The organism is Limnohabitans sp. (assembly GCF_040401495.1).
Lineage (GTDB): Bacteria > Pseudomonadota > Gammaproteobacteria > Burkholderiales > Burkholderiaceae_C > Limnohabitans.
Genome location: NZ_JBBAOI010000006.1, coordinates 69948 through 127618, shown reverse-complemented (window position 1 = coordinate 127618; position 57671 = coordinate 69948). Strand labels below are relative to the sequence as shown.

56 protein-coding genes and 2 tRNA genes (2 of these 58 cut by a window edge) are annotated in these 57671 nt (G+C 46.7%); 20 read left to right on the top strand and 38 right to left on the bottom strand.

Annotated features, from left to right (window positions below; genetic code table 11):
• Together AC9UEO_RS06475 and AC9UEO_RS06470 are read right to left on the bottom strand one after the other, a co-directional pair.
• A protein-coding gene (locus AC9UEO_RS06475) for a SpoIIE family protein phosphatase (RefSeq protein ID WP_509531193.1) crosses the window boundary here: on the bottom strand, positions 1-1603 show its 5' portion. The gene continues 632 nt to the left of window position 1, outside the view; 1603 of the gene's 2235 nt are visible here — the first part of the coding sequence; it begins with the start codon at positions 1601-1603; the stop codon falls past the left edge of the window.
• A 30-nt stretch (positions 1604-1633) separates the two neighbouring features.
• The gene (locus tag AC9UEO_RS06470; protein WP_509531191.1) at positions 1634-1756 is read right to left on the bottom strand and encodes a hypothetical protein; all 123 of its coding nucleotides are present in this window, start codon (positions 1754-1756) and stop codon (positions 1634-1636) included.
• A 574-nt stretch (positions 1757-2330) separates the two neighbouring features.
• Between AC9UEO_RS06470 and AC9UEO_RS06465 the strand changes: the two genes are divergently transcribed.
• From AC9UEO_RS06465 to AC9UEO_RS06445, 5 genes are all read left to right on the top strand, one after another.
• Positions 2331-2537 carry a hypothetical protein gene (locus tag AC9UEO_RS06465; RefSeq protein WP_509531189.1) on the top strand — a complete coding sequence of 69 codons (207 nt, stop codon included), beginning with the start codon at positions 2331-2333 and terminating at the stop codon, positions 2535-2537.
• Between the two features lie 129 nt (positions 2538-2666).
• Positions 2667-2837 (top strand): DUF2256 domain-containing protein, encoded by a 171-nt coding sequence (locus AC9UEO_RS06460; protein ID WP_509531187.1) that lies wholly within the window; start codon positions 2667-2669, stop codon positions 2835-2837.
• 33 nt (positions 2838-2870) lie between these two features.
• The gene (locus AC9UEO_RS06455; protein ID WP_509531185.1) at positions 2871-4454 is read left to right on the top strand and encodes a cryptochrome/photolyase family protein; all 1584 of its coding nucleotides are present in this window, start codon (positions 2871-2873) and stop codon (positions 4452-4454) included.
• Positions 4455-4511: 57 nt separating this feature from the next.
• Positions 4512-4931: a transmembrane 220 family protein gene (locus AC9UEO_RS06450; RefSeq protein ID WP_509531183.1), complete on the top strand. Its 420-nt coding sequence runs from the start codon at positions 4512-4514 to the stop codon at positions 4929-4931.
• A 24-nt stretch (positions 4932-4955) separates the two neighbouring features.
• Entirely contained in the window at positions 4956-6254 is a 1299-nt protein-coding gene (locus AC9UEO_RS06445) for a PQQ-dependent sugar dehydrogenase (RefSeq protein WP_509531181.1), read from the top strand.
• Between the two features lie 57 nt (positions 6255-6311).
• Here the strand turns inward: AC9UEO_RS06445 and AC9UEO_RS06440 are convergent, their stop codons facing one another.
• Genes AC9UEO_RS06440 through egtB form a run of 3 tightly spaced genes read right to left on the bottom strand, consistent with a single transcriptional unit; the run spans position 6312 to position 8769 of the window.
• The gene (locus tag AC9UEO_RS06440) at positions 6312-6593 is read right to left on the bottom strand and encodes a DUF427 domain-containing protein (protein ID WP_509531179.1); all 282 of its coding nucleotides are present in this window, start codon (positions 6591-6593) and stop codon (positions 6312-6314) included.
• Positions 6590-7552 (bottom strand): L-histidine N(alpha)-methyltransferase, encoded by a 963-nt coding sequence (egtD, locus tag AC9UEO_RS06435; RefSeq protein WP_509531177.1) that lies wholly within the window; start codon positions 7550-7552, stop codon positions 6590-6592. The genes AC9UEO_RS06440 and egtD overlap by 4 nt, the downstream gene beginning before the upstream one ends.
• A gap of 5 nt (positions 7553-7557) precedes the next feature.
• Positions 7558-8769, bottom strand: coding sequence for an ergothioneine biosynthesis protein EgtB (egtB, locus tag AC9UEO_RS06430; RefSeq protein WP_509531175.1), 1212 nt, complete (start codon positions 8767-8769; stop codon positions 7558-7560).
• Positions 8770-8999: 230 nt separating this feature from the next.
• Here egtB and AC9UEO_RS06425 point away from each other — a divergent pair, with 230 nt between their 5' ends.
• From AC9UEO_RS06425 to AC9UEO_RS06415, 3 genes are read left to right on the top strand one after another with little or no spacing between them, the layout of a single operon-like run.
• On the top strand, positions 9000-9845 hold the full coding sequence (locus tag AC9UEO_RS06425; protein WP_509531173.1) for a phytanoyl-CoA dioxygenase family protein: 846 nt from the start codon (positions 9000-9002) through the stop codon (positions 9843-9845).
• A gap of 14 nt (positions 9846-9859) precedes the next feature.
• Positions 9860-10270 carry a hypothetical protein gene (locus tag AC9UEO_RS06420; RefSeq protein WP_509531171.1) on the top strand — a complete coding sequence of 137 codons (411 nt, stop codon included), beginning with the start codon at positions 9860-9862 and terminating at the stop codon, positions 10268-10270.
• 29 nt (positions 10271-10299) lie between these two features.
• Positions 10300-11073 carry an SDR family oxidoreductase gene (locus tag AC9UEO_RS06415; RefSeq protein ID WP_509531169.1) on the top strand — a complete coding sequence of 258 codons (774 nt, stop codon included), beginning with the start codon at positions 10300-10302 and terminating at the stop codon, positions 11071-11073.
• 148 nt (positions 11074-11221) lie between these two features.
• Here AC9UEO_RS06415 and arsH read toward each other — a convergent pair whose 3' ends face one another.
• The 4 genes from arsH to AC9UEO_RS06395 are packed head-to-tail and all read right to left on the bottom strand — an operon-like array spanning position 11222 to position 13458.
• Entirely contained in the window at positions 11222-11944 is a 723-nt protein-coding gene (arsH, locus tag AC9UEO_RS06410) for an arsenical resistance protein ArsH (RefSeq protein WP_509531167.1), read from the bottom strand.
• A 26-nt stretch (positions 11945-11970) separates the two neighbouring features.
• Complete coding sequence (locus AC9UEO_RS06405; protein WP_509531165.1) at positions 11971-12615, bottom strand: aquaporin; 645 nt, start codon at positions 12613-12615, stop codon at positions 11971-11973.
• Positions 12612-13115 (bottom strand): arsenate reductase ArsC, encoded by a 504-nt coding sequence (locus tag AC9UEO_RS06400; RefSeq protein WP_509531163.1) that lies wholly within the window; start codon positions 13113-13115, stop codon positions 12612-12614. Before AC9UEO_RS06400 ends, AC9UEO_RS06405 begins: the two co-directional genes overlap by 4 nt.
• 16 nt (positions 13116-13131) lie before the next feature.
• Positions 13132-13458: an ArsR/SmtB family transcription factor gene (locus AC9UEO_RS06395; protein ID WP_509531161.1), complete on the bottom strand. Its 327-nt coding sequence runs from the start codon at positions 13456-13458 to the stop codon at positions 13132-13134.
• 91 nt (positions 13459-13549) lie between these two features.
• On the opposite strand from AC9UEO_RS06395, the gene AC9UEO_RS06390 reads away from it, so the two are divergent.
• Genes AC9UEO_RS06390 through AC9UEO_RS06375 form a run of 4 tightly spaced genes read left to right on the top strand, consistent with a single transcriptional unit; the run spans position 13550 to position 18164 of the window.
• Positions 13550-14983, top strand: a complete 1434-nt coding sequence (locus tag AC9UEO_RS06390) for an aldehyde dehydrogenase family protein (protein ID WP_509531159.1) — start codon at positions 13550-13552, stop codon at positions 14981-14983.
• A gap of 25 nt (positions 14984-15008) precedes the next feature.
• Positions 15009-15761, top strand: a complete 753-nt coding sequence (locus tag AC9UEO_RS06385) for a glucose 1-dehydrogenase (protein WP_509531157.1) — start codon at positions 15009-15011, stop codon at positions 15759-15761.
• Positions 15762-15792: 31 nt separating this feature from the next.
• Positions 15793-16959, top strand: a complete 1167-nt coding sequence (locus AC9UEO_RS06380) for a CaiB/BaiF CoA transferase family protein (protein ID WP_509531155.1) — start codon at positions 15793-15795, stop codon at positions 16957-16959.
• Positions 16960-17009: 50 nt separating this feature from the next.
• A complete protein-coding gene (locus tag AC9UEO_RS06375; RefSeq protein ID WP_509531153.1) occupies positions 17010-18164 on the top strand; it encodes a serine hydrolase domain-containing protein in 1155 nt (384 codons plus the stop codon).
• Positions 18165-18210: 46 nt separating this feature from the next.
• On the opposite strand, the gene AC9UEO_RS06370 is transcribed toward AC9UEO_RS06375, so the two are convergent.
• Positions 18211-18510 carry a DUF1330 domain-containing protein gene (locus AC9UEO_RS06370; protein ID WP_509531148.1) on the bottom strand — a complete coding sequence of 100 codons (300 nt, stop codon included), beginning with the start codon at positions 18508-18510 and terminating at the stop codon, positions 18211-18213.
• Positions 18511-18987: 477 nt separating this feature from the next.
• On the opposite strand from AC9UEO_RS06370, the gene AC9UEO_RS06365 reads away from it, so the two are divergent.
• Positions 18988-19278: a nucleotidyltransferase family protein gene (locus AC9UEO_RS06365; RefSeq protein WP_509531142.1), complete on the top strand. Its 291-nt coding sequence runs from the start codon at positions 18988-18990 to the stop codon at positions 19276-19278.
• On the top strand, positions 19275-19631 hold the full coding sequence (locus AC9UEO_RS06360; protein WP_509531140.1) for a HepT-like ribonuclease domain-containing protein: 357 nt from the start codon (positions 19275-19277) through the stop codon (positions 19629-19631). The genes AC9UEO_RS06365 and AC9UEO_RS06360 overlap by 4 nt, the downstream gene beginning before the upstream one ends.
• A gap of 145 nt (positions 19632-19776) precedes the next feature.
• Here the strand turns inward: AC9UEO_RS06360 and AC9UEO_RS06355 are convergent.
• The 10 genes from AC9UEO_RS06355 to uvrB all read right to left on the bottom strand — a co-directional run bounded on the left by AC9UEO_RS06355 (position 19777) and on the right by uvrB (position 28004).
• Positions 19777-19851, bottom strand: a tRNA-Val gene (locus AC9UEO_RS06355).
• A gap of 16 nt (positions 19852-19867) precedes the next feature.
• A complete protein-coding gene (gene dnaQ / locus AC9UEO_RS06350; protein WP_509531138.1) occupies positions 19868-20572 on the bottom strand; it encodes a DNA polymerase III subunit epsilon in 705 nt (234 codons plus the stop codon).
• A 6-nt stretch (positions 20573-20578) separates the two neighbouring features.
• Positions 20579-20917: an ISC system 2Fe-2S type ferredoxin gene (gene fdx, locus AC9UEO_RS06345; RefSeq protein WP_509531136.1), complete on the bottom strand. Its 339-nt coding sequence runs from the start codon at positions 20915-20917 to the stop codon at positions 20579-20581.
• Positions 20917-22773, bottom strand: coding sequence for a Fe-S protein assembly chaperone HscA (gene hscA, locus AC9UEO_RS06340; protein WP_509531134.1), 1857 nt, complete (start codon positions 22771-22773; stop codon positions 20917-20919). The genes fdx and hscA overlap by 1 nt, the downstream gene beginning before the upstream one ends.
• A 16-nt stretch (positions 22774-22789) precedes the next feature.
• A complete protein-coding gene (hscB, locus tag AC9UEO_RS06335) occupies positions 22790-23338 on the bottom strand; it encodes a Fe-S protein assembly co-chaperone HscB (RefSeq protein ID WP_509531132.1) in 549 nt (182 codons plus the stop codon).
• Between the two features lie 2 nt (positions 23339-23340).
• Entirely contained in the window at positions 23341-23664 is a 324-nt protein-coding gene (gene iscA, locus AC9UEO_RS06330; protein ID WP_509531269.1) for an iron-sulfur cluster assembly protein IscA, read from the bottom strand.
• Between the two features lies 1 nt (position 23665).
• Entirely contained in the window at positions 23666-24052 is a 387-nt protein-coding gene (gene iscU, locus AC9UEO_RS06325) for a Fe-S cluster assembly scaffold IscU (RefSeq protein WP_509531130.1), read from the bottom strand.
• A gap of 21 nt (positions 24053-24073) precedes the next feature.
• Entirely contained in the window at positions 24074-25294 is a 1221-nt protein-coding gene (locus AC9UEO_RS06320) for an IscS subfamily cysteine desulfurase (RefSeq protein WP_509531128.1), read from the bottom strand.
• A 4-nt stretch (positions 25295-25298) separates the two neighbouring features.
• Positions 25299-25835, bottom strand: a complete 537-nt coding sequence (iscR, locus tag AC9UEO_RS06315) for a Fe-S cluster assembly transcriptional regulator IscR (RefSeq protein WP_509531126.1) — start codon at positions 25833-25835, stop codon at positions 25299-25301.
• An 81-nt stretch (positions 25836-25916) separates the two neighbouring features.
• A complete protein-coding gene (gene uvrB / locus AC9UEO_RS06310; protein ID WP_509531124.1) occupies positions 25917-28004 on the bottom strand; it encodes an excinuclease ABC subunit UvrB in 2088 nt (695 codons plus the stop codon).
• Between the two features lie 117 nt (positions 28005-28121).
• Here uvrB and AC9UEO_RS06305 point away from each other — a divergent pair, with 117 nt between their 5' ends.
• The 4 genes from AC9UEO_RS06305 to AC9UEO_RS06290 are packed head-to-tail and all read left to right on the top strand — an operon-like array spanning position 28122 to position 31964.
• On the top strand, positions 28122-29324 hold the full coding sequence (locus AC9UEO_RS06305; RefSeq protein ID WP_509531122.1) for an amino acid aminotransferase: 1203 nt from the start codon (positions 28122-28124) through the stop codon (positions 29322-29324).
• Positions 29324-30019: a haloacid dehalogenase type II gene (locus tag AC9UEO_RS06300; protein ID WP_509531120.1), complete on the top strand. Its 696-nt coding sequence runs from the start codon at positions 29324-29326 to the stop codon at positions 30017-30019. Before AC9UEO_RS06305 ends, AC9UEO_RS06300 begins: the two co-directional genes overlap by 1 nt.
• A gap of 50 nt (positions 30020-30069) precedes the next feature.
• Positions 30070-31383: a polyhydroxyalkanoate depolymerase gene (locus tag AC9UEO_RS06295; protein WP_509531118.1), complete on the top strand. Its 1314-nt coding sequence runs from the start codon at positions 30070-30072 to the stop codon at positions 31381-31383.
• Positions 31380-31964 carry an electron transport complex subunit RsxB gene (locus tag AC9UEO_RS06290; RefSeq protein ID WP_509531116.1) on the top strand — a complete coding sequence of 195 codons (585 nt, stop codon included), beginning with the start codon at positions 31380-31382 and terminating at the stop codon, positions 31962-31964. Before AC9UEO_RS06295 ends, AC9UEO_RS06290 begins: the two co-directional genes overlap by 4 nt.
• A gap of 10 nt (positions 31965-31974) precedes the next feature.
• Here the strand turns inward: AC9UEO_RS06290 and AC9UEO_RS06285 are convergent, their stop codons facing one another.
• From AC9UEO_RS06285 to AC9UEO_RS06260, 6 genes are read right to left on the bottom strand one after another with little or no spacing between them, the layout of a single operon-like run.
• Entirely contained in the window at positions 31975-32457 is a 483-nt protein-coding gene (locus AC9UEO_RS06285; RefSeq protein ID WP_509531114.1) for a VOC family protein, read from the bottom strand.
• Positions 32454-34499 (bottom strand): acetyl-CoA carboxylase biotin carboxylase subunit, encoded by a 2046-nt coding sequence (locus tag AC9UEO_RS06280; protein WP_509531112.1) that lies wholly within the window; start codon positions 34497-34499, stop codon positions 32454-32456. The genes AC9UEO_RS06285 and AC9UEO_RS06280 overlap by 4 nt, the downstream gene beginning before the upstream one ends.
• Positions 34500-34516: 17 nt before the next feature.
• Entirely contained in the window at positions 34517-36049 is a 1533-nt protein-coding gene (locus tag AC9UEO_RS06275; protein WP_509531110.1) for an acyl-CoA carboxylase subunit beta, read from the bottom strand.
• A gap of 46 nt (positions 36050-36095) precedes the next feature.
• Positions 36096-37088: a methylmalonyl Co-A mutase-associated GTPase MeaB gene (gene meaB / locus AC9UEO_RS06270; RefSeq protein ID WP_509531108.1), complete on the bottom strand. Its 993-nt coding sequence runs from the start codon at positions 37086-37088 to the stop codon at positions 36096-36098.
• Positions 37089-37100: 12 nt separating this feature from the next.
• A complete protein-coding gene (gene scpA / locus AC9UEO_RS06265; protein WP_509531106.1) occupies positions 37101-39284 on the bottom strand; it encodes a methylmalonyl-CoA mutase in 2184 nt (727 codons plus the stop codon).
• Between the two features lie 8 nt (positions 39285-39292).
• Complete coding sequence (locus AC9UEO_RS06260) at positions 39293-41578, bottom strand: Orn/Lys/Arg family decarboxylase (RefSeq protein ID WP_509531104.1); 2286 nt, start codon at positions 41576-41578, stop codon at positions 39293-39295.
• An 81-nt stretch (positions 41579-41659) separates the two neighbouring features.
• On the opposite strand from AC9UEO_RS06260, the gene AC9UEO_RS06255 reads away from it, so the two are divergent.
• Positions 41660-41750, top strand: a tRNA-Ser gene (locus AC9UEO_RS06255).
• A 317-nt stretch (positions 41751-42067) separates the two neighbouring features.
• On the opposite strand, the gene AC9UEO_RS06250 is transcribed toward AC9UEO_RS06255, so the two are convergent.
• The 6 genes from AC9UEO_RS06250 to AC9UEO_RS06225 all read right to left on the bottom strand — a co-directional run bounded on the left by AC9UEO_RS06250 (position 42068) and on the right by AC9UEO_RS06225 (position 49583).
• A complete protein-coding gene (locus AC9UEO_RS06250; protein ID WP_509531102.1) occupies positions 42068-42529 on the bottom strand; it encodes a SixA phosphatase family protein in 462 nt (153 codons plus the stop codon).
• Position 42530: 1 nt separating this feature from the next.
• Entirely contained in the window at positions 42531-44576 is a 2046-nt protein-coding gene (ppk1, locus tag AC9UEO_RS06245) for a polyphosphate kinase 1 (protein ID WP_509531100.1), read from the bottom strand.
• Between the two features lie 63 nt (positions 44577-44639).
• Entirely contained in the window at positions 44640-45974 is a 1335-nt protein-coding gene (gene glmM / locus AC9UEO_RS06240) for a phosphoglucosamine mutase (RefSeq protein ID WP_509531098.1), read from the bottom strand.
• Between the two features lie 21 nt (positions 45975-45995).
• The gene (gene folP, locus AC9UEO_RS06235; RefSeq protein WP_509531096.1) at positions 45996-46856 is read right to left on the bottom strand and encodes a dihydropteroate synthase; all 861 of its coding nucleotides are present in this window, start codon (positions 46854-46856) and stop codon (positions 45996-45998) included.
• A 26-nt stretch (positions 46857-46882) separates the two neighbouring features.
• Entirely contained in the window at positions 46883-48796 is a 1914-nt protein-coding gene (ftsH, locus tag AC9UEO_RS06230) for an ATP-dependent zinc metalloprotease FtsH (RefSeq protein ID WP_509531094.1), read from the bottom strand.
• A 133-nt stretch (positions 48797-48929) separates the two neighbouring features.
• Positions 48930-49583: an RlmE family RNA methyltransferase gene (locus AC9UEO_RS06225; protein ID WP_509531092.1), complete on the bottom strand. Its 654-nt coding sequence runs from the start codon at positions 49581-49583 to the stop codon at positions 48930-48932.
• Between the two features lie 35 nt (positions 49584-49618).
• Here AC9UEO_RS06225 and AC9UEO_RS06220 point away from each other — a divergent pair, with 35 nt between their 5' ends.
• Positions 49619-50092 (top strand): YhbY family RNA-binding protein, encoded by a 474-nt coding sequence (locus tag AC9UEO_RS06220; RefSeq protein WP_509531267.1) that lies wholly within the window; start codon positions 49619-49621, stop codon positions 50090-50092.
• Positions 50093-50101: 9 nt separating this feature from the next.
• Here AC9UEO_RS06220 and greA read toward each other — a convergent pair whose 3' ends face one another.
• The 6 genes from greA to lpxB form a co-directional block, all read right to left on the bottom strand.
• Positions 50102-50578 (bottom strand): transcription elongation factor GreA, encoded by a 477-nt coding sequence (gene greA, locus AC9UEO_RS06215; protein ID WP_509531090.1) that lies wholly within the window; start codon positions 50576-50578, stop codon positions 50102-50104.
• 18 nt (positions 50579-50596) lie between these two features.
• Positions 50597-53851 (bottom strand): carbamoyl-phosphate synthase large subunit, encoded by a 3255-nt coding sequence (gene carB / locus AC9UEO_RS06210; protein ID WP_509531088.1) that lies wholly within the window; start codon positions 53849-53851, stop codon positions 50597-50599.
• On the bottom strand, positions 53844-55016 hold the full coding sequence (gene carA, locus AC9UEO_RS06205; RefSeq protein ID WP_509531086.1) for a glutamine-hydrolyzing carbamoyl-phosphate synthase small subunit: 1173 nt from the start codon (positions 55014-55016) through the stop codon (positions 53844-53846). The genes carB and carA overlap by 8 nt, the downstream gene beginning before the upstream one ends.
• 151 nt (positions 55017-55167) lie before the next feature.
• Positions 55168-55965 (bottom strand): TrmH family RNA methyltransferase, encoded by a 798-nt coding sequence (locus tag AC9UEO_RS06200; RefSeq protein WP_509531084.1) that lies wholly within the window; start codon positions 55963-55965, stop codon positions 55168-55170.
• 6 nt (positions 55966-55971) lie between these two features.
• Positions 55972-56571 (bottom strand): ribonuclease HII, encoded by a 600-nt coding sequence (rnhB, locus tag AC9UEO_RS06195; protein ID WP_509531082.1) that lies wholly within the window; start codon positions 56569-56571, stop codon positions 55972-55974.
• On the bottom strand, positions 56564-57671 hold the 3' portion of the coding sequence (gene lpxB, locus AC9UEO_RS06190; protein ID WP_509531080.1) for a lipid-A-disaccharide synthase. 47 nt of this gene lie beyond the right edge of the window; the window shows 1108 of its 1155 coding nt (coding positions 48-1155); the start codon falls outside the window, past its right edge — the gene reads right to left on this strand; its stop codon occupies positions 56564-56566. Before lpxB ends, rnhB begins: the two co-directional genes overlap by 8 nt.

The following is a 57671-nucleotide window of genomic DNA, read 5'->3' as shown; positions in this document are numbered from 1 at the left end:
ACAACCAATACAAGTCGCCACCAATGGTGTCACGCGGTTCCCAGATCGTGGCAAACGATGCAAAGCGCCCATCTATGCGCATCTGTCTTGGTAACTGACCACGTTGCAAACGGCTGGCATAGTTGACCGAACCCACCACCAACTGATGGGCCTCATCAAGTTCTTGGTGCTGCTCGGCCAGTTCTTTGGTGCGCTCGGCAACCGTCTCTTCAAGCACCAAGTTTTGGTTTTCAACAAGGGTTTTTTGTGCTTGAATAGTTTCAGTTAATTCCGACTGAATAGAGCGCATCCTTGAAACAGTAGCGAGGGACATGATGATGGCTTCACAACAAATGCCAAAGGCCTGATTGGTCCAAGAATATTGTAAAAATAATCCAAAGCCTGAATTAGGAAGAAAAGAGAAAGGCGATGGAATACCCACTAAACCCAAAACATATGAGGTTCTAAAAAGTAAATAAGGAATCATTGCCAGTAAAAAAAATTTGGCGATGCTCAAACCCATCAAGTAGCGACGATAACAACAATAAAACAAACAAAGCAAAATAAATACATTCAGTGTCAAATGAATATTTTGTAATTTCTGCATTAATGCATCGCCAATATAAATTTGCCAGATGAAGCTATAGCCAAGTAAAAAAACAAACCAAAAATTGGTTAAAAGATGTACTTTAGGAAAGTGAGATTTTGTATTTATAAAATTTCTAGTAAATACAACATACAAGGCCAATTGCAAATGAACAATCAGCACAAAAAAGTATCCCGTAATGGTCATATTTATAGGTGTAAATGGCCTGTATTCTGGGGAAATCAAATCATCCAAATAAATGAATTTCAAAGAAGAAAAGAGTTCCAGAAACCGTTGTCCATCGAAGATAGGCAATCCTAAGGTAGTCATTAAAGCTAAGATCAACCATGCGGCATAAGCCAAGGTAGTGCTATCTGTATTTTGTATTGCTGAATACATACCAAAGATACATAATGCAATCAATACACCAAACATAGCCCCTTCTAAGTAAAGCGTATAGCGCCTGAAGTCTGAATAATAAACAGAATCAATTACTTGTATAGAAAAAACATTGGGTCTATAAAATGCGAACGTAGGGAACGCTTTTAATTGCGTGATGAGTTGGACTTCTGAATTAGCTTTTAATATGAAAGTCGCGCTTGTATCTTTGATATTTTTTGATGGCGTAACGTCAGGGTTAATTTTTGAAAAATAATTAGTATTACCCACCATTCCTTGAGCAGCTAACTCATTGACAACCCCGTTGGGGTTAATCACATTAGTTTGACTAACCATCCAACCGCTATTTTGGTTAACTCTTAGACTGATATCGTGATCGACATTACTTTTTATTTTTTGAGATATCCAATAGGTGCTGGTAGATGTAACGCTTTTGAAGTCTTTAGCTGGAACAAATTCACTTAATTTTTCTTTTATGTCAGTAAAAGAAAGTTTGTTTGAGCTATCTTCAAAAACCAAAACGTTCTCAGTATCCTTGAACCTGATTGGTGTGTTGTCATTCAATTGATAGGCTGATTGGGCAGTAGCAAAACCGAAATAAAACCCAAGAGATAAAAATAGTAGTTTTGCAATTTGCATAAAAGCTCCATTGAACATTTGTAAATTAAATTATTTATACGGAAATAAAAGAGCTAGCAACAAAAAAACTTCATGATCTCTCCCCATTTTTTCAGAGTAAGAGGTTACATCCATGGCAATAATCGCTGCCATTTTTCTTTCTGTCGAGGTCATAAGTTAATCCCTAAAAATAAATTCGATTTTTGAATAGTTTTTTTGTACGGTTATTAAGATTATGCAGATATTGATCTTTTCATAACACTATGCAAATACTTAATATTAATTATTTAATTTTTTTTGAGCTAAAGAACCAAGTGCTACTGTCGTATTAATCGACGATTAGGTAACTGTTTACAACCTAGACTGTCAAACTGCGAGCTCGAATCAAGTCAAAGCTCAAAAACAGTTCAACAAACTCATCGATAGTCTTGCTTTGATCTAGATTTGCATAGAGGGCAACAACTGACTCAAGTGTGCCTCGACACAGCCAAACCTCGCTAACAGCGCTCCATTGTTTCAAATTTTCAAGTGCTTGCTGTCCTCAATGATGTGTGTGCCAAAAGGGTCAAATTCAGGGTCAAAAATTTAATAAGCTGCTTTTTATTTGTAAAGTTGTAATATGCACTTTCTTGGAGTTGATAGATTAATCGTACTTTGAGGGATCCATCAATGAAGTTCAATGATCGCCATATTGCAGATCACTGAAGAGCCAAATGCTAAATCCACCTTATCATTCAAAGGAGTACCCATGACTGAAGACGCAAGATGCTGTGGAACGGGTACTTGCATCATCAATGTCGAAGGCGTTTGTTGGTGTGGCCAACTATGGGAAGGTGAAAAAATGTGTTTTCCAAATGCAATGAAAAGTGATGATCTTGCAGAAGATAAACAAATCGTTGATATTGCTACTGATCGATCAGATAGCAATCGCATCAACCAACATCAACTTGAATGAAGATGACTTAGGAAATTTGTTCAACACAATCTTGGCTTTTGGTTGAAGTCGAATTCATAGATCTCTTGCCTGCATTTGTTCTCATTCAACACACTGACACTTTTAGAGTCCTTTAAATAAAAGATCACTATGGTGACAAAAGTGGCTACATTCAAAGGTAACAAACAAAACTTGCCAAGTAAGTCTTGTCAAGTTTGTGGCCGTGAAATGACTTGGCGTAAGTCCTGGGCCAAGAACTGGCAAGAGGTTAAGCACTGTTCCGATGCCTGCAGAAAATCCAAAACACACAGTAATTCCTAATGAGTTACTCTAAAAACCTCTAAGTTTGCGCTTATGACGACCTCAATTCGGCGCATGATTTTGGTTTTGGGTGATCAACTGAATGTTGATGCTTCAGCTTTCCTTGATTTTGATCCACAACAAGACGCCGTGTGGATGGCGGAAGTGGATGAGGAGTCCACGCATGTGGTGTCGGCCAAGCAGCGCATCACAGTTTTTTTGAGTGCCATGCGGCATTTCGCTGCCTCCTTGCGTGAAATTGGTTGGCAAGTTTTCTACAGTGAAATTGACGCAGTAGACAACCAAGGCAGCTTGGCTGGCGAGCTTGAAAAAGCCTTGGCCCTGCACCAACCCAAAAAGCTCATCATGACTGCGCCTGGCGAATGGCGCGTACTGCAAAGCTTGCGAGCAGTGGCCGCAAATCATCAAGTGGTGTTAGAGGTCAGAGACGACATACATTTTTTCAGCACTGTACGTGATTTTGGGGTGCACGCAGCGAAACGCAAGCAGATTCGATTGGAATACTTCTACCGCGAACTTCGACTGAAAACCGGCCTGCTGATGGATGGCAATAAACCTATTGGTGGTAAGTGGAATTTTGACGCCGACAACCGTGGTAGCTTTGGGAAGAACGGGCCGGGTGAGCTACCCTCGCCGACACGATTTGCACCAGATCAAATCACTAAAGAGATCATTCGCTTGGTGCAACAACGATTCGCTCACCATCCTGGCTCTGTCGACAGTTTTGGTTGGCCTGTCACACGCTCCCAGGCGTTGATGGCACTGAAAGATTTCGTCGCGAATCGGCTCCCCTATTTTGGCCTGTATCAAGACGCCATGTGGGAAGGGGATGTATGGCTTTACCACTCCCATTTGTCATCTTCACTTAACTTGAAGTTACTCAACCCAAGGGAAGTCTGCGACGCAGCAGCTAAGGCTTATGAAGACGGACATGCACCACTGGAAGCTGTTGAAGGTTTTGTGCGACAGGTACTTGGGTGGCGTGAATACGTTCGAGGCATCTACTGGACCCACATGCCAAACTACCTTGAGCTCAACAGCACGAAGGCACACGCCGCGCTTCCGCATTTTTATTGGACGGGACAAACAGACATGTCTTGTTTGCGAGACGCTATTGTGCAAACCCTCAATCACGGCTATGCCCATCATATTCAGCGCTTGATGGTGACAGGTCTTTATGCCTTGTTATTAGGGGTTGAGCCTAAACAAGTTCATGCTTGGTATTTGGGCGTTTATGTAGACGCAGTGGAGTGGGTGGAACTACCCAACACATTGGGAATGAGTCAGTTTGCCGATGGCGGCCTGATGGCGAGCAAGCCCTATGTAGCTAGCGGTAAATACATTGACCGAATGAGCAACCACTGCAAAGGCTGCAAATTCAACCCCGCAGAATCAACGGGTGACAAAGCCTGTCCTTTCACCACCCTGTATTGGGATTACTTGCACACACATACAGACACGTTGGCTAAGAATCCGCGCATGTTGATGCAGTTGAAGAACCTTAATCGGCTCTCAGATGAAAATAAGCTTCTGATTGCCGAACAAGCCAGCAAGCATCGTGCATCGGTTCTAAACCTGCCCCGCACTGAAGCCATAAACCCAAAGTCTTTTTCTTGAATACGTATCCTATAATACTGAGCAAGTTTTTAACTCCATAACCTATTAAGGAATCCAGTGTTCAAAATCTTCAATCTTATTTTTGCTGTTCTGTTCCTGATCTGCGCTGGTTTGCAGTGGAATGATCCCGACCCTTACTTATGGATGCCGCTTTATCTTTTGTCGGCATTGTCTTGTGCCTATGCTTTCAAAGATATCAGCGCCAAGCGCTTGAATATTTTCAATATCGCTATTTATTTGCCCTATGCTGTTTATAACTTTGTGACGACAGACGGAGTCTTCTCTTGGGCTACAGAGCACCATTTCGACTCCTTGACCCAATCTATGATGGCCTCTACGCCTTGGATTGAAAACACCAGAGAATTTGGCGGACTGTTCATCATGTTAATGGTTTGTGCCATTAATTTATATGTCAGCAGACAACAAGTGTCTGACGACAATTTGAGCGAAGCAGACGAGAATCACGTCAGTACCTGAACCTTGAATCCAATGAAAGCCAATATGTCTTTTTCAAAAATTTTTCAATTTCTTGTTGCTTGTGTCTGTGTATCGACTGGTGCATGGGCCGAAACACCCATAGAACTGGTAAAAGTTGTCGGCGGCTTGAATAAACCATTAGCCATGGTCCAACCCCATGGCGAGTCACGAATGTTTATCATGGAACACGAGGGACTTATCAAGGTTTTTGAAGACGGCAAAATCACCCACACACTTTTGGACTTGACGTCCAAAATTCTGCCCTTTACCTCTGACTACAGCGAAGCCGGTTTGTTGGGGATAGCTATACATCCTAATTTCCAGAAAAATGGAAAAATTTATGTGGCGTATTCTGCTCCCTTGGGGTCAGACAATACCGTTGCTCCGGCCGGTTACTCACACCTCAATGTGGTGGAAGAATTTGTGGTCAGCAAGTCTTCCAAAAATCGCATAGACCCCAATTCAGGTAAGCGTGTCCACTCCTTGCCCTGGCCGAATTTCAACCACAATGGGCATTGGATTGGTTTTGGCCCCGATCAAATGCTCTACATTTCCACGGGCGATGGTGGCTATAAGGCAGAGTGGACAGAGAAAAAAGCCAACTACAACAGCCAAAAACTAGACAATTACTTCGGAAAAATACTTCGTATTGATGTTTCACAAAGCACCAATAGCAAGCCTTACCGGGTTCCTGCTGACAACCCTATGGTCAAAGTGCCCCAAGCACTTCCCGAGATTTGGGCTTTTGGTTTGCGCGATCCTTGGCGCTGTTCTTTTGACACCAAAGGAAGCAAACAGTTAATTTGTGGTGATGTCCAAGAAGACAGCTTTGAGTCCATCAAAATCATTGAAAAAGGCAAGAACATGGGATGGCCGATAGTTGAGGGCCAGATGCGCTGCTTCAGTTGGGATAATCCACAGGCCCACAAAGAAAACTGTGACAAGTCAGCCATCAATCCCGCTGTGATTGAATATCCCAATTGCTCCGCAGTGCCTACAGGTTGCAAAGGTATTTCCGTGGCAGGCGGCTATATACACCGGGGCAGTTCCTCACAGTTGCATGGTAAATATATTTTTGGCGATTGGAGTAAGCGGTTTGACCAAAACGATGGCCAAGTTTTCGTAGCCTCGCCATCAAAGACAGGCTCCTGGTCGATGGTCAACACCCGTATACAAATGAGTGAGCCAACCGCAAATGGAAAACTGCCCTATATTTTGGCGTTTGCACAAGACAACAGTGGAAATGTGTATGCTTTAACCGCTGTGAACAGCAAACGTAACAAAGTACTAGAAGACGCCATTTACATGGTCAAAGCCGAATGAACTGCATGTCTTGGCGCTGAATGATCAAAGCGCTAAGCCCTAAGCTTTTTCACAATGTCATTCAATGACTTGGACGCCTTTCCAAAAAGCGACACGACCGCGAATTTCTTCAGCCTGCGGTTTGGGATCGGCGTAATACCAAACAGCATCATTATTCAATTCGCCGTTCACCAGCAAAGACAAGTAGCTTGCCTGTCCTTTCCAAGCGCACATAGATTTATGGTTACTGGCGCAAATAAAGCTTTGGTTTAATGACTCAGCGGGAAAGTAGTGATTACCTTCGACCAAAACCGTGTCATCGCTCTGGGCAACAACGGTGTCTTTCCAAATAGCTCTCATAGTAAGTTCTCCTGTATAGGTGGAATGTCCAGCCAGATCAGGCCGAACAATTGATGCAGATCCGTCCACACCGCTGTGGTCTGTAAACCTGCTGATTGTGCAAGCTGTTGCACGCTGGCGAGGGTGAACTTGTGCGAATATTCAGTGTGCAAGGTTTCACCTTGCGCAAATGTATACGCTACGCCGTTCAAGTGAACCACTTGCGCTTTAAGACTGAGCAGATGCATTTCAATGCGTTGCAGGGGAGCGTTGTAAAAAGCGCTGTGCACAAATTGCGTTAGATCAAAATCACACCCGAGTTCTCGGTTGGCACGCACTAATAGGTTCAGGTTAAAAGCTGCTGTCACGCCTTGGGCATCGTTATAGGCTGCATGCAAAATTTCCGGTCCCTTGATGAGGTCGACGCCAAGCAAAAGCGCACCACCGGCCAAGTGCTCCGCGCAATTGCGAAAAAATGCCTCAACTTGCAATGAGGAAAAATTGCCAATGGTGGAGCCAGGGAAAAATGCCACACGTTTACCTGTTTTCGGCAACGATGCAGGCAGTTGCCATGTGCTGGTGTAGTCGGCCAACAGGGCTTGAATGTGCAGGCTCTGATACTCGTGTTGCAAGGCAGAGCAGGCAGCTTTCAGATGCACACCAGAGATATCTATGGGCACATAGCGCAAAGGTTGCTTTGCAGCATTCAACAAAAGTCTGATTTTTTGCAACGAACCTGCGCCAAATTCGATGATGTCAGCATATTCGCCCATGTGATTTGAAATATCAACCGCATGGTTTTGCAAAATGGATAACTCGGTTCGAGTCGGGTAGTACTCTGGCAAGTCGCAGATGCGGTCAAACAAGACCGATCCTGCTTGGTCATAAAAATATTTAGGTGAAATGCTCTTGGGCGTTTGCGAAAGTGCAGTTAGCATGTCCTGCATGAATTGCAGACGTTCAGAATCTGTAGCAGCCATATTACCTAGTTTGAGTTGTCTTTTGCCAGACGCAAGCCACTGAACTGCCAGCGCGTTGCAGCAGGGAAAAAATTGCGGTAAGTGTTGCGACTGTGCTGCGCCGGTGTGGCCAGACTGCTGCCACGCAATACTTGCTGTCCCACCATGAATTTTCCGTTGTACTCACGAACCGCACCGCTGGCTGGCACAAACCCAGGGTAAGGCTCATAAGCAGAGCGCGTCCATTGCCACACCTGTGCGTGCATATCTTTCATGCCTGGGTGCTCGCTAGCGGTCTCCCACTCAAACTCGGTGGGCAGCCGTGCACCGGCCCATTGCGCAAATGCAGAGGCCTCATAAAAACTCAGATTTGCCACTGGCGCTAGCGGGTCAAGCGCTTGCACACCATTCAAGCTAAACAACTGCCAATGGTCGACGGGGGATTGCGGGTCTTCTGGCGTCAACCAATAGAGTGGACATTGCCAGTTGTTTTGCAAAACTTGTGTGCGGCCATCGGACAACCAGAGTTCAGCATTGTCATAGCCTCCGTCTTGAATGAACGCGAGGTACTCGCCGCAGTTGACCAATCGGGTGGCAATCTGAAAGCTCTGAATAAATCGCTGGTGGGCTGGACGTTCGTTGTCAAACGCAAAACCTTCAGTATCAACCGATCTGCCGAATGTTCGCAGGCCTTCATCGAAGGTCAGCCAATGCAACGCTTGACTTTTTGCACTGGCATAAGTGAAACTTGTATCGTAGGCTTGCGGCATCGGATTGCAAGAAAGCAAATGCAAGGCATCGGTCAGTAAAAGTTCTTGGTGTTGTTGTTCATGGTTCAGGCCGAGTTCGATCAAGGTCAATGATTCCTCGTTCAAAGTTTCTAAGTTGCTCAACAGCTTTTGCATAGCGGCATCAACGTATTGTCGAAATGCAAGTACTTGTGGCAACGATGGCCGGGTCAGCAAGCCGCGGTGTAATCTTGGGTGGCGAGGACCCAAGGCTTCGTAATACGAATTAAAAAGATAAGAAAAAGCTGGAGCAAATACCTTGTAGTCTGGCAAAAAAGGTAACAGCACCAAGTTTTCAAAAAACCAGCTGGTATGCGCTAAATGCCATTTGGTTGGGCTGGTGTCTGGCATGGACTGCACACATTGATCCTCGGCGCTCAGCGGCGCAGCAAGATTCAAGGTATGTTGACGCAGATTGATGTAATAGGCTGATAAAGAAGAAGTAGGCATTTTTCTAAATTTTATGCGTCAAAGCGTTTTATTCAATTCACCCTGTTTTTTTCAGGTCTAAAGTAGCATGATGGTAAGTGACCAACTAATGGATTTATCTGCACTGTAGCCTTTCGATCGGTAAATGGTGCTATGGACTACTGATCATCATTGGATATACACCTGCAAAATTAAGGTATCGTAAGGATTGGATTTGGATTCACGACCTGTTCATTCACCAAGGAGTTGCCATGGCGTCTGTATTTACCCCTGCCCAACAAGCTGCTTTTGAGGCAGATGGTTATGTGCTGATCCGCGGTCTATTTGACTCACAAGAGATTTCGCTTATGCGCAGTTCGATTGAACAGGATCCGGATCTGCAAAACAGTTTATACAACCGGAAAGACGCTCAGGGTAAAGCCACCATGATGGCAACTTGGAACCATCCCGGCGATAGCGCTTACGGACTGGCCGCCCGAACTGAACGCATTGTTGACACCATGGAGCAGATGCTCGGCGGTGAGGTTTACCACTACCACTCCAAACTCACAGCCAAAGAGCCCTTGGATGGTGGCGCTTGGGAATGGCACCAAGATTACGGTTATTGGTACCACAACGGCTGTTTGCTGCCCCACATGGCAAGCGTCATGGTGGCGCTAGACAAGGCCAACAAAGAAAACGGTTGTTTGCAGGTCTTACGCGGTTCTCATTTAGCAGGGCGGGTTGATCACGGCATCGTCCCTGGCGAGCAAGTTGGGGCAGACCCCAAACGCGTGGAAGAGATGTTGCGCACCATGACATTGGAATATGCGGAAATGGAACCTGGTGATGGCTTGTTTTTTCATGCGAACGTGATGCACCGCTCGGACCAAAACCGCTCTCCCAATCGTCGCTGGACAGTACTGTTTTGCTATAACGCGGCGAGAAACAACCCGTTCATTGCGCATCACCATCCGTTTTATACGCCACTGGTCAAGGTCAGCGATGACGCTATCAAACAGGCTGGGGTGAAATTCTCTGGTACAGGACAAGACGCTTTCATGAAAACGTTTTCCAATCCTCCAGGGTTGAAACAGCGCTTGACCACGCGAAACTAATGGAAAGATATCAAATGAAAGTAGCGCTATCAGCGTGTTTCTTGTTTGCTTTAATCCCAGCACAGGCTTTAGATGCTTTAACAAAACTCAAGCATGAGGCTAAAGTCACCTGCCAACCTGTTCAGGCATTTTTTTGCGGCAATATGCACGTGTCTTGTGCAGGCAAAACCAATGTGCATACATTTCCTTTCACACTTCAAGTTAGAGGTAAGGAAGTCCAAATGATGACGTCCAATCATTTTGAGACGTTTAGTCAACTCTATTTAGGTAGTCAGATTGAATGGGGTGCTGATGCGTTCTATGGGGTTGTTACACCCGTCGATTCAACCGGATACATCAAGATTTTTCAAAATGGAAACTATGTATTCAGGTACTACCCTTCAAAACAACAAGATGGAATCATGTCTCTTGGTAAATGCGAATAAAGCTAAATGACTTTTAAAAGGATAGCTAAATGAAAAACACTTTAAGGGGGCGTATAGCCTGGGTTACTGGTGGCGGCAGTGGTATCGGTTTAGCGGGTGCGTTGGAGTTGGTTAAAGCAGGTGCTCATGTCGTTATCAGCGGAAGAAATGCATCAACCAACGCCAGTGCACTGGAACAGTTGCAAGCATTGGGCAACGCTGAAGCTATTTTGCTGGATGTTGCTGATAAAAATGCTGTGCAAAGTGTTGCTAAACACATCAAGGCTTCTCATGGCCGTATTGATATCCTCATCAACAGCGCGGGAATGAATGCCACTAAACGAAATCTTGATGTTTTATCGACCGAGTCTTGGGATGAAGTCGTCAACATCAACCTCAATGGCTTGTTTTATTGTGTACACTCGGTCCTTCCGACTATGCGAGCGCATGGTGATGGACTCATCATCAATGTATCGTCTTGGGCTGGGCTTTATTCTTCAAAGTTGACTGGACCAGCATACAACGCAACCAAACGTGCGGTACTGGCCTTGAGTGAGTCCATCAATATGGAAGAGTGCGCTAACGGCATACGCGCCACTTCATTGTTACCTGGCGAAGTTGCAACTCCCATTTTGAACAAACGTCCTGTACCTCCTTCCCAGGAAATACGCGATCGCATGGTGCAAGCAGAAGACATGGGAAAGGCAATTTTGTTTTTAGCCCAAATGCCTGCGCGAACCTGCATCAATGAACTGATTATTTCACCAACTCACAATCGTTTTTACTTAGGTGGACTTGAAACGCCACCAGAAACTAAACCCTAAACTTTTTTATGCCATAGATCTACGAAAAACTCAACCCCATGCCCTATGGTGACGCCCAATACATGGAGGTAGATCTGGCGATTCGGTTACAAAGTATGGGGTATGGGGTTTGGCAGAATTGAATGTCTAGGGAATGAAAAAAAGCCCTTCAAATACTTTTTTGGTTGACTCTTTTTGACAGTTCTTCAGCAGATTCTTTTCGCTCACTGTAGCGGTCTAGCAGGTACGGGGCAATATCGCGTGTCAGCAATGTGAACTTCACCAACTCTTCCATCACATCAACCACCCTGTCGAAATAAGCTGATGGCTTCATTCGGCCATCTTCCTCAAATTCTAAAAATGCTTTGGCAACAGAGCTTTGATTGGGAATGGTCAACATTCGCATCCATCGGCCTAGTATTCGCATTTGGTTCACAGCATTGAAAGACTGCGATCCACCACAGACTTGCATCACCGCCAAAGTTTTACCCTGAGTGGGTCGAACTGCACCTACCGACAAAGGAATCCAATCGATTTGACTTTTCATAATCCCGGTCATGGCACCATGACGTTCAGGTGAACACCACACCATGCCCTGCGACCAAGCTGCCAAGTCACGCAACTCTTTGACTTTTGGGTGCGTATCAGGTGCTGCATCAGGCTGGGGTAGCCCCATGGGGTCAAACACCCTCACCTCTGCACCCATTGTTTCAAGCAAGCGAGCCGCTTCAAGCGTCAACAGTTTGCTGTAAGAGCGCTCACGCAAGGAACCATACAACATCAAAAGTCTTGGCTGATGGCTTGATGCCTGCCTCGGCACCAAAGAATGCTGCTGGGGCAGTTGGAAACAGTATTCATCGAGCTGAGGAAATAGTTCAGAAACCTTTGACACGAAAGTCCTTTAGCTTGATAACGGTGTTACTCAGATTTCCACGCTGAAACCAGCACCATGGCAAGGAGTCCACCCACAATCTGAGATACCACAAAAGCTGGAACGTCTGAGGGTGAAATACCTGCAAATGTATTTGAAAACATCCGCCCAAAGGCAGCTGCTGGGTTCGCAAAAGAAGTACTTGCAGTGAACCAATACGCTGCACCAATATAACAAGCTACCAAAGATGAGGCCTTACATGAAGGGGAACGCAAAATCACGAACAACAATCCGAAAGTGGCCACGGCTTCAGCAAACCATTGCGCAGGACCTGCTCTGACTTTGGTAGACCATTGCAATATTTCTAGAGCAAACATTGCATGTGCGACCCACGCACCCAATGCTGCCCCCATAAGCTGTGCCGTCACATACCAGAACAAATGGTGCTTCGCTAAATCTTTACGCAGCACCAAGACTAAAGAAACCACAGGATTAAAGTGAGCACCGCTGACAGGGCCGAGGGTTTCAATCAAGACATAAAGTGCAAAGACTGTGGCAAGCGTATTGGCCAAAAGTGCAACCGCCATATTGCCCCCAGCCAATTGCTCGGCCATGATGCCCGAGCCAATCACAGCACACAACAAAGCAGCTGTGCCGATCAGCTCTGATAAATACCTTCTCCAGTGAATCATTTTGTAGCAAGATCTCGTGCAGTATTTTCTAAGGCCATCTTGCTCAAGTTTGTCAAAGGAAGACTGATGAAAATATCCAAACGTCTTCTGATTTGATGCATTGTTTGCTTAAAGGCTTCCAATTTTTCGTTATCGCCTCCAACCGCTTCTGACGGATCCGCATAGCCCCAATGTGCCGTGGCCGGTTGGCCAGGCCAATAAGGACACACTTCACCTGCTGCGTTATCGCAAACAGTGATGACCAAATCCATATGTGGTGCATCAGACAAAGCAAAAACATCCCAGCTTTTGCTGCTTAACCCCTGGGTAGAGATTCCAGCTTTTTCTAATGTTGCGATAGCCATAGGGTTTGGCTTTTGATTGTCTTTAGGGCTGCTGCCAGCTGAATAGGCTTTGAATTTGCCTTTGCCCATATGGTTGAGTAATGCCTCGGCCAAAATACTTCGCGCTGAATTGTGGGTACAAAGAAAAAGTACGTTCAAGGGTTTTGCTTCAGTCACTGTTTATTCCTTTCAATTAACAACTCTTACAAATTTCTTCAGTCGTGACTTCGCATTCATCCCCTTGGCAACAGTTTTGGGTTAGATACGCTAGAACAGCATTCATGCGGTCGTACTGCGCCCGATAAATCAGGTTACGCCCACTGCGCTCTTGAGAAATCAGGTCTGCATTCATCAATTCTTTCAAGTGAAATGAAAGGGTGTTGGCAGGCATACCCAACTCTTGGGCCAACAAAGCAGGCGTTAACCCCTCGTGGCCTTTGACCACCAAGGAACGAAAAATCTGCAAACGGTTGGGCTGAGCCAACGCTGCAAGCGCTTTGATCACGTATTTATCTTCCATTATTAAATGATAATGGAAATATGTGACAGTTTGACGTATGCAAAATATTTGCTCCTCCCCTCTACACTGAACAACTTTTGGAGAGCACCACGTGGCCCACATGATCATTGGCGGCAAAGCCGTCCAAGCCCAAAGCGGCAAAACCTTGGAAGTCCGCTCGCCTGTGGATGGGTTGACCTTCGAAGCAATTCCACGCGGTGAAGCTGCGGACATTGACTTGGCTGTCGCTGCGGCCAGGCAAGCGCTGGGCGGCGCCTGGGGCAAGATGTCTGCTTTAGAGCGCGGCCGCTTGATGCTAAAGATGGCTCAACATATTCTGGACCATGCAGAAGAGTTGGCCTTGCTTGAAGCGCGGGACACTGGGAAACCCATGACCACCGCACGCAATGATATGGTGGTGCTGGCACGGTATTTCGAGTTTTACGGTTCTGCTGCTGACAAAATCCATGGTGAAGTCATTCCCTTTTTGAATGGTTACCAAGTCAATTTATTGCGTGAGCCCTTGGGTGTCACCGCCCACATCATTCCTTGGAACTATCCAGCACAAATGATGGGACGCAGCATCGGGCCGGCTCTGGCCATGGGCAATGCGGTGGTGGTTAAACCCGCCGAAGATGCCTGCCTGAGTTGCCTTCGCATTGCCGAACTGGCCTTGGAAGTCGGTTTCCCCCCTGGCGCTTTGAATATCGTCAGCGGTTTGGGCGAAGAAGCCGGTGCAGCCTTGGCCAAACACCCAGATATCAACTTCATCAGCTTCACAGGTTCAAATGAAGTGGGTGTCTTGATCCAACAAGCAGCAGCGCTGAACGCTGTGAAATGTGTGCTTGAACTAGGTGGAAAATCTCCACATCTGGTTTTTTCAGATGCCAATCTCGAACTGGCAGCCAGCACCGTGGTGCGCGGCATTATTCAAAATACCGGACAAACCTGCACCGCTGGTAGCCGATTGCTGGTTCAATCGGATTTTTATGAGGAATTCGTTTCTTTAGTCGCAGAGAAATTCTCCAAAGTGCGAGTGGGAACCCCAGAGATGAATTTAGATTGCGGCCCCGTTGTGAATCTGTCGCAGCAGCAACGTGTGAACAAGTACATCGTAAAAGCCCAACAAGACGGTTTAAAAATGTTGGCCCAAGGCCAAATCGACCCAAGCGTGCCCAGTGGTGGCTATTACGTCACCCCCACCCTGTTTGGTCCAGTTCCTGCCGACCATCCCTTGGCCCATGAAGAAGTTTTCGGACCCGTGTTGGCTGCCATGCCCTTTGTAGACGAGGCCCATGCCATTGCATTGGCAAACGGCACTCAATATGGCTTGCTGGCCGCAGTTTGGACTGAAAATGGTGGTCGTCAACAGCGCTTAGCGAAATCCCTGAAATGTGGCCAAGTGTTCGTGAATTCTTTTGGCGCAGGCGGTGGGGTTGAACTGCCTTTTGGTGGCGTCAAGCGCAGCGGTCATGGCCGCGAAAAAGGATTCATGGCTCTTGAAGAAATGAGCACCACCAAAACAGTCATTCATTTTCACGGTTGAACCCGCACACACAGAAAGATAAACCATGGATCAATTGAAGAACAAAATTGCCATCATCACTGGTGCTGGTGGTGGTTTTGGCGAAGGTATTGCCCAAGCCTATGTGCGCGAAGGCGCAAAGGTCATTGTGGCTGACATTCAAGACGCCGCGGGCAAGCGTGTCGCTGCAAGTTTAGGCGCACAAGCCAGTTCTTTTACTTGCGATGTGAGCAATGCAGCGCAGGTACAAGCCTTGGTGAAGCATTGCATCAACACCTTTGGTATTCCCGACATCATCGTTAACAACGCTGGTACTACGCATAAAAACCGCCCCATGCTGGAAGTGGATGAAGCCACTTTCGACAAAGTTTTCAATGTGAATGTGAAGTCCATCTTTCACATGACCCATGCAGTGTTGCCGCATTTGCGTCAAAAAGGCGGTGGCGTGATTTTGAACATCGGATCGGTGGCAGGCATTCGCCCCCGCCCTGGGTTGACTTGGTACAACGCATCCAAGGGTGCAGTGAACCTGATGTCCAAGTCCATGGCGGTTGAGCTTGGTCCCGAGAAAATCCGCGTCAATGCCATTTGCCCTGTTATGGGTGTGACGGGTTTGTTTGAAGATTTCATGGGCTTGCCCGATACACCCGAAAACCGCGCCAAATTCATGTCCACCATTCCATTGGGGCGCTTCGCCCTTGCAAGTGATGTAGCAGCTGCAGCCGTTTTTTTGGCCAGTGATGCAGCAGAGTTTTTCACAGGTGTTGAGTTTCCAGTCGACGGCGGTCGCACCATCTGAAGGCAAAACACATATAGCCCATGAAAACACCATGAAGACTGCTGCTGTCAAACCGCTAGAACATATCACCGTGGTGTCGCTCGAACATGCCATTGCCGCGCCTTTTTGCACTCGTCAATTGGCTGATTTAGGGGCCAGGGTTATCAAGGTAGAGCGCCCCGACGTGGGTGACTTTGCCCGCAATTACGACCAACGCGCTCGGGGAGCGTCATCGCATTTTGTATGGGTTAATCGTTCGAAAGAAAGTTTGGCCCTGGACTTGAAAAATCCCGAGCACTTGCTTGTCATTAAGAAATTGATTGCTAAAGCCGATGTGCTTGTACAAAACTTGGCACCAGGTGCCACGGCCCGCATGGGTTTAGACGCTAAAAGCTTGCGAGCAATCCACCCACGTTTGATTGTTTGCGATATTTCCGGCTATGGCAACGAGGGGCCTTACCGCGATAAGAAAGCCTATGACTTGCTGATTCAAAGTGAGGCTGGTTATTTGTCGGTGACGGGCACACCAGATACCCCCAGCAAAAGCGGCAACTCGATTGCCGATATTGCCGCCGGTATGTACGCTTACACCAATATTTTGAGTGCCCTAATTCAACGCGACAAAACGGGTCAAGGGGCGCACATAGATATATCTATGCTGGAGTCCTTGGCTGAATGGATGGGTTTCCCCATGTACTACGCCACGGATAACGCCCCTCCACCGCCACGTACTGGTGCATCCCACGCCACCATCTACCCCTATGGCCCTTTTTTGGCAGGAGATGGTGTCAGCGTCATGCTGGGATTGCAAAACGAGAGAGAGTGGGTTCAGTTTTGCGAAACAGTCTTGTCTATGCCAGATTTAGCTACCAATCCCCGCTTCAATAACAACAGCTTGCGTAACCAAAATCGATCTGAACTCGAGGGCATCATCTTGTCGGTATTTGCCAGTCTCGGTGCGTCTCAAGTAATTCAGCGTTTGGATGATGCCGCGATTGCCAACGCCCGAATGAACAATATGGCAGATTTATGGGCGCATCCACAACTGCATGCGAGAAAACGTTGGACCCAAGTGGACTCTCCAGTAGGACCTCTGCCCGCGTTGCTACCTCCTGGATTGCAATCTGGCTTCGAATACACCATGGGACCGATTCCCGGTGTGGGTCAGCACAACGCCAAAATTCTTGAAGAGTTAGGCCTGACGCTTTCATTAAAGTAGCAGCCAAGAGGTATCGTGCACTTTATGACTCCCCATGAACGGAACACACAATGAAGCCTTTTCAGTGGGGTATTGGGTGTGCATCGACTTTATCTTTTAAAGCGATGGCATTTTGCTTGCTTAGTTTTTTATGCATTGGTGTGCATGCAGAACAATCTGCGCTACCCACGAATAAAAATGAACGCATTGCTTTTTTTCGTGATTCTGTAGACAAAATTCTGAATCAACTTGACAAAAAACAAGGGCCAGGAATGGCCGTTTGGGTTGAGGTTGATGGCGAGGTGGTTTACAGCAAGTGGGCAGGTCTTGCACAAAGAGAGATGCGAATTCCCATTGACGACAACACCACATTTGAACTTGCCTCTGCGTCTAAACCATTGACCGCCGCGCTTGTGTTGCAACTGGCAGAAGGTGGTTTACTTCAACTTGATGATGCGGCCATTAAGTGGCTGCCCCAATTACCGCCACTATGGGGAGCGATCACGGTTCGCAATTTATTGAATCAAACTGCCGGCATTCCGGACTATATGAGTCAAATCAATTCAACCAAACTTCTTGGATTAGATGGATTGACCAACAAGCAGTTATTACAACGTTGGGATACGGGTCATCATTTGAACTTTCAACCTGGGACGCAAGTTGAGTACAGCAACAGTAACTATGTTTTATTGGCTGAGATAGCTTCTATTGCCTGTGGAACTGACTTTGGGAAATGTTTACGACAAAGAGTATTCGATCCTTTAGGGATGACCCATACAAGGGTCGAGTCAGAGGCATCAGTTCAAGGTGAAATTTTGGCGCTTAATTACGCCTTAAGTAAAAAAACCAAAGGAATTCTTCTGAGAACCGAAGGTCCTACAGGTATTTACAGTTCACTCAACGACATTGCATTGTGGCTTCAAGCCTACCAAGCAGGAAAGATTGTCAGTAAAGCGGGAGCCACATTGATGACGACGCCTGCTTTAGTGAGCCCTGTATTTGAAAGCGGTGAACGCTATGGTATGGGATGGGTTCTGCCCCCAGAAGACAACAAAATTGGAAGCTATACGCATGCAGGACAAAAAGACGGCTACCGAACACTCATCAGCGCAAACACAACGGATCGTGTGAACTACATCATCCTAAGCAATGGTGGTGACTTTGTTCAACCTATAAGCACAGAGATTAAGTATTGGATACAGGAAATCTTTGAGGCACCACCCTAAAGTTGGGTATTGATAGTCTTCCATTTTTAAGTCAGGTATGTAATTTTTAACCAGGACTCAAGCCATCGACTAAAAGCAGAGTTCCTGACGAATTGTTCTTTCGATGATGAATGATCGACTGATAAGCATCGCTACGGTACCAAGCCTCAGCTTGTTCTCGGCTAGGAAACTCAAGAACGACATTTCGACCGCCTAGACTGTCGCCTTCAATTTGAGTCGCCAAGCCGCCCCGAACTAAATAGCATCCTCCAAAGTCTGAGATGGTTTTAGGAACATGCTTTTGGTATTGAGCATATCCCTCTGGATGAGTGATTTTTATGTTTCCAACAAAGTAAGCTTTGGTCATGGCAACACCTAAATTCAGGAAGCATATAAAAAAACTTAAAAAAGTAAATCCTGAAAACCACCTAAGCAGTTGATAGTCTTCAGGATTTTTATAGTGGTGGGTCGTAGTGGGATCGAACCACTGGCTTCCACCGTGTGAAGACTCCGACAACTTGCCATTTTCCTATTTAAAATCAACAAGTTAGCACGTCACTTCGGGGCCAAAGTAGTATAGTTGTAGTATAGTGATCAACTATAAAGTTTTACTTTTTTATACGATTTTAGAACTTATAAGCCAGCCAGCGTAAAGACTCTTTACGCTTGTGCGTTTTGAAGTCCAACCGAGGCGACGGCAAACGTTCAGCTTGGTCAATGTATATGGAGTTTTTTCTTGCAAAGATGAGCGCTTAAATACCCAGAAGTTTTGCGCACTGGGTGCTCAGGTTGGAGAAGACTACAACTGAGCATAAAATTTAAAAAATCAAAGTTAAAATTCAACATGAAACCCTCCTTGGCTCTTGCAACACATCGCACAGAAATTCGCGAAATCGTCCTGGCGCACAGGGCGCTGAATGCTCGCGTTTTTGGATCTGTCGCCCAGGGCTTGGATACAGAGCTAAGTGATTTAGATATTCTTGTTGACACCACGTCCGAGACCACGCTGTTTGACCTAGGTGCCATTCGCTGCAAGCTTCGCAACTTACTGGGCGTGCCTGTAGATGTGCTCACCCCTGGCGCATTACCAGACAGTTTTCGACAGACTGTGATTTCACAAGCTCAACTTATATGAGCCGTGATCCATTACGTTTAAGGGACTATCTCGGACATATCCTTGAAGCCATCTCACAAATTCAAAATTACTGCGAAGACATTGACGAAGTTTCGTTTCTAACAACTCGATTGATTCAAGATGCTGTGATACGCAACTTTGAGATCATTGGAGAGGCCAGCAAAAACATAGAACGAGTAGCACCTGAATTTGTTGCTGCTCATCCCGAGTTGCCACTAGCATTTGCCTACGATATGCGAAATCTCTTGTCGCATGGTTACTACAAGGTTGATATGGCCGTGGTCTGGAAAACAATTGAAAGAGACTTGCCATACCTACAGCAGCAAGTCACCATAGCTATTCGTAACTTGTGAGTCCGAAAAGTATTTGAAGAGTTGGGTTTTCTGTTGATTTTTTAATAATGAAAAATTTGCTTCCTTGGGAAGCATATAAAAATACTTTAAAAAGTAAATCCGGAAAACCACCTAAACACTTGATAGTCTTGAATATTTTTTATAGTGGTGGGTCGTAGTGGGATCGAACCACTGACTTCCACCGTGTGAAGGTGGCACTCTACCGCTGAGTTAACGACCCAGTTCAAAAAAATATTTTACACCGCAATAGAACGCCACAAGGTTTTACCATTGCTGGCCTTATCAAGATCAGTAAGAACCTGCTCATGTGCGAGCATTTCATCGGCTTCAGGCATAACGATGGAGAGAGGGAAAACAGATAGGTCAATTTTTATACTGTTACCAGAGGCATCCTGAGGCTGACTGTCTCCCATCATCAAAGCATTCTGACCACGCGTCAAGAAAATATAAACGTCAGCCAGTAATTCAGCATCAAGCAAAGCGCCATGAAGTGTGCGGGCAGAATTATTGACACCCAGTCTGTCGCACAAGGCATCTAAAGAATTTCGCTTGCCAGGATAGATTTCCTTGGCCATAGCTAAGGTATCAAGAATTTTTACAACATGATTTCGCAAAGGTAAAGCTTCGCAAGAGGACAGTTCTTTGTCTATAAATCCCACATCAAAAGAAGCGTTATGAATAATTAGTTCAGCATCTCGAATGAACTCTAAAAACTCTTCAACAATCTCAAAAAATTTAGGCTTGTCTAAAAGAAATTCATTGCTGATTCCGTGAACTTTAAGCGCATCTACGTGACTTTCGCGCTCTGGATTCAAGTAATAGTGAAAGGTGCGGCCAGTCAATTTGCGATTGAATAACTCTACACAACCAATCTCTATGATTCGATCTCCAGCCTCGGCGGAAAGCCCAGTTGTTTCGGTATCTAAAACAATTTGACGCATGGTCGATCAGTGATTTTCTTTGGCGTGGTTAATGGTGTAGCGCGGTATTTCAATGACCAAGTTTTGATTACCCAGTAGAGCTTGGCAAGCCAAGCGAGAGTTAGGCTCTAAGCCCCACGCACGGTCTAACAAATCGTCCTCCTCCTCTTGGGCAGGATTGAGACTTGCCAAGCCTTCCTTAACGATCACATGGCAGGTGGTACAAGCACAACTCATGTCACATGCGTGCTCAATCGAAATACCATTGTCTAGCAAGGCTTCGCATATTGAAGTGCCACTGATGGCTTGAATTTCTCGCCCCTCTGGGCAGTACTCTGCGTGCGGAAGTATTCGGATGGTTGTCATCAAAGTGATTCTATGGTTTTGCCAGATAAAACCTGACGAATACTTTCATTCATTCGCGAAGCTGCAAAAGCCTCGGTACCTTTTGCCAGTGCTTCAATCGCATTTTCAATAGCAACAGCATCATCTAAACTTTTGGCGTCTAGGGCTAATTTCATCAACTCTTTGATATGTTCAAGCTCTTGCTCTGCCAATAAATGCGCATCTTTTTCCAAAGCAGCATTTGTGGCCAAGCACATACGATCAACTTCAAGACGTGACTCCGCCAAGGATCTTGCCTGTTTATCAATTTCAGCGGTGTGAAAACTGTCTTGCAGCATGAAGGTGATTTGTTCATCTGACAAACCATAGCTAGGCTTAACCTCAATTTGTGATTCAACCCCGCTATTGATTTCTTTTGCTGCGACAGACAGCAGACCATCCGCATCCACAGTAAAGGTGACTCGTATTCGTGCAGCGCCAGCGGTCATGGGTGGAATGCCACGCAACTCGAAGTGCGCAAGGCTTCGACAATCTTTGACCAAGTCACGTTCCCCTTGAACGATATGCAGCGCAAGAGCGGTTTGCCCGTCTTGGTAGGTGGTGAAGTCCTGTGCCATTGCCGTAGGAATGGTTTGATTCCTCGGTACGATTCGTTCCACCAGTCCGCCCATGGTTTCTATACCCAAAGAAAGCGGTATTACATCCAGCAAGAGCATATTGCCATCAGTGTTATTGCCCACCAGTTGATTGGCCTGGAGTGCAGCGCCAAGCGCCACAACTTCGTCAGGATTTAAATTATTCAGCGGCTGGCAATGAAGTAATTCGCCAATCGCTTTTTGAACCATGGGCATTCGGGTAGAACCACCCACCATCACCACGCCCTTGATATCTTCAATAGTGATTTGAGCATCACGCAGCGCTTTTTTAACTGCGCTCAAGGTTCTCTGAGTGAGAGACTGGGTTTGCGCCTCAAACACTTCACGGATTACATTCAAACTCAGTTGCCCATCAGAAAGTAAGGCATCAAATACAGAACTATTTGCTAAAGACAAAGCTTCCTTACACCGCCTAGCCGCCACCAACACAGCGCTTTTATCACCATCGGTTGAAACTTTTTTGCCAGTTGAATCCAAAACATACTTCGCCAATGCACGGTCATAGTCATCCCCACCCAAAGCAGAATCGCCACCGGTGGAGAGCACTTCAAACACGCCCTTACTTAGTCGAAGAATTGAAATATCAAAAGTTCCCCCACCAAGGTCATAAACGGCATAAATTCCTTCACTGGCGTTATCGAGACCATATGCAAGTGCGGCTGCAGTTGGCTCATTGATCAATCGCAGAACATTGAGTCCAGCAAGCTTTGCTGCATCTTTGGTTGCCTGACGTTGTGCATCGTCAAAATAAGCTGGAACTGTAATCACAGCGCCGTAAATATCATCTGCGAAGGTATCCTCGGCTCGCTGTCTAAGGGTCGCCAAAATCTCTGCGCTCACCTCAACAGGCGACTTAACACCATCGGCAGTCTTGATACTCAACATGCCAGGTGTATCTAAAAACTGATAGGGCAATTCTTCAGCGCTTGCAATATCTTTCAGCGCTCTGCCCATGAATCTTTTGACTGAAACAATAGTGTTCGTTGGATCTGAAGACTGACTCGAAAGCGCTTGGTAGCCAATCTCTGTGCGCCCTTGCGACAGATATCTCACGGCTGAAGGCAATATGACGCGAGCTTCATGATCTGGCAAACACTCGGCAATCCCGCTTCTAACACTGGCCACCAAGGAATGGGTCGTACCAAGGTCTATACCAATACCAATACGCCGCGCATGTGGGTCAGGTGCTTGTCCGGGTTCTGAAATTTGAAGCAAAGCCATTTTCTAAGATTGTCCCTTACGCGATTTCTAATTGATCGCGTCGCTTGTCAATATCTACTTCGAAACGCTCCATAAACATCAAAGTTCTGACTTCACTCGAGGCATTGATCCAGTTTTTATCAACATCTAAAAATATCTCGCATCTTGCAAAGGCTAACTCCTTAGCTGCCAATACTTCTTGTTGAAGTTTTCCAATTTCAAGCAAGGAATCGGCCTCTTCAAGTTGCTCTCGCCACTGCATTTGTTGGATAAGAAAGTCAGAAGGCATTCGCGTATTTTCTTCTGCCTTGATTGACGCGCCATTTAATTCGCAAAGGTAAGCGGCTCGTTTAAGGGGGAGTTTGAGTCGCTGATAGGCCTCATTGATGCGCACCGAATATTGCATCGCAATTCTTTGGGATGCCGTATCTTGCATAGAGAAATTATCTGGGTGCGCCATACGCTGAAGATTTTTCCAGCGCTCATCAAGCAATTGACGATTTAACTTGAAAGTAAGGGGTAAATTGAAAAGCTCAAAATCATTCGAAGACAGCAAGGATTGCTGAAGCCCCTGGCCAGAGTTCATTATCAAACCCTGAATGATTCACCACAACCACAACGGTCACGCTCGTTTGGGTTGTTAAATTTAAAGCCTTCATTCAAACCTTCACGAACAAAATCTAACTCCGTGCCATCAAGGTAGGCTAGGCTTTTAGGGTCGATCAAAATCTTCAAACCATGGGCTTCAAAGACGACATCCTCACCGCTCAAATCATCAACGTATTCAAGCTTATAGGCCAATCCAGAACAACCTGTGGTCTTGACCCCAAGACGCACACCCACGCCCTTACCTCTCTTTGTGAGGTATCGATTTACATGCCGCGCAGCGGCTTCGGTCATGGAAACTGACATATCAGTGCGTGTTTTTCTTTTTGTAATCTTCAACTGCCGCTTTGATGGCATCTTCCGCCAAAATGGAACAATGAATTTTGACGGGTGGCAGGGCTAACTCTTGTGCAATTTCGCTGTTCTTCAAAGCTGCGGCTTGGTCTAATGTTTTGCCTTTAACCCACTCTGTGACCAATGAAGATGAGGCAATAGCAGAACCACATCCATAGGTTTTGAAGCGAGCATCTTCGATCACACCTGTCAGTGGGTTGACCTTGATTTGAAGCTTCATGACGTCACCACATGCAGGGGCACCCACCATTCCAGTTCCTACCGAGTCATCCCCCTTGTCAAATGAACCCACATTGCGTGGATTTTCATAATGATCAATAACTTTTTCGCTGTACGCCATGTCTGTCTCCGTCAAAAATAATCAGTGGGCTGCCCATTGGATGGTGCTGAGATCCACACCATCCTTGTACATTTCCCACAAAGGACTTAAATCCCGCAATTTGCCAACATTGGCGCGAATCGTTGTGATTGCGTAGTCAATTTCTTCTTCAGTTGAGTAGCGCCCAACCGTCATTCGCAAACTGCTGTGCGCCAACTCATCGCTGCGACCTAAAGCTCGCAAAACATAGCTAGGCTCAAGACTTGCAGAGGTACAGGCCGAACCGGAAGACACAGCCAAGCCTTTGATGCCCATAATGAGAGATTCACCCTCAACATAGTTAAAGCTGATGTTCAGGTTATGCGGCACACGCTGGGTTAAATGACCGTTGACAAAAACTTGTTCAATATCTTTTAAGCCATTCAACAATCTTTGCTGCAGATGACGCGCTTGGGCAATGTCTTGTGCCATCTCTAGTTTGGCAATCCGAAAGGCTTCTCCCATACCCACACATTGATGGGTGGGCAGAGTGCCACTGCGCATACCCCTCTCATGTCCGCCACCGTGCATTTGTGCCTCAAGACGGACGCGGGGTTTACGACGCACATAAAGCGCCCCGATGCCTTTAGGGCCATAGGTTTTGTGAGACGCAAGACTCATCAAATCGACAGGCAATTTCTCCAAATCAATTTCTACTTTTCCTGTTGACTGGGCTGCATCTACATGAAAAATGATGCCTTTTTCACGACACATATTGCCAATAGCGGTGATGTCTTGGATGACACCAATTTCATTGTTGACGTGCATCACACTCGCCAAAATGGTGTCTGACCGTATGGCGTCTTTGAACCGATTGAGGTCGAGCAAGCCATCTTCTTGCACATCCAAGTAAGTGACTTCAAATCCTTGCCGCTCGAGTTCACGCATGGTGTCAAGAACAGCTTTATGTTCAGTTTTAACTGTGATTAAGTGCCGACCCTTGGTCTTGTAGAAATGGGCTGCTCCCTTGATTGCAAGGTTATTGGACTCTGTAGCGCCAGAGGTCCAAACAATTTCACGAGGATCAGCACCAATCAAAGCGGCAACATCGGTACGGGCTTTTTCAACCGCTTCCTCAGCCTCCCAACCCCATGCATGACTGCGAGAGGCAGGGTTACCGTAATGTTCACGCAACCAAGGAATCATGGCCTCAACTACCCGCTCATCACAAGGATTGGTGGCGGAATAGTCAAGGTAAATGGGGAAATGCGGAGTCATATCCATAGCGTCAACTTTTTGCAAACACATTGCCCAAAGCAAAAACCGAATTGGGAGCGTTTACACGGATGGGTTTGACGACCGGCGCAGCTGAAATAGCACGACGGGTCATGGGTTTTTCCTCCACTTGCAGACCCTTGGCGAGCTGATCATCGACCAATTTTTGCAAGTTGACTGAGTTGAGAAAATCAATCATTCGCTGGTTCAAAGATGACCACAGTTCATGCGTCATGCACTTGCCAGATTCTCCGAGACAGTTTTCTTTTCCTGCGCAGTGGGTGGCATCAATGGGTTCATCTACAGACAAAATAATGTCTGCGACTGAAATTTCAGTAGCCTTGCGACCCAAGGTATAGCCTCCGCCAGGCCCTCGAGTTGACTCCACCAACTGGTGTCGACGCAATTTTCCGAACAACTGCTCTAGGTAGGACAAAGAGATCTGCTGACGCTGGCTGATGGCAGCCAAGGTTACGGGTCCATTGTTTTGGCGCAAGGCCAAGTCAATCATGGCGGTGACGGCAAAACGTCCTTTGGTGGTTAAACGCATATAAAACTCCTAAAAGGGCTTTCTCGACTGGTTTAGTCAACTATAGCATAAGACCAAATAAAACAGTCGGGTAATTGAATTTCAAAGACTATCCCTTGGAGAAGCCCCAAAAGTCAGGGCTCTGAGGCGATTCAGTTGGTCTCTGGCACTTGCGGCTGCTTCGAATTCTAGATTTCGGGCAAATTCCAACATCTGCTTTTCGAGGCGTTTGATTTCTTTGGCTATATCTCTTTCGCTCAAATCTTCAATCCTGGCTTGCTCCAACTCTAGGCGCATGGACTCTTTATCTGACTTTTCGCTGTACACACCGTCAATCAAATCTCGGATTCCTTTGACGACCCCGCGCGGGGTGATGCCGTTTGCCAAATTGAAAGCCACTTGCTTGGTTCGGCGACGCTCGGTCTCTCCGATGGCCTTTTTCATGGAATCGGTCATTTTGTCGGCATACAAAATGGCTCTCCCTTCTAAATTTCGTGCGGCACGCCCTATGGTTTGAATCAAGCTGCGTTCTGAACGCAAAAAACCTTCTTTGTCGGCGTCCAATATGGCAACCAAAGAAACTTCGGGCAAGTCCAAACCCTCTCTCAACAAGTTAATGCCAACCAGAACATCAAATGCACCAAGTCTGAGATCTCGAAGAATTTCAACTCGTTCAACCGTATCAATATCACTGTGCAGGTAACGAACTTTGACACCGTTATCACTGAGGTAATCGGTCAACTGTTCAGCCATGCGCTTTGTCAGCGTGGTGATCAAAATCCTCTCATTCTTAACCACCCGAATGCGAATTTCTTGCAGCACATCATCGACTTGGCTGATGGCTGGACGGACCTCAACCTCAGGATCTACCAGGCCCGTTGGACGAACCACTTGCTCAACGATTTGGCCAGAATGCGTTTTCTCGTAATCGGATGGGGTTGCCGAGACGAAGACAAGTTGGCGCATTCGGTGCTCAAACTCCTGAAGCTTTAAGGGTCGGTTGTCTAGCGCACTCGGCAAACGAAAGCCATATTCCACCAAGGTTGTTTTACGCGCTCTGTCGCCGTTGTACATACCCGAAAACTGCCCCATCAGAACATGGCTTTCGTCAAAAAACATCAAGGCGTCCTTGGGCAAATAGTCTGTCAAGGTACTTGGAGGCTCGCCTGGGGCAACGCCCGACAAATGTCGGGTGTAGTTTTCAATGCCCTTGCAATGCCCCACTTCACTGAGCATTTCCAAATCAAAACGGGTGCGTTGCTCAAGCCTTTGCGCCTCGACCAATTTACCCATGCCCACCAATTCTTTGAGCCTTTGGTCAAGCTCCAATTTGATGGTTTCTACCGCAGCCAAAACTTTGTCCCGCGGTGTGACGTAATGGCTTGAGGGGTACACCGTGAATCGGGGTATTTTTTGACGCACCCGACCAGTCAGCGGATCCAGTAATTGAAGACTTTCTATCTCGTCATCGAACAACTCAATGCGAATGGCTAACTCACTGTGTTCTGCAGGGAAGATATCAATGATGTCGCCTCGAACGCGGAATCTTCCGCGAGCAAAGTCCATGTCATTTCGCTCATATTGCATACGCACTAACTGGGCAATGATGTCTCTTTGCCCGGGCTTATCGCCTGCCCTCAAAGTCATCACCATCCTGTGGTAACTCTCAGGCTCGCCAATACCGTAGATGGCAGATACGGTGGCCACAATGATGACGTCTCTGCGTTCAAGCAAGCTTTTGGTGCATGACAACCGCATCTGCTCAATGTGCTCGTTAATGGCGCTGTCTTTTTCAATAAACAAATCTCTTTGAGGCACATAAGCCTCGGGCTGGTAGTAGTCGTAATAACTGACGAAATACTCCACTGCGTTTTTGGGGAAAAACTCGCGAAATTCACTGTAAAGCTGGGCAGCCAGTGTCTTATTCGGTGCATAAATGATCGCAGGTCGCCCCATTTGTGCAATCACATTCGCCATGGTGAAAGTTTTTCCTGACCCTGTCACTCCTAACAAGGTTTGGAACATTTCACCGTCTTGCATACCTTCAACCAATTGAGCAATGGCTTGTGGCTGGTCTCCTGCTGGCGGATAAGGTTGGAAAAGTTCAAAGGGGGAACCAGGGTATGAATGCCATGTGCCCTCTTTTTCAGCAGCAGTGGGTAGGTCATCCAAATCAGAAAGCGAAGCCATGTTGCGGTTGCCAAAGTAAGGCTCATACAAGCCGTTAAAATAATGTCGAACCGCATAGCCTACCGCAGACTTCGCGGTTTTTTGACGAACTCACCACTTAAATCATTAGGACTTCCAATGTCACTGTTTTCAGCTGTTCAAATGGCCCCACGCGATCCCATTTTGGGTCTGAATGAACAGTTCGCTGCAGATAAATCACCCCACAAAGTTAATTTGGGGGTTGGTGTCTATTTCAATGAAGACGGTAAATTGCCTTTGCTTGAGTGCGTGCTTCAAGCCGAAAAAACACTCATGGAAAAACCTGCTGCACGCGGTTATTTACCCATTGATGGCATTGCAGCCTATGACAGCGCCGTCAAGGGTTTGGTTTTTGGCTCAGATTCGGATGCCGTCAACTCTGGACGAGTTGCAACTGTTCAGGCCATTGGCGGCACAGGTGGCTTGAAAATCGGCGCGGATTTTCTTCACAAACTTAACCCCCATAGCAAGGTGATGATCAGCGACCCCAGCTGGGAAAACCACAGGGCGCTTTTTTCAGCAGCTGGATTTATCGTTGACGCTTATGCTTATTACGATGAACACAACCGCGGCATCAATTTTGAAGGAATGATCAAAAGTCTCAGTACCGCAACCTCAGGTACGGTTGTTGTTCTTCACGCGTGCTGTCACAACCCAACAGGCTATGACCTCACTACCGAGCAATGGGACAAAGTCATTGCCACTGTCAAAGAAAAGCAATTGACACCTTTTCTTGATATGGCCTATCAAGGATTTGGCAACGGCATTGCCGAAGATGGAGCTGTGATTCAAAAATTCGTGTCTGCTGGTATCGATTTTCTGGTGTCGACCTCTTTTTCCAAAAGCTTTAGTCTGTATGGCGAGCGCGTCGGCGCTTTGTCTGTCTATTGCCATGACGCTGAAGAAGCGGCAAGGGTTTTGTCTCAGCTCAAAGTTGTGATTCGCACCAACTATTCCAACCCGCCTACACATGGCGGAGCCGTTGTGGCAGCTGTACTCAACAACCCTGAACTGCGTGCCTTATGGGAAAAAGAGCTTGCAGGTATGCGCATGCGAATCAAGGCTATGCGTCAAAGCTTGGTCGATGGGCTCAAAGCTGCGGGCATCCAACAAGACATGGGGTTTATCACCCAGCAGATTGGCATGTTCAGTTACTCTGGCTTGAGCAAAGACCAGATGGTGCGACTGCGCTCCGAGTTTGGGGTGTATGGAACCGACACGGGGCGGATGTGTGTGGCTGCACTCAACACCCACAATCTTCCCTATGTTTGTCAGGCTATCGCTACTGTACTCAAAAGCTGATGAAAGCCCTTGTTTTTGATGTTTTTGGCACGCTGGTTGACTGGCGACATTCCATTGCTGTTCAGGCTGAAAGAGATTTATCGCCCCTTGGACTCCAAACCGATTGGCATGCTTTTGCAGATGCTTGGCGCAATGAATATCAGCCCGCCATGGAGAGGGTGCGCAGTGGACAAAGACAGTTTTGCAAGCTCGATGTTTTGCACCGCGATAACTTAGACACCGTTTTGTCCAGATTGGGATGGACTTCTGTTGACGAGGCAACCCGCACAAAGCTGACACTTGCTTGGCACACGCTCGACGCTTGGCCTGACGTCAACCAAGCATTGATCAGATTGAGAAAAAAATACCTTCTAGCCCCCTGCTCCAACGGCCATATTGCTTTGATGGTCAATCTTGCTCGCCACAATGGCTGGCATTGGGATGCCATCACTGGCGCAGAAATCGCTCGAGATTACAAGCCACAACCGGTGGTTTACCAAGCTTCTGCAGAAGCACTCGGGTGTAGCTGGCTGGATACAACCATGGTTGCTGCGCATTCAAGTGATTTGGCCGCGGCCAAACAATCAGGGCTTCGCACTGCCTTTATAGCTCGCCCAGATGAGTGCGGAGCAGGTTTAGGCGAGTCAAAAGCGACAACTCCCGTCGATTTTGAAGCTCTGGACCTGAATCACCTTGCAGATCTATTGGAATGCTGAGCAAGTGCTGTTATATTGCACTGCAACATAACTGAAAAGACAGGCCTGACATGCTTTACCAACTTTATGAAGCCCAACGGTCGATGATGGAACCCTTTGCAGACTTTGCATTGGCCTCCTCAAAAATGCTGGGCAACCCAGTTTCTCCTTTAGCTCAAAACCCTTTGGTTCAGCGCTTATCGGCGTCTTATGACCTGATTTACAGGCTAGGCAAGGATTACGTCAAACCTGAATTTGGCATCCACTCTGTGGATATCAATGGATCGGAAGTCGCTATCCGTGAGGTCATTGAGGTCAACAAGCCTTTTTGCGATTTGCTGCATTTCAAGACTTTTTGCGACAACGCAGCAACCCTTCAAACCTTAGAAGCATTGCCAACTGTACTCATTGTGGCCCCACTGTCTGGCCATTACGCCACCTTGCTGCGCGACACAGTGAAAACCATGTTGCAAGGCCACAAGGTTTACATCACCGATTGGAAAAATGCCAGACTGGTACCGTTGTCAGACGGCGTATTTCATCTTGACGACTATGTCAATTACATTCAAGAATTTATTCGGCATATACAAGCCACACATGGGCATTGCCACGTTATGAGTGTTTGCCAACCCACTGTGCCTGTTTTGGCTGCGGTGTCATTGATGGCCAGTCGTGATGAACATTTGCCTCTTAGCATGACGATGATGGGTGGCCCTATCGATGCGACCAAGTCCCCTACCGCTGTCAATAACTTAGCAATGAATAAAAGTTTCAGTTGGTTTGAAAATAACGTGATTTACCGTGTACCAACCAATTTTCCTGGCGTAGGTCGCCGTGTCTACCCAGGTTTTTTGCAACACACAGGTTTTGTTGCAATGAACCCCGATAGACACCTTAGAAGCCATTACGATTACTTCAAAGATCTGATCAAAGGTGATAACTCAAGTGCTGAGTCACATCGTCAGTTCTACGACGAATACAACGCGGTGTTAGACATGGATGCCGATTACTACCTTGAAACCATCGCTACAGTTTTTCAAGACTTTAAATTGGTCAAAGGAACTTGGGATGTGGTCTCCGAGAGTGGCGACATTGAAAGAGTTCGTCCCCAAGATATCAGCAATTGCGGTTTGCTCACAGTCGAAGGTGAGCTAGACGATATTTCAGGCTCGGGTCAAACCAAAGCGGCCCTTAAGCTCTGCTCGGGTATTCCCGCTTCAAATAAATCACACTATGAAGTCAAAGGTGCGGGGCATTATGGTATTTTCAGCGGTAGACGCTGGCGAGACATGGTCTACCCGCAGGTGCAAGCTTTCATTTTGGCTAACCACGGCAGCACCAAAGCAAGCAAACCTAAGCGTCGGGCCTCCGCCTCTACGAGGTGAGTCTCAGTCTGCGCATCTTGGCTGTTTTGCCGCAAACGCAATGTACGCGTTGCGGCTATCCAGATTGCGAAGCCTATGCCAACGCTATTGAGAACCAAGAGGCGGGGATCAACCAATGCCCCCCAGGTGGCGCAGAGGGCGTCCAACGGCTGAGCAGTGTCACTGGGCTACCAATGTTGCCTTTGAACCCTGCGAATGGCTCTGAAGGGCCACGACACATTGCCTGGATAGACGAGCAATGGTGTATTGGTTGCACACTGTGCATCACCGCCTGCCCTACCGATGCTATCTTGGGAGCAAGCAAGCAAATGCATACAGTTATTGAAGACGCATGTACAGGTTGCGAGCTTTGTTTACCTGTCTGTCCCGTCGACTGCATTCATCTTGAAAATGTCACCTTTGGCAAAACCGGTTGGAATGCATGGACACAGGAATCGGCTGATCAAGCCAAAAAACGCTACGGCTTAAAGAAGCTGCGCCTATCCAAAGAACAAGTTGAAAGCTCTCAGGATAAAAGCATTGTTGGGCTGAAACAATCAGCAGTGCAAGCTGCGCTTGAAAGGGCTAAAGCGCTGAAATGAAGTCGATGCATTAGAGCGACTGCTTAGCTAAAGCGCTAAAGGCCTTGATCACCTCTGTAGGTGCTTGAACTAACTCTATCAGCACACCTTCACCACTCAATGGAAATTCATCATTTCCTTTGGGATGAACAAAACAAATATCAAAACCGGCAGCACCTTTTCGGATACCCCCTGGGGCAAATCGCAAACCTTGTGATGTCAGCCAATTAACGGCGGCAGGCAAATTGTCAATCCATAAACCAACATGATTCAAAGGAGTGGTATGAACCGCAGGTTTTTTTTCAACATCCAAAGGTTGCATCAAATCAACTTCAACTTTCAATGGCCCTTGACCAATGGAGCAGATATCTTCATCGACATTTTCCCGCTCAGATTGAAAGTGACCCGATAAAGTAAGGCCAAAGAGATCAACCCATAAATGCCTAAGGCTAGACTTATCAGTAGCGCCTATTGCAATTTGTTGAATACCTAAGACGCTAAATGGACGAATCACACAAACTCCACAATCACTTGGTCTACGCTCAAAGAGTCGCCCTTGGAGGCTTGTACTGATTTAACAACCCCGTCTTGGGCGGCAAATAAAACATTCTCCATCTTCATGGCTTCAATAACTGCAACCCTCTCACCGGCTTGCACTTTTTGGCCTTGAGTGACAGAAACTTCGACCAGCAAGCCAGGCATCGGTGACAACACAAATCGCGACATATCGGCTGGCGGCTTGTAGGGCATGAGCCTGTAAAGATCAGCCATTCGTGGCGATATGACCAAGGCTTCAATGCGCAGGCCATGATGTTGAATTTGTAAAACCAACGGATTTTTGACTGAGCCTCTTTCTACTTGCGCAACGAAAGGCTGACCATTCACCGCACCTTCGATGGCAATGTCGTTCAATCGAGAGTGGCTTTCAATGGCATAGTTTTTACCGTTAACCTTGATAACAGCAGTTCCCCTACCGCCCACATCATCAACCTCAACTTGGGTGTAACCATGGCTACCCTTGGCGTCTAAGGTGATAACTGTGTAGGTCTGCCCGACCTTGACATCGTACCCAGGCAGTTGGCCGCTTAATGAAGCGGCACGCTCTCTGGATTTTCGTCTCACAAATGCTGCAAGCGCAATGAGAAAGTCAGGGTCGGAATGCAAGACATCCTCTGCGCGGAAACCTTTGGAAAAATGCTCTGCAATAAAGCCCGTATTAAACCGACCCGCTACAAAGTCTGGATGTGCAAGCAAGGCCGACTGAAATGGAATATTCGAGTTGATACCGCGAATCACAAAGCCATTGAGCGCATCACGCATCTTGGCGATCGCATCATTGCGATCTCGACCATGAACAATCAATTTTGCGATCATTGAGTCGTAATGAATAGGAATTTCACCCCCCTCTTGAACGCCAGTGTCTACTCTCACCCCAAACAAGTTCTCAGTATCCGCTTGGTACATTGAAGTTAGCGGTGGTTGGAAACGAATCAATCGACCGGTCGACGGCAGGAAATTCCTAAATGGGTCTTCTGCGTTTATTCGACATTCGATTGCCCAACCATCTCGGCGGATGTCAGATTGCGCAAATGGAATTTTTTCTCCAGCAGCCACTCGTATCATCCACTCCACCAAATCTAAACCAGTAATGCACTCTGTCACAGGATGCTCAACCTGCAGTCGCGTATTCATCTCTAGGAAATAAAAACTCTGATCCTTGCCAACAACAAATTCAACCGTTCCCGCACTTTGGTATTTGACAGCCTTCGCAAGTGCAACTGCTTGCTCACCCATCGCTTGTCGGGTTTCGTCGCTGATAAAAGGAGAAGGCGCCTCTTCAATAACTTTTTGATGTCTGCGTTGAATTGAACACTCTCGTTCGTTTAAAAATAAGACATTTCCAAAAGCATCACCTAGCAATTGAATTTCAATATGCCGCGGTTCCTCTACGAATTTTTCAATGAAAACTCGGTCATCACCGAAACTGTTTCTCGCTTCATTACGGCATGAAGTAAATCCCTCGTAAGCCTCTTTATCGTTGAAGGCCACCCGTAACCCTTTGCCACCGCCACCTGCGCTGGCCTTGATCATGACTGGATAGCCAATATTTTTAGCAATCTCAACGGCCTTTTCAGGGTTTTCTATGGCTTCATTGACACCCGGAATGGTGTTGACATTGGCAAGAGCAGCCAATTTTTTGGAGGCGATTTTGTCACCCATAGCCGCAATCGCTTCATGTTTGGGGCCGATAAATACAATGGAATTTTCTTCACAACGACGAGCAAAATCTTCGTTTTCGCTAAGAAATCCATAGCCTGGGTGAATAGCTTGCGCACCTGTTTTTTTAGCGGCAGAAATAATCACGTCACCCAAGAGATAGCTTTCACGACTAGGTGCTGGGCCAATGCATACTGATTCGTCAGCCAAAGCAACATGTCGCGCATTTTTATCCGCTTCAGAGTAAACAGCGACAGTAGATATGCCCATGCGCTTTGCAGTCGCAATCACACGACAGGCTATCTCACCTCTGTTTGCAATCAAAATTTTAGTAAACATTGCTTTTTTCTATACCTTTAAAGAGGAATGTTGCCGTGCTTGCGCCACGGGTTTTCAATTTTTTTATCTTTCAACATCACCAAAGAACGACACACCCTTTTACGAGTCTCGCTTGGAAGAATAACGTCATCTATAAATCCGCGAGCACCAGCAACGAAGGGGTTAGCAAACCTGGCTTTGTATTCCGCCTCTTTGGAAGCCAATTTTTCTGGGTCGCCTTTGTCTTCGCGGAAAATAATTTCTACGGCACCTTTGGCGCCCATGACAGCAATTTCTGCATGAGGCCAGGCAAAATTGACGTCGCCTCTTAAGTGCTTTGAAGCCATAACATCGTAAGCACCGCCATAGGCTTTGCGAGTGATGACAGTAATCTTAGGCACAGTGCATTCTGCATAGGCATATAAAAGCTTTGCCCCATGCTTGATGATGCCGCCAAATTCTTGCGATGTGCCAGGCATGAAGCCTGGGACATCAACGAACGTAATGACAGGTATGTTGAAAGCATCGCAAAACCGGACAAATCTTGCAGCCTTGATACTGCTCTTAATATCTAAGCATCCAGCCAAAACCAGCGGTTGATTGGCAACAATACCAACGGTTTGGCCTGCCATTCGTGCAAACCCGATCAAAATATTTTTTGCATAGTCGGGTTGTAGTTCAAAGAAGTCACCATCATCCACAGTTTTGAGAATGAGTTCCTTCATGTCATAAGGCATATTGGGGTTATCGGGCACCAAGCTGTCTAAGCTCTTGTCTATGCGCTCAGCCGGATCACCGCTCGGGCGCACAGGTGGCTTCTCTCGGTTATTCAAGGGCAGGTAATTGTACAAACGCCTTAGCATCAAAAGTGCTTCGACATCGTTATTGAAAGCCATATCAGCAACACCACTTTTGGTTGTGTGGGTTGTAGCGCCACCTAAATCTTCAGCGCTGACTTCTTCATGCGTCACGGTTTTGACTACTTCAGGGCCAGTCACGAACATATAGGAACTGTCCTTCACCATAAATATGAAATCGGTCAGAGCTGGGGAATACACTGCTCCACCAGCCGAGGGACCCATGATCATGCTGATTTGAGGAACCACACCACTGGCCAAGACGTTGCGCTGAAACACCTCCGCGTAGCCACCTAAAGATGCGACACCCTCTTGTATACGGGCGCCTCCTGAGTCATTTAAACCAATTACTGGTGCGCCTACTTTCAATGCTTGATCCATGATCTTGCAAATCTTTTCAGCATGTGACTCTGACAAAGCGCCACCATAAACAGTGAAATCTTGACTGAACACAAAGACAAGTCGTCCATTGATCATGCCGTAGCCTGTCACAACACCATCGCCAGGAATTTTGTTGGCTTCCATACCAAAATCCACACAGCGATGCTCGACAAACATATCCCACTCTTCAAACGTGCCTTCGTCTAGCAAAATCTCTAAGCGCTCTCGGGCGGTTAATTTCCCTTTGGCATGTTGTGCAGCGATTCTTTTCTCACCACCACCTAATCTGGCAGCAGCTCGCTTTTCTTCGAGTTGGTGAATGATTTCTTGCATGAATCTACCTTTGAAATTTGAGTGTTGTGAAAGCGGCTTGAAGGTCCTACAAGGCCAGCAACTGACGAGCGGCTGTAGAAGCTGCGATACGCCCATAGAGCACATCTTGCTCTAATGAGGGCAAATGAGAAGCTACCTTGGGGTTTTGAATAAATGCCATTTTCAGTCCAGTTTGAATCAACTCTTGCAACCACTTTAAAGACTGAGACTGCCTACGGCTTTGCCATTCGCCATTATTCATTTGAAGTTGTTTAAAGTCAGACACGACAGACCAAAATTCAGATACACCACTTCCTGACAAAGCAGACAAGCTAAGGACTTTAGGATGCCACTTTTCAAAGGCAGACACTGAACTTTTGTGACCTCCTAGTAAGTGAAAAGCACTTTCGATGAATGACTGAGCCATAGAAGCAGCGTTTGCATCTAAGTCAGATTTGTTGATCAGAACCACATCTGCAATTTCCATGATTCCTTTTTTTATGGCTTGTAAGTCATCGCCTGCATTAGGGAGTTGCATAACGATAAACATATCTGTCATCCCTGCTACTGTCGTTTCACTTTGCCCAACGCCCATGGTCTCAACAATGACAATGTCGTAGCCAGCGGCCTCACAAAGAAGAATACATTCACGGGTCTTTTCGGCAACCCCGCCTAAAGTTCCACTGCTAGGGCTTGGTCGAATGTATGCCGCAGGATGATTGGATAACAATTCCATCCGAGTCTTATCGCCCAAAATAGAGCCGCCAGATAAGCTGGAAGAGGGATCAACCGCCAAAACAGCCACCCTATGGCCTTGGTTGATTAACCACATACCTAAATTTTCGATGAGGGTTGATTTCCCAACACCAGGAACCCCGCTTAAACCAATCCGCATAGATTGACCGGTGTATGGTAATAATTGAGTCAACAGCTGATCAGCTTGCCCGCGGTGGTCGTCTCTTGAAGATTCCATCAAAGTGATGGCCTTGGCAAGTGCACGTCTTTTAGGTAGCGCCTCTCCAAAAGTTAAATCATGAAGTATTTGAGAAAAATCATTCATGGGAACTCAAAATTATTTTTGAGCCTGCACAGCTTGCTCTATGTGCGTCAGCACATCCCGTGCACTGACTGGAATAGGTGTACCTGGTCCATAAATTCCTTTAACACCTGAAGCGTAGAGAAACTCGTAATCTTGCTTGGGAATCACACCACCAACGAACACAATAATATCGTCTGCCCCTTGCTTTTTCAATTCAGCAATGATGGCAGGCACCAAGGTTTTGTGCCCTGCAGCCAATGTAGAAACACCCACAGCATGGACATCATTTTCAATCGCCTGTCGAGCGCATTCCTCTGGTGTTTGAAATAAAGGACCGATATCCACATCAAAACCCAAATCGGCAAATGCGGTAGAAACCACTTTAGCGCCTCGGTCGTGTCCATCTTGACCAAGTTTAGAGATCATCACGCGTGGTCTTCTGCCTTGCTTAATCGCAAACTTAGCAATATCGTCCTTGAGTTGGTTCCAATATTCCATGGTGTCTCCCTCATGGCCACTGTCATATGCTGCAGCATAAATGCCGCTGACCTTTTGTGTATCAGCTCTGTGGCGACCAAATATTTTTTCAAGCGCGTCACTGACCTCACCCACCGTGGCGCGCAATCGCATTGCTTGAATGGACAGCTCGAGAAGGTTTCCTTCTCCACTTCGAGCAGCCTCTGCGAGGGCGTCCAAGGCACGGGCCACAGCGTTTGAATCCCTGTTGGCTTTGACGTTGTGGAGCCGATCAATTTGGCTCAGTCGAACCTTCACATTGTCAATATCTCTGACTTCGACGGAATCCTCTTGAGAAAGCTTGTATTTATTGACGCCAACAATCACATCTTGTCCAGAGTCAATTCGGGCTTGCTTATCAGCAGCGGCAGCTTCAATTTTCAACTTTGCCCAGCCCGAATCAACCGCCTTGGTCATCCCACCCATGGCATTGACTTCTTCAATGATTTTCCAAGCCTCATCAGCCATTTCTTGAGTGACTTTTTCCATCATATAACTGCCAGCCCATGGATCGATCACATTGGTGATATGGGTTTCCTCTTGAATAATCAATTGGGTATTTCTGGCGATGCGAGAAGAGAATTCAGTCGGCAAAGCAATCGCTTCATCGAAGCTATTTGTATGCAAACTTTGAGTGCCGCCAAAAACTGCCGCCATCGCTTCAATGGTCGTTCTCACGATGTTGTTGTAAGGGTCTTGCTCGGTTAAGCTCCACCCAGAGGTTTGACAATGCGTTCGCAACATCATGCTCTTTGGGTTTTTTGCGCCAAAATCTTTCATGATTCGGAACCATAAAAGTCTTGCTGCTCGCATTTTGGCAATCTCAAGGTAAAAATTCATTCCTATCGCCCAAAAAAACGATAAGCGCGGAGCAAAAGCATCTACATCCAAGCCTTTGGCCAAGGCGGTTCGCACATACTCTTGCCCATCTGCCAAAGTTAGGGCGAGTTCTAATGACTGATTTGCACCAGCCTCCTGCATGTGATAGCCGCTGATACTGATGGAATTGAATTTCGGCATATGCTGCGCGGTGTAGGCAATGATGTCACCCACGATTCTCATACTGGGTTCTGGCGGGTAAATATACGTATTTCGCACCATAAACTCTTTAAGAATATCGTTTTGAATCGTTCCACTCAGCATCTCTTGAGGGACGCCCTGCTCTTGTGCAGCAACAACATAACCAGCTAGAACAGGTAATACAGCGCCATTCATGGTCATGGAGACAGAGACTTTGTCTAAGGGAATCTGATCGAACAAAATCTTCATGTCCTCAACAGAGTCAATAGCCACACCCGCTTTTCCCACATCGCCCATTACCCTTGGGTGATCAGAGTCATAGCCCCTGTGTGTGGCTAAATCGAAGGCAACCGAGACACCTTGGCCCCCACTTGCCAAAGCCTTTTTGTAAAAAGCATTCGACTCTTCAGCTGTTGAAAAACCAGCATATTGACGAATAGTCCACGGACGGACTGCGTACATGGTTGCTTGTGGGCCTCTTAGATAAGGTGCAAAACCAGGCAAGGTGTCTGTATGCATGAGACCTTGCAAATCTTTGGCTGTGTACAAGGGCTTGATTGATATACCGTCAGGCGTATTCCAATTCAAGCCCACAAGATCTGAACCAGGAGATGATTTTTGTGCAGCTTGCGTCCATTGCTGCAAAGACGTTTCAGGGTAAAAAGATTTTTCTTGGCTCATTTTAAAAATCAATTCTTGACACAATCTGCAAAGTAATGGGTCTTGCCCTGATCGTCCTTAACCTCAACCAGACCATGAATGTCAGTTTCAAAACCAGGACATTGAAGATTGAACTCACGTGCAAATTTCAAATAATCAATGATTTTTTTGTTGAACACTTCGCCGGGAATAAGTAAAGGAATCCCAGGTGGATAAGGCGTCACCAAGCTTGTTGTGATTCGGCCTTCCAACTCATCGATGGGTACTCTTTCTGTGTTGCGGTGGGCAATTTGAGAGTAAGCATCGCTGGGCTTCATCGCAGGTTTAAGGTCGCTCAAATACATTTCTGTGGTGAGTTTTGCAATATCAAATTTTGAATACAAAGAGTGAATGTGGTGGCATAAGTCGCGCAATCCCATGCGTTCATAGCGTGCATATTTTTGACAAAACTCAGGCAAGATGCGCCACATGGGTTGGTTTCTGTCGTAGTCGTCTTTGAACTGTTGCAACGCAGTCAGCAAAGAATTCCAACGGCCCTTGGTGATGCCAATAGTGAACATGATGAAAAAACTATAGAGACCAGTTTTTTCAACAATCACGCCATGTTCGGCCAAAAATTTTGTCACGATACTCGCAGGAATACCTGCCTTGTCAAACTTGCCATCTAAATTTAAACCAGGCGTGACAATCGTTGCCTTGATGGGGTCCAGCATATTAAATCCATCGGCCAAATCACCAAAGCCGTGCCAATTGGGATCTTCATTTTTCTTTTTGCGTCCCTTCTTTTCTGCTTTGATGATCCAGTTATCGGCACGGCCAATGCCGTCTTCCACTAAATTCTCAGGCCCCCAAACCTTGAACCACCAATCCTTGCCATATTCTGCGTCTACCTTGCGCATGGCTCGTCGGAAATCTAAAGCCTCAGCAATGCTTTCTTCGACCAACGCCGTCCCTCCAGGAGGCTCCATCATGGCAGCAGCCACATCGCAACTGGCAATGATGCTGTATTGCGGACTTGTACTGGTGTGCATTAAATAGGCTTCATTGAATAAATGCCTGTCCAAGTGATGTGTTTGAGAGTCCTGTACCAACACATGACTTGCTTGACTGATACCAGCCAAAAGCTTATGAACGGACTGAGTGGAGTAAACCATCGCTTCTTTGGGTCTGATGCGCTTTTTACCCATGGCATGGTAAGTACCATAAAACGGATTAAAGGCTGCATGTGGCAACCAAGCCTCATCAAAATGCAAGTTTGGAATATAGCCATCCAACATATTCTTGATGGTTTCTGTGTTGTATAAAACACCGTCATAGGTGGATTGGGTAAGGGTCAAAACTTTGGGTTTGAGTCTGCTGCTCGCAATTCCTTTTAGCAAAGGATTGGCTTTGATTTTGGCTTCAATCGCAGCAGGTTCAAATTCACTTTGCGGAATGGGTCCGATGATGCCGAAATGGTTTCTGGTTGGCTTAAGGAAAACAGGAACAGCCCCCGTCATGATGATGGAGTGCAAAACAGATTTGTGGCAGTTCCTGTCCACCACGACAACATCCCCAGGCGCTACCGTGTGATGCCACACAATTTTGTTAGATGTACTGGTTCCATTTGTGACAAAAAAACAATGATCAGCATTAAAAATACGCGCTGCGTTTCGTTCGCTTTCGCCAATAGCACCGTCATGGTCAAGCAGCTGTCCTAACTCCTCAACAGCATTGCAAACGTCCGCTCGGAGCATGTTTTCACCAAAAAACTGATGAAACATTTGACCAACAGGGCTTTTAAGAAAAGCGACTCCGCCCGAGTGACCAGGGCAATGCCATGAGTAGGAACCGTCTTCAGCGTAATCGAGCAAGGCTTTGAAAAAAGGTGGCTGAACCCCCTCTAAATAACTTTTAGCTTCGCGAATAATGTGTCTAGCGACAAACTCTGGAGTGTCTTCAAACATATGTATGAAGCCATGTAACTCTCGCAAAATATCATTGGGCAAATGACGTGATGTCTTAGTCTCGCCATAGACATAAATGGGGACATCGGCATTTTTTCTGCGAACCTCATCTATGAAACTTCGAAGATTAACCACAGCAGGGTCTAAATCGGGTCCTGGTGTGAACTCTTCATCGTCTATTGAAAGAATAAACGCACTTGCACGGGATTGTTGTTGTGCAAATTGACTGAGATCCCCGTAACTGGTAACACCCATAACTTCATAGCCTTCGCTTTCAATAGCTTGGGCCAGCGCTCGAATGCCAAGCCCCGAAGTATTTTCAGAACGAAAGTCTTCGTCAATGATGACGATGGGGAAACGAAATTTCATCAGCTACTCCGAGCGAGGACAACCACAATTGGACAAAGTGTGAAGTTTACCTGTCGAGGGCACTGATACAATGAAGAGACTGGAGAGGTGGATGAGCGGTTTAAGTCGCACGCCTGGAAAGCGTGTGAGGGTTAATAGCCCTCCGCGGGTTCGAATCCCGCCCTCTCCGCCAATAAACTGCTTTTTTAAAAAACCAGCCCGAGGGCTGGTTTTTTATTTTTTAGCGTCGTCAGATTTGAACCATCCACCCACAGTATCAGTGACTGAGTCATAAGCCGAAGACATCGTAGAGCAAGCAGTGAGGCAAAAGCTCATGCAAAAAACAATGGAAATGGATTTGATGGTTTGAGTCATGGTTTTCCTTAAAGGGTTTGGTTTGGCAATAGATGAGGCTATCATAGTGGACTGGAAACCAACACTTGAAGTCGAAATTGGCTCTTTGGTATTAAAAAAGACTGTAATTCTATTTTCATCCAAACTATTCGCGCTCTAAAGCATGTCGGGAGTTTGAACAGTGACTAATACAGATTGATCACCCTCGTGCCGCAAGCGGGAGCGCAACCACCAGACTGCACCTTTTTTCACGGAGCACTCCGGCTTTTGAAACCCAAGCACAATCGAGATGGCTTCTCCCAATATGGGTTGATGACCTATCACTAACACCGTATTCTTGCTTGTCGGCCATTGAACTGCAGTTAACAACATGTCAGCAGTACCCTGAGGGGTAATGGCAGAACTTAATTTATATTTTCTTCCCAGCGCCATGGCAGTTTGCTCCGTGCGCTTAGCAGGACTGCAAAGAATACGAGTCCCCTCAGGCAATTGCCTCTCCAGCCATTGCGCCATTCGAATCGCTTGTCTCTCCCCGCGTGGCGTCAAACTTCTGCTCATGTCATCTTCACCTGGGGCAGCTTCATGGGCTTCGGCATGACGCCAGAGAATCAAGTCCATATTAATTCGCTTTCTGGTATTTTTTCATCAATTCAAGTTGAACACTGAGACCTTTGGAAGTTTCAGCAAATGGCTGGCGTTGGTAAGACCCATCAGAATTTAGCAGCCATGCATCCGCAGAATCATACAAATAAGCAACCAAGCATTCATCAATGATTCTTTGGCGAAGCTTGATATCTAACACTGGCCAGGCAATTTCAATACGCCTCATCATATTTCTGTTCATCCAGTCAGCACTGGACAAGTACAAATCTTCTTTGTCGCCAGATCGGAAATAAAAGACCCGCGAATGTTCTAAAAAACGACCAATAATTGATCTGACGCGAATGTTGTCTGTGAATCCAGGCATTGAAGCTGGAAGAATACAAGCACCCCTAACAATCAAATCAATTTTCACGCCACTTTGACCTGCTCTAACCAAATCTTTGGCTAAGTTTTGGTCTGTCAAGCTATTCATTTTTAAAATGATCCGTCCAGGAATGCCATCGGCTGACGCCTTGATTAACTGGTCAATGGTGGCGCTTAATTTGGAATGCAAATTAAAAGGCGCAACCCAAAGATGTTTCAATTTAGGCAAACGCCTCTGACTCGCAAGCTGCGAAAAAACATGCTCAATATCAAAGGTGATGTGCGGATTGGCAGTCAAATAACTGATGTCGGTGTAAAGTCTGGCGGTTCTAGCGTTGTAATTTCCTGTCGACAGATGGGCATAGCGGACAAGGCGGTTGCCCTCCTTGCGGGTAATCAAAAGCATTTTTGCGTGTGTCTTGAGACCAACAACGCCATAAACAACCTGAGCGCCAATTGACTCGAGTCGTTCAGCCCAATTGATATTTGCCTCTTCATCAAAGCGAGCCTTGATCTCCACCACGGCAGTCACTTCTTTGCCTCTGCGCACGGCCTCACGTAGCAAGTCCATTAGCTCCGAATCAATACCCGTTCGGTATATGGTTTGCTTGATAGCCAATACATGAGGATCATTTACAGCTTGCCGAAGAAAATCCAAAACACCAGAAAAACTTTCAAAGGGTTGATGTATCAAAACATCCTCTATTTGCAGTCTTGCAAAAATAGATTCCTCTTTATTCAGTTGATGGGGGTATGAACCCTGATGAGGCTTAAAAAGCAAAGTAGGTTTATCGACCAAATCAATGATTTGACTCAACCGAACAAGATTGACGGGGCCATGAACACGAAACAATGCATTTGGGGGAAGCTTAAATTGATGCATCAGAAAATCGGCTAAATGATCTGAGCATCCGGCAGATACTTCAAGGCGCACTGCTCTGCCAAATTGCCTATGCTCTAAACCACGTCTAAGCGCAGTGCGCAAATTAACGACGTCCTCCTCATCTACCAGTAGGTCTGAATCGCGGGTTACACGAAACTGGGAAAAATGCCCTACCACTCGGTCAGGAAACAAATCCGTTAAGTGAGAACGAATCACACTGGAAAGCGTTACCAGCATGGTGGTGGAAGAACCATGCAATTTGGCAGGTAACTTGATGATTCTTGGTAAAGATCTGGGCACCTTAACAATCGCAATTTCATTTTCGCGTCCAAACGCATCTTTCCCAGAGAGCCTCACAATGAAATTCAGAGATTTATTTGCCACCATGGGAAAGGGATGGGCAGGATCCAAACCGATGGGGGTTAAAAGAGGTTTGACCTCACGGTCAAAAAACTCTTTTACCCATTTTTTTTGAGCGACATTTCTTTCGCTATGGGTAATAAGGTGTAGGCCATTGGCTTCAAACGCAGGAATCAACTCTTCATTAAAAATTCTGTATTGCTCATCGACCAAATCATGAGCAGACGAGGATATTTGTTTGTAGGTGTCTTGTGTAAAAGAAGATTTATCGGCCTTTTTATCAAGACCATGCAGATGAAGCGCTACTCGAACCTCAAAAAATTCATCGAGATTGGATGAGACTATGCACAAATAGCGTAATCTTTCGAGCAAAGGAACATTTTTTCTTTTAGCCCAGTCCAATACCCTTAAATTAAAAAGAAGGGTGCTTGCATCACGATCAATAAAGTCCTTCATACTGCCTTTACTAAAGGTTAACTTTCACTCAACCAATACGAAATATTAGATTGATAAAACATTTTAAAATTGTGACAAAGAATTCGCTAAATAGGAAGCGTATTTCGTTGAAAGTTCTTCTTCTTTAGCTTCTACCATGATGCGCAAAAGCGGCTCAGTTCCGCTTTCACGAATTAATACCCTGCCATCGAGTCCTAACTCCTTTTCAACGCTGACTATCCTGGACTGAAGCTCTGCATGGGTCCGCCAATCTAGATCAGTTGGTATTGAAATATTTAATAAACACTGCGGGAACAAAGGCACAGCCTGTAACAATTTATCAAGGGTCGATTGCATTCTTAAACATGCCTGCAATACTTGCAAAGCGCTGATCAAGCCATCCCCCGTTGAATGCTTGTCCAACATAAGCAAATGACCAGAACCCTCTCCTCCAAGTGTCCATCCTTGCGAAGTAAGTTCTTCTAAAACATATCTATCGCCGACCTTGGAACGGGAGAAATGAACATTTAACTTTCTCAAACCTTCCTCAATAGCGTAATTCGTCATCAAAGTACCGACAACACCTGACACTGCTTCGCCTTGGGTGATCCGATCCAAAACCAGCACATACAAAAGTTGGTCGCCGTTATAAAGACGACCTTTGCTGTCCACCCATTGCAACCTATCAGCGTCGCCATCTAGCGCAATACCAAAGTCTGCATGATGGGCGATGACCGCCTCAACCAATGCTTCTGGGTGGGTCGCACCCACTTCGTGATTGATATTGACACCATTGGGTGTGCAACCCAGCGTTATAACTTCAGCACCCAGTTCCGTAAATACTTTAGGCGCTACCAAATAGGCTGCGCCATGGGCAGCATCCACTACGATTTTCTTGCCTTTTAGGGTTAATTGGTTATCGAAAGTACTTTTACAAAATTCAATATAGCGTCCTGCGGCGTCATCGAGTCGCTTGGTCTTGCCCAAATGAATCGACTCCACCCATTGAGGCTCTTGAGATAAAGCCTCCTCTACAGCCGACTCCCACGCATCATCCAACTTAGTACCGGCAGCAGAAAAAAACTTTACCCCGTTGTCACCAAAAGGATTATGAGAAGCGCTGATAACCACCCCTAAAGATGCTCTGAGTGCTCGAGTAAGGTAAGCAACGGCAGGAGTCGGAATGGGCCCAAGCAATACGACATCCACACCAGCGGAGTTAAAGCCAGCCTCGAGTGCTGACTCCAGCATATAGCCAGATATCCTGGTGTCCTTTCCAATCAAAACTAGTGGGCGAGTATCGCTTCGCTTTAAAACTTGCCCTACAGCATGCGCCAAGCGAAGCATAAAGTCAGGCGTGATTGGGAATTGACCTACTGTTCCACGTATGCCATCGGTACCAAAGTAGAGTCTTTTCATTGGGAAATAAAATTTTGTAAGTTAGTCAATATTGTCGCAAATACCTGCAACTGCTTTCCAAACAGACAAAGCTGCAACCGTCTGAGCGACCGAATGCACCCTCAAAATTCTTGCCCCTCGCTCTACCGCAAGTACAGCTGCCACTGCACTTGGCACCAACCTTTGGTCTACTGGTAGACCACTGACTGCCCCTAGTGAAGATTTATTCGACCAACCCACCATGATGGGTCGTGCGAAATCAAGCAATAAAGACTGCTGACGCAAAATTTCAAAATTCTGAGCCACAGATTTACCAAACCCAATTCCTGGGTCAAACACAATACGGCTTTGATCAATGCCAGCTTCTTCTAGCAAGGCCAGTTGCCTTTGGAAAAAAACACTCAACGTATCCATCACGCTGCCGGTCATTGGATGCAGTTGCATCGTTGCAGGTTCGCCATGCATATGCATCACACAAAGTCCACATCGGCTTGAGGCCACGGCCTGCAAAGCACCTGTTTGACGAAAAGCCCAAACATCATTAACGATATCTACCCCTAAATGCAAAGCTTTTTCCATTGTTTGCGGGTGGTAGCTGTCCACCGATACAGGAATGTCCCATTTGATCACCTGCTTTAACACGGGTCCAATGCGTTCCCATTCTTCATCAGCGTTCAAAGATTTTGCACCTGGCCGAGTGGACTCACCACCAATATCCAAAATATGAGCCCCCTCTTCGACCAATCTTTCTGCATGGGAAATAGCTGCAACGCTGTTTGAATAGTGCCCCCCATCCGAGAAAGAATCCGGCGTGACATTGACAATGCCCATCACAAGAGGTTGGGTTACATCCAACTCAAATCGAGTGGTTCGCCACAAAGCAACATGGGGCCGAAGCCCCATGTTAATTTTTGATTCACTCACAGCCATTAGGCAGCTGTAGGCGAAGGGTTAGGTTGAACGGCAGGAGTTCCACCGCTTCCATCGCCAGAAGATGGCGTACGGGGCGTCCAGTCCTTGGGAGGGCGAGGAGGACGACCTGCCATGATGTCGTCGAGCTGATCGCTGTCTATGGTTTCCCATTCAAGCAAGGCTTTGGCCATGGCGTGCATCTTGTCTGAGTTATCTTCAATCAAACGACGAGCAAGTGAGTATTGTTCATCAATGATTCTGCGAACTTCTGCGTCAACCTTTTGCATGGTGGACTCACTCATATTGGTCGTTTTAGTAACTGATCGACCTAAAAATACTTCACCTTCGTTTTCAGCATAAACCATAGGGCCTAGTGCCTCGGTCATACCATAGCGCATGACCATGTCTCGGGCAATTTGGGTCGCTCTTTCAAAGTCATTTGAGGCCCCAGTGGTCATTTGGTTCATAAAGACCTCTTCAGCAATACGTCCACCGAACAACATGCTGATTTGACTCAACATATAGGTGCGGTCATAGCTGTATCGGTCTGCCTCGGGAAGGCTCATAGTGACACCGAGGGCTCTTCCACGAGGAATAACAGTAACTTTATGAACTGGATCGCACTTAGGCAAAAGCTTGCCAATCAAAGCGTGTCCTGACTCATGGTAGGCCGTATTTCGTCGCTCTTCTTCAGGCATAACCATGCTTCTGCGCTCAGGGCCCATCAAGATTTTGTCTTTGGCTTTTTCGAAATCTTGCATTTCGACCACTCGCGCATTGCGGCGAGCAGCCATCAAGGCAGCCTCGTTGGTCAGATTGGCTAAATCTGCACCACTCATGCCAGGGGTTCCACGTGCAATGACGCTAGGAGATACATCTTGACCCACAGGAATCTTACGCATGTGCACATTGAGAATTTGCTCCCTTCCACGAATATCGGGCAGGGTTACATACACCTGGCGGTCAAAACGACCTGGGCGCAGCAAGGCGGCATCCAAGATATCGGGACGGTTGGTGGCAGCCACCACGATCACACCCAAATTGGTTTCAAAGCCGTCCATCTCAACCAGCATTTGGTTCAAGGTTTGCTCGCGCTCGTCATTGCCACCGCCCAAACCTGCACCACGCTGGCGACCCACAGCGTCAATTTCATCGATGAAGATGATGCAAGGTGCGTTTTTCTTGGCGTTTTCGAACATGTCGCGCACGCGGGCCGCACCCACGCCAACAAACATCTCTACAAAGTCGGAACCTGAAATGCTGAAGAAAGGTACTTTGGCCTCACCCGCAATGCCCTTAGCCAACAAGGTCTTACCCGTTCCAGGGGGGCCAACCAGCAACAAACCGCGGGGAATACGCCCACCGAGCTTTTGGAATTTTTGTGGGTCTTTCAAGAAATCGACCACCTCTTTGACTTCTTCTTTGGCCTCATCGCAACCCGCCACATCAGCAAAAGTCACGGTGTTGTTGTTCTCGTCGAGCATGCGCGCCTTGCTTTTGCCAAAGCTGAAAGCACCGCCCTTGCCACCACCTTGCATTTGGCGCATGAAATATACCCATACACCAATGAGCAGCAGCATAGGCCCCCAACTGACCAGTAAGGTCATAAGCAAGGAGCCTTCTTCGCGTGGTTTGACATCGAACTTGACATTGTTGGCGATCAAGTCGCCGACCAAGCCGCGATCAAGGTAAGTGGCGTTTGTGCGAACCTTGCGGTCATCGGTAGTCGTCGCGATGATTTCGGTTCCACCCTGCCCCTCCTGAATGGTTGCCGACTTGATACGCTTTGCTCGAACTTCTTCCAAAAAATCGGAATAGGCTAAGTAGCCATTGCCAGCAGCGCCACGGTTGTCAAATTGCTTGAAAACTGTAAAAAGTACCAAGGCAATCACTAACCAAACGGCCACTTTAGAAAACCAAGGGTTGTTCAATGCAGACTCCAGTCAAAGCAAAAATAAAGGGGGATATTTAAAATAACTTGAGGCTATTTTAGGCATTTCAAGCTGAAAAGATTCTTTTGCGTGCTTTGTGCCACATAAACGGTGCGGTTTTTGATTTAAAACATCACTTCAAGCCAATTCCAACTATAAAGTTCTCAGAAGAATTGCTTCTACTGGCCTTTGGCTTTATGGGCTTGACCACCTCAAAAGTCTCTTTGAACAGCTTAACCAACTGAGAATACCCGCTTCCATGAAAAACCTTCACCACCAATGCACCTTGGGGGCTCAGATGTTCAACCGCAAACTCCACTGCCAACTCTACCAAATGCGCCATTCGGGCAGCATCAGCAGACTCAATGCCAGATAAATTGGGAGCCATGTCAGAAATAACAGCATCAACACTGCGTCCAGCAAGGCATTCGACGAGTTGGGCCGTAACTTCTGCTTCGCGAAAATCGCCCTGAATAAAATGAACGCCCTCTACGCTTGCCATAGGCAATATATCCAGTGCGATGACGGTTCCATCCAATTCACCCACCGCAGCACCCTGTGGTGCCATGCAACGACGAGTGTATTGACTCCAGGCCCCAGGCGCACTACCAAGGTCGACAACAACCATACCAGGGCGAATAAGGTTAAGAGTCTCGTTGATCTCTTTGAGTTTGTAAGCGGCCCTGGCACGATAGCCTTCTTTTTGAGCAAGCTTGACATAGGGGTCATTCACATGGTCGTTCAACCATGATTTATTGACTTTCTTGCTTTGCGTTTTGACTTTCAAACATGCTTCCTTGTGGTGAGAAGATAATACCTGTTATGGCCTCTATAAAACTCACCCCAGTACAAAGAAAAACGCATCGCGCTCTAGCACATCACCTAGACCCTGTTGTGATGATTGGCAACGATGGCCTGACCTCTGCTGTCGTCAGAGAAACAGACCTTGCCTTAAGCTCACACGGGCTAATCAAAATCAGAGTTCTTGGCGACGACAGGCAGTCAAGAGAAGTCATTTTCCAAGCGCTTGCCGATCAACTCAATGCTGCTCCCATTCAACATATTGGGAAGTTGTTGGTGCTTTGGCGACCACAAACTGAAAAAGAAAAACCTGTCAAAGAAGAACGCCAAGCAGGACCTCGGGAATTCAAAGTACTGAAATACAGCAAGCGAGGTGGTCAACGACCAGAAATGAAGCGAGTCACTGTTTTAGGCAACGAAAGACTGACAGCGGGTGGGCAAATCAAACGCTCCAAACCAAAAATAAAGTCCGTCAAAAAAAGCGCTCAGAGTTAGATGGTCATGTCAAAGGTAAGACACCTTGACGATTTCATAGCCTTTGACCCCACCTGGGGCTTCCACTTTGGCAATATCACCCTCCTCTTTACCAATGAGGGCTCTGGCAATGGGACTGCTTATATTGATGAGGCCAAGCTTTAAATCAGCCTCATCCTCACCCACGATTTGGTAAGTGACCACATCGCCAGATGTCTCTTCTTCAAGTTCAACAGTTGCACCAAAAACAACGCGTCCGCCAGCATCAACTGCAGAAGGGTCGATGATTTGGGCTACCGAGAGTTTGCTTTCAATCTCTTGAATCCGCCCTTCAATAAACCCTTGTCTGTCTTTGGCCGCGTCATATTCAGCGTTTTCACTCAAATCACCTTGTGCCCTAGCCTCAGCAATGGCGTTTATCACCCAAGGGCGATCAACAGTTTTGAGTGTGTGTAACTCTTGCTTGAGCTTTTCTGCGCCGCGTTTGGTGATAGGTATTGTTGCCATGGAGTATCCAAATAAAAATCACGCCACCAATTGGGCGTGCAATTCCTGAAGAGAGTAGACATCTAAATTATCAAGGTACTTCATTCCCTCTACAGCCGCTTGAGCACCTGCGATCGTCGTGAAAGTGGTTACCCGCGCTAGAAGTGAGGAAATGCGGATTTGGCGTGAATCTGCGATGGCGTTGCGACGCTCTTCAACTGTATTGATGACCAAGGCAATCTCATTATTTTTGAGCATATCAACAACATGGGGACGCCCTTCAGTCACCTTATTCACGGCCACCACGCTTAGGCCTGCAGCGCTGATAGCGGCTGCAGTACCCTTGGTAGCCACCAACTCAAAGCCATAGTCGATAAGCGCTTTTGCAATCAGTACAGCGCGGTCTTTATCGCTGTTCTTGACAGTCAAAAATACCTTGCGGACAAGGTCGGTAGGTCGAGGCAATTTTGTTCCTGCCCCTAGTTGGCTCTTGACAAAAGCTTCGCCAAAGGTTTTACCAACACCCATGACTTCACCCGTCGATTTCATCTCAGGACCCAAAATCGTATCAACTCCTGGGAATTTAACGAAGGGGAACACAGCTTCCTTAACGCTGAAATAAGGCGGGATGACTTCTTTACCAATCCCTTGAGCTTGTAAAGATTTACCCACCATACAACGCGCAGCCACTTTTGCCAGTTGAATACCAGTTGCCTTACTGACAAAAGGGACGGTTCGGCTTGCTCTGGGATTAACCTCCAGAACATAAATCACATCCACACCGTCTTTATGCTGAATAGCAAATTGAACGTTCATCAGCCCAACAACTTTGAGACCATGAGCCATGGCAGTTGTTTGCCTTTTAATTTCATCTATCGTGCTGGACGAAAGCGAATACGGAGGCAAGGAGCAGGCAGAGTCCCCGCTATGAACACCTGCTTGCTCAATATGCTCCATCACGCCACCAATAAAAACTTGCTTGCCATCACAGATAGCATCGACGTCGCATTCAATGGCATCGTTCAAAAAACGATCCAGTAAAACGGGTGAATCGTGGCTCACCTTGACGGCTTCACGCATATAACGCTCAAGGTCACGTTGCTCGTGAACAATTTCCATGGCGCGTCCACCCAAAACATAGCTTGGACGCACCACCAATGGATAGCCCAGTTGCGCCGCTTGTAAAAGTGCTTCTTCTTCTGTTCTGGCTGTCGTATTCGGGGGCTGACGAAGACCTAATTGATGCAGCAGTTTTTGGAAACGCTCACGATCCTCAGCAGCATCTATCATGTCAGGACTGGTACCAATGATAGGGACGCCAGCCGCCTCAAGATCCAATGCCAACTTCAGCGGGGTTTGACCACCATACTGAACGATTACTCCAAATGGTTTTTCTTTGTCTACGATTTCAAGAACGTCTTCCAAGGTCAGAGGCTCAAAATAAAGACGATCACTGGTGTCGTAGTCAGTAGAAACCGTTTCAGGGTTGCAATTGACCATGATGGTTTCATAACCATCTTCTCTCATGGCCAATGCAGCATGAACACAGCAATAGTCAAATTCAATCCCTTGGCCAATGCGATTTGGCCCGCCGCCTAAAACCATGATTTTTTTATTGCCTGATGGGGCCGCCTCACACTCCTCTTCATAGGTGGAGTACATGTAGGCAGTGTTCGTTGAAAATTCAGCCGCACATGTATCGACCCTTTTATAAACAGGCCGTACTCCACACGCATGTCTAAAAGAACGAACATCGTTTTCATTGGTTTTCAACAACTTTGCCAAGCGGCGGTCAGAAAACCCTTTTTGCTTCAACAGCTTAATTTCATCTTTGGAAAGCTCAGCCAAGGAATGCATTTCAAGTTCGAGCTCAATCTTGACAATCTCTTCAATTTGAACCAAAAACCATTTGTCTATTTTTGTTAAAGCATAGACTTCATCAACTGTCATTCCTTGGGCAAAAGCGTCACCCACATACCAAATTCTCTCTGGACCTGGTTCGCCGAGCTCTTTTTCAAGGGTCTCCCTGTCTTGGGTTTTTTCATTCATCCCATCAACACCCACTTCCAATCCGCGCAAAGCCTTTTGGAAAGATTCTTGAAAAGTTCTGCCCATGGCCATGACTTCACCCACCGACTTCATTTGGGTGGTTAGTCGACTGTCAGCGGTAGGAAATTTTTCAAACGCAAACCGCGGTATTTTTGTTACCACATAATCAATACTGGGCTCGAAACTGGCCGGCGTGGCGCCTGCTGTGATGTCATTTCGCAACTCATCTAAGGTAAAGCCAACAGCCAATTTTGCCGCCACCTTGGCGATTGGAAATCCAGTGGCTTTGGATGCCAATGCGGATGACCTCGATACTCGTGGGTTCATCTCAATCACGACCATGCGACCATCTACAGGATTGATCGAGAACTGAACATTGGAACCACCAGTATCAACACCAATTTCGCGCAAAACAGCCAAGCTGGCGTTTCGCATGATTTGATATTCCTTGTCAGTCAAAGTTTGGGCAGGGGCCACAGTGATCGAGTCGCCTGTATGCACGCCCATGGGGTCTAGGTTTTCAATGGAACAAACAATGATGCAGTTGTCGGCTTTGTCGCGAACAACTTCCATTTCATATTCTTTCCAGCCTAGCAAAGACTCTTCAATCAACAATTCACTGGTGGGCGAGGCTTCAATGCCGCGCTTGCAAATCGTTTCAAATTCTTCAGCGTTATAGGCGATACCGCCACCAGTACCACCCAAGGTAAAACTTGGGCGAATAACAACTGGGAAACCTAAAGTTTTTTGAACGCTCCAAGCTTCTTCTAAAGTGTGCGCGATACCAGATTTGGCAGAACCCAAACCAATTTTGGTCATGGCGTCTTTGAACTTTAATCTGTCTTCTGCCTTATCAATTGCATGAGGAGTAGCACCAATCAATTCGATAGCTTTTCCTGTATGGAGTCCCGTATATTTCTCGAGGATGCCGTTGCGCCATAAATCTAAAGCGCAGTTGAGAGCAGTTTGCCCCCCCATGGTGGGCAGAATGGCATCAGGTCTTTCCTTAGCAATAATTCTCTCAACTGTTGGCCAGGTGATGGGCTCAATATAAGTCACATCTGCAGTTGCAGGATCGGTCATGATGGTAGCTGGGTTACTGTTGATCAAAATAACCTTAAACCCCTCCTCCCGTAAAGCCTTACAAGCCTGCACTCCTGAATAATCAAATTCACAAGCTTGACCAATCACTATGGGGCCGGCACCAATGATGAGAATACTTTTTAAATCTGTGCGCTTAGGCATGGGTAGGCACCATCATGGAATCAATAAAACGATCAAATAAATACCCAATGTCGTGCGGCCCAGGCGAAGCCTCTGGATGCCCTTGGAAACTGAATGCCGGTTTATCCTTCAACGCCAAACCTTGCAAACTGCCATCAAACAGACTGATGTGGGTGCTACGAATATGGGAGGGAAGTGTTTTTTCGTCTACCGCAAAACCATGGTTCTGGCTTGTGATGCAAACGCGACCATTGTCTAAATCCTTGACAGGATGGTTGGCGCCGTGGTGTCCAAATTTCATTTTGTAAGTTGATGCACCACAGGCTAGGGCTAAAATTTGATGGCCTAAACAAATACCAAAAAGGGGCATTCCTGTTTGCAAAAATGTTTGTGTGGCAGAGATGGCGTAGTCGCAAGGACCGGGGTCACCTGGGCCATTGGACAAAAAGACGCCATGAGGTTTGAGCTTTAAAGCCTCTTCAGCTGAGGTTTGAGCAGGAACCACAGTAACCCTGCAACCTCTTTCAGCCAACATGCGAAGAATGTTTCGCTTGACGCCGAAATCATAGGCGACGACGTGAAATTGGGGCTGGGTTTGCTGACCATAGCCCTTTCCTAAGACCCATTCAGACTGACTCCATTCGTAGGAGTTTTTAACTGAAACTGTCTGCGCCAAATCCAGACCAGACATGGACGGCGCTCCTTTGGCAGCGTCAATAGCTTTTTTAATGGATTCAGGCCCGACAGAAGCACCCTCGGCCAAAGCAAAAATAGCTCCATTTTGAGAACCCTTTTCTCGCAAAAGTCTTGTCAGCATTCGCGTATCAATATCTGCGATAGCTACACAATGGTGTTTCTTCAAGTAAGAAGACAGATTGGAATCAGCTCTGAAATTTGAGTGCGTGAGCGGTAAGTTTTTAATCACAAGTCCTGCAGTATGCACTTGTGTCGATTCATCATCTTCAGGATTAGCCCCATAGTTGCCAATATGGGGATAGGTCAAAGTCACAATTTGTTGGCAATAGCTTGGGTCGGTCAAGATTTCCTGATAACCCGTCATTGAGGTATTGAAGACCATTTCGCCTACACAGGTTCCAGAATGGCCGATGGAAGTACCTACAAAGACAGTGCCGTCTGCGAGCGCCAAAATAGCGGGAGTAAGTTTTCCCTGAAGAGACAAAAGCACTCAGATCTCCGAGTTTGTTGACGCCCTAGCTGCACGAGAGACAACTCTCAATGTCGTGATTCAAGGGGTTGGCTTTTTGTCGAGCGAAGGGCGTGCGGGTTAGGTGTAAAGTAACTCATTATAGCCGTGAGACATATTCATTTCAGATGCGCTATGTCTTGATGGCTTGAATAGAGCTGGCATGTAGGCAGATTGCAGCAGCAGCAGCAACATTCAATGATTCTTGCCCGCCTGACTGTCGTATCCGAACGGTTTGGAAATTAAATTCTGCCCATTGAGGGCTATGCCCTCTGCCTTCGTGACCAAAAATCCATGCCAAAGGCGAAGGTAATTGATGTGAGGCTACTACTTCGTCTAAAAAGTTACCATGGTGAGAACTGGTCAGCATGATGGTAAGAGCTGATGCTTGGATTTCCTTTGCCTCAAGACCCTCAATAATTCCAAGTTCAAAATGGGCACCCATGGCTGAGCGAACCACTTTATGGGTCCAAAGTCCCACTGTATTGGGTGTGGTGACAATTTGTTTGAATCCAAATGCAGCAGCACTTCGCAAAATAGATCCTGCGTTACCTGGGTCCTGCAACTGGTCAAAAACTACCGTAGACAACTGTGGATTGAATAAAGACTTGAGTGGCAAAAAGATAACGGCGGCCATCAAGGGAGCCGAATTAAGGCTGCTGAGTCCCTCCATTAAATAAGCTGGAATTTGTACCAATTTATTTGCTTGTTTAGACCAACTTTCAATCAACGCGGGAGGGCAATCGTCTCTGAAAACCAGTGTTTGAAAATTCAATCCTTTTAACTTTGCAGCATCACATAAATGGTCACCCTCGAGCCAAACGAGTTGTTTATCTTTATGAACTCCAGTAGATTGCGACCACTCACGCAACTCCTTATACCAAGCATTCTGCCTGGAGGTAATTTTTTCAATAACGTGCTGAGAATTCATAGCCTGTCATTTCCCCAAAAGCTTGGCAACCGGCGCAAAGCTTCGACGGTGTAAGTCACAAGGACCGTATTCATTCAATGCACGTAAATGCACTTGCGTGCCATAGCCCTTGTTAGCCAAGAACCCATAACTGGGAAATTGAGCATCTACTTCTATGCACCAACGATCTCGCTCTACTTTGGCAAGAATGGATGCTGCAGAAATACTTGCTACCGTTGCGTCCCCTTTGACAATTGCCTCGGCCCGAATATCGAGCAAAGGTAAACGATTGCCATCCACAAGAACCTTTGCTGGCTTGAGTCGCAAGCCCCTAACCGCTCTTTGCATGGCTAACAAAGTAGCTTGCAATATATTGAGTTGGTCAATTTCTTGAACACTTGCAGAAGCTATGCAAAAACACAATGCTCTCGCTTTGATGATGTCGTAGAGCTGTTCTCTTTTCTTAGGGGTCAATTTTTTTGAATCAGCCAAGCCAGATATAGGCGAAAGATCATCCAAAATGACTGCTGCAGCGAATACGGGACCTGCAAGCGGACCTCGACCGGCTTCATCTACACCGGCTACCAATCCTGGCAGATCCCAGTCAAGAGATTTTTGCTTAAGCATGAGACGCCATCATCTTTTCTACCGCATCGGTGACCAACCCAGAAGTATCTTGCGTTAATTGCTTATGTAAATCGGTAAAACGTATTTTCATTTTCTCAACAAGATTGGGGTTTTCCAGCCAGATAGATACCTCCTTGGCCAATGCGCAAGGCGTTGCTTGGTCTTGTAATAGCTCAGGAACAATGAAGTCTTGACACAAAATATTTGGCAAGCCCACCCATTCTTGAAGCCTCTTTCTACGCATGATTTGCCAGCTAAGCCACGGCATGTGATAGGCAATGACCATGGGGCACTTAAAAAGGGCTGCTTCCAGTGTGGCGGTTCCACTGGCGACCATGGCCGCATCAGCTGCCGCAAGTGCGGTGTGGCTTTGCCCTGAAAGCAAAATCAAATTCTGAGGGGATGAATATTTAAATCTCAAAGACTTCACAAGCTGCATCTGTCCAGGAGCAACGGGCAGTACGAAACTGACATCTGGGTATTGCTGCTCAAGCAGTCTTGCGGCGGCAAAAAACCGGGGGGTCATATGCTCTATCTCTGATGTGCGACTGCCCGGGAGCAATGCAATCAATTTTTGATGGGGTGACACACCTACAGATTGTCGAGCGATTGCAGTATTGGCAGACAGAGGTATGCTGCTGGCCAAAGGATGACCGACATAGGTCGCAGCAATGCCATGTCTTTGAAGCAAAGGTGGCTCAAAAGGAAAAAGACACAAGACATGATCCACACTCTCGCGAATCTTGGCTAAGCGCTCAGCACGCCATGCCCAAACGGATGGACAAACGAACTGCATGGTAAAAATACCGCGACGCTTTAATGCAAAAGCCAGATCCAAATTGAAATCTGGGGCATCAACCCCTACAAACAAATCCGGCGGGGTTTCAAGCAACCGATGCAGGAGAGATTTTCTAATGCCAGTAATTTCTCTGTAGTGCCGCAATACTTCAACATACCCGCGTACGGCTAATTTTTCTTGTGGCCACCAAGCATCAAAACCCAATGCCTTCATTTTGGGGCCACCAATGCCTTGCAAGGAAATGCCTGCCCAATGTGATTGGAGACCGGGGATGACCAAGGAGGCTAATAAATCGCCAGAA

Bases quoted from the DNA above. Each gene is read 5' to 3' on its own strand.
- AC9UEO_RS06470 (WP_509531191.1), bottom strand. From the start codon at position 1,756: ATGACCTCGACAGAAAGAAAAATGGCAGCGATTATTGCCATGGATGTA.
- AC9UEO_RS06465 (WP_509531189.1), top strand. From the start codon at position 2,331: ATGACTGAAGACGCAAGATGCTGTGGAACGGGTACTTGCATCATCAAT.
- AC9UEO_RS06460 (WP_509531187.1), top strand. From the start codon at position 2,667: ATGGTGACAAAAGTGGCTACATTCAAAGGTAACAAACAAAACTTGCCA.
- AC9UEO_RS06455 (WP_509531185.1), top strand. From the start codon at position 2,871: ATGACGACCTCAATTCGGCGCATGATTTTGGTTTTGGGTGATCAACTG.
- AC9UEO_RS06445 (WP_509531181.1), top strand. From the start codon at position 4,956: ATGTCTTTTTCAAAAATTTTTCAATTTCTTGTTGCTTGTGTCTGTGTA.
- AC9UEO_RS06440 (WP_509531179.1), bottom strand. From the start codon at position 6,593: ATGAGAGCTATTTGGAAAGACACCGTTGTTGCCCAGAGCGATGACACG.
- egtD (WP_509531177.1), bottom strand. From the start codon at position 7,552: ATGGCTGCTACAGATTCTGAACGTCTGCAATTCATGCAGGACATGCTA.
- egtB (WP_509531175.1), bottom strand. From the start codon at position 8,769: ATGCCTACTTCTTCTTTATCAGCCTATTACATCAATCTGCGTCAACAT.
- AC9UEO_RS06425 (WP_509531173.1), top strand. From the start codon at position 9,000: ATGGCGTCTGTATTTACCCCTGCCCAACAAGCTGCTTTTGAGGCAGAT.
- AC9UEO_RS06420 (WP_509531171.1), top strand. From the start codon at position 9,860: ATGAAAGTAGCGCTATCAGCGTGTTTCTTGTTTGCTTTAATCCCAGCA.
- AC9UEO_RS06415 (WP_509531169.1), top strand. From the start codon at position 10,300: ATGAAAAACACTTTAAGGGGGCGTATAGCCTGGGTTACTGGTGGCGGC.
- AC9UEO_RS06405 (WP_509531165.1), bottom strand. From the start codon at position 12,615: ATGATTCACTGGAGAAGGTATTTATCAGAGCTGATCGGCACAGCTGCT.
- AC9UEO_RS06395 (WP_509531161.1), bottom strand. From the start codon at position 13,458: ATGGAAGATAAATACGTGATCAAAGCGCTTGCAGCGTTGGCTCAGCCC.
- AC9UEO_RS06385 (WP_509531157.1), top strand. From the start codon at position 15,009: ATGGATCAATTGAAGAACAAAATTGCCATCATCACTGGTGCTGGTGGT.
- AC9UEO_RS06380 (WP_509531155.1), top strand. From the start codon at position 15,793: ATGAAGACTGCTGCTGTCAAACCGCTAGAACATATCACCGTGGTGTCG.
- AC9UEO_RS06375 (WP_509531153.1), top strand. From the start codon at position 17,010: ATGAAGCCTTTTCAGTGGGGTATTGGGTGTGCATCGACTTTATCTTTT.
- AC9UEO_RS06370 (WP_509531148.1), bottom strand. From the start codon at position 18,510: ATGACCAAAGCTTACTTTGTTGGAAACATAAAAATCACTCATCCAGAG.
- AC9UEO_RS06365 (WP_509531142.1), top strand. From the start codon at position 18,988: ATGAAACCCTCCTTGGCTCTTGCAACACATCGCACAGAAATTCGCGAA.
- AC9UEO_RS06360 (WP_509531140.1), top strand. From the start codon at position 19,275: ATGAGCCGTGATCCATTACGTTTAAGGGACTATCTCGGACATATCCTT.
- dnaQ (WP_509531138.1), bottom strand. From the start codon at position 20,572: ATGCGTCAAATTGTTTTAGATACCGAAACAACTGGGCTTTCCGCCGAG.
- fdx (WP_509531136.1), bottom strand. From the start codon at position 20,917: ATGACAACCATCCGAATACTTCCGCACGCAGAGTACTGCCCAGAGGGG.
- hscA (WP_509531134.1), bottom strand. From the start codon at position 22,773: ATGGCTTTGCTTCAAATTTCAGAACCCGGACAAGCACCTGACCCACAT.
- hscB (WP_509531132.1), bottom strand. From the start codon at position 23,338: ATGAACTCTGGCCAGGGGCTTCAGCAATCCTTGCTGTCTTCGAATGAT.
- iscA (WP_509531269.1), bottom strand. From the start codon at position 23,664: ATGTCAGTTTCCATGACCGAAGCCGCTGCGCGGCATGTAAATCGATAC.
- iscU (WP_509531130.1), bottom strand. From the start codon at position 24,052: ATGGCGTACAGCGAAAAAGTTATTGATCATTATGAAAATCCACGCAAT.
- AC9UEO_RS06320 (WP_509531128.1), bottom strand. From the start codon at position 25,294: ATGGATATGACTCCGCATTTCCCCATTTACCTTGACTATTCCGCCACC.
- iscR (WP_509531126.1), bottom strand. From the start codon at position 25,835: ATGCGTTTAACCACCAAAGGACGTTTTGCCGTCACCGCCATGATTGAC.
- uvrB (WP_509531124.1), bottom strand. From the start codon at position 28,004: ATGGCTTCGCTTTCTGATTTGGATGACCTACCCACTGCTGCTGAAAAA.
- AC9UEO_RS06305 (WP_509531122.1), top strand. From the start codon at position 28,122: ATGTCACTGTTTTCAGCTGTTCAAATGGCCCCACGCGATCCCATTTTG.
- AC9UEO_RS06300 (WP_509531120.1), top strand. From the start codon at position 29,324: ATGAAAGCCCTTGTTTTTGATGTTTTTGGCACGCTGGTTGACTGGCGA.
- AC9UEO_RS06295 (WP_509531118.1), top strand. From the start codon at position 30,070: ATGCTTTACCAACTTTATGAAGCCCAACGGTCGATGATGGAACCCTTT.
- AC9UEO_RS06280 (WP_509531112.1), bottom strand. From the start codon at position 34,499: ATGTTTACTAAAATTTTGATTGCAAACAGAGGTGAGATAGCCTGTCGT.
- AC9UEO_RS06275 (WP_509531110.1), bottom strand. From the start codon at position 36,049: ATGCAAGAAATCATTCACCAACTCGAAGAAAAGCGAGCTGCTGCCAGA.
- meaB (WP_509531108.1), bottom strand. From the start codon at position 37,088: ATGAATGATTTTTCTCAAATACTTCATGATTTAACTTTTGGAGAGGCG.
- scpA (WP_509531106.1), bottom strand. From the start codon at position 39,284: ATGAGCCAAGAAAAATCTTTTTACCCTGAAACGTCTTTGCAGCAATGG.
- AC9UEO_RS06260 (WP_509531104.1), bottom strand. From the start codon at position 41,578: ATGAAATTTCGTTTCCCCATCGTCATCATTGACGAAGACTTTCGTTCT.
- AC9UEO_RS06250 (WP_509531102.1), bottom strand. From the start codon at position 42,529: ATGGACTTGATTCTCTGGCGTCATGCCGAAGCCCATGAAGCTGCCCCA.
- ppk1 (WP_509531100.1), bottom strand. From the start codon at position 44,576: ATGAAGGACTTTATTGATCGTGATGCAAGCACCCTTCTTTTTAATTTA.
- glmM (WP_509531098.1), bottom strand. From the start codon at position 45,974: ATGAAAAGACTCTACTTTGGTACCGATGGCATACGTGGAACAGTAGGT.
- folP (WP_509531096.1), bottom strand. From the start codon at position 46,856: ATGGGGCTTCGGCCCCATGTTGCTTTGTGGCGAACCACTCGATTTGAG.
- AC9UEO_RS06220 (WP_509531267.1), top strand. From the start codon at position 49,619: ATGGCCTCTATAAAACTCACCCCAGTACAAAGAAAAACGCATCGCGCT.
- greA (WP_509531090.1), bottom strand. From the start codon at position 50,578: ATGGCAACAATACCTATCACCAAACGCGGCGCAGAAAAGCTCAAGCAA.
- carB (WP_509531088.1), bottom strand. From the start codon at position 53,851: ATGCCTAAGCGCACAGATTTAAAAAGTATTCTCATCATTGGTGCCGGC.
- AC9UEO_RS06200 (WP_509531084.1), bottom strand. From the start codon at position 55,965: ATGAATTCTCAGCACGTTATTGAAAAAATTACCTCCAGGCAGAATGCT.
- rnhB (WP_509531082.1), bottom strand. From the start codon at position 56,571: ATGCTTAAGCAAAAATCTCTTGACTGGGATCTGCCAGGATTGGTAGCC.